The sequence below is a fragment of the Flavobacterium sp. genome (assembly GCF_965277525.1).
Classification (GTDB): domain Bacteria; phylum Bacteroidota; class Bacteroidia; order Flavobacteriales; family Flavobacteriaceae; genus Flavobacterium.
Genome location: NZ_CBDIDC010000001.1, coordinates 1 through 57,671, shown reverse-complemented (window position 1 = coordinate 57,671; position 57,671 = coordinate 1). Strand labels below are relative to the sequence as shown.

The 57,671-nt window shown below is 35.2% G+C and carries 43 protein-coding genes (1 of these 43 running past the window's edge); 29 read left to right on the top strand and 14 right to left on the bottom strand.

The genetic code is table 11. From position 1 onward, the window contains the following. The 9 genes from ACQY44_RS00215 to ACQY44_RS00175 form a co-directional block, all read left to right on the top strand. On the top strand, nucleotides 1-317 hold the end of the coding sequence (locus ACQY44_RS00215; protein WP_428228416.1) for an alpha-L-fucosidase. 1,168 nt of this gene lie to the left of the window's left edge; only the last 317 of its 1,485 coding nucleotides appear in the window; its start codon lies off the left edge, out of view; its stop codon occupies nucleotides 315-317. Between the two features lie 8 nt (nucleotides 318-325). Then, nucleotides 326-2,566: a GH92 family glycosyl hydrolase gene (locus ACQY44_RS00210; protein ID WP_428228415.1), complete on the top strand. Its 2,241-nt coding sequence runs from the start codon at nucleotides 326-328 to the stop codon at nucleotides 2,564-2,566. Nucleotides 2,567-2,581: 15 nt separating this feature from the next. Continuing rightward, the gene (locus ACQY44_RS00205; protein WP_428228414.1) at nucleotides 2,582-5,242 is read left to right on the top strand and encodes a glycoside hydrolase family 3 N-terminal domain-containing protein; all 2,661 of its coding nucleotides are present in this window, start codon (nucleotides 2,582-2,584) and stop codon (nucleotides 5,240-5,242) included. Nucleotides 5,243-5,505: 263 nt separating this feature from the next. Next, nucleotides 5,506-8,601, top strand: coding sequence for a SusC/RagA family TonB-linked outer membrane protein (locus ACQY44_RS00200; protein WP_428228413.1), 3,096 nt, complete (start codon nucleotides 5,506-5,508; stop codon nucleotides 8,599-8,601). 16 nt (nucleotides 8,602-8,617) lie between these two features. After that, on the top strand, nucleotides 8,618-10,204 hold the full coding sequence (locus ACQY44_RS00195) for a SusD/RagB family nutrient-binding outer membrane lipoprotein (RefSeq protein ID WP_428228412.1): 1,587 nt from the start codon (nucleotides 8,618-8,620) through the stop codon (nucleotides 10,202-10,204). A gap of 202 nt (nucleotides 10,205-10,406) precedes the next feature. Continuing rightward, nucleotides 10,407-11,738, top strand: a complete 1,332-nt coding sequence (locus tag ACQY44_RS00190) for a sugar MFS transporter (protein ID WP_428228411.1) — start codon at nucleotides 10,407-10,409, stop codon at nucleotides 11,736-11,738. A 170-nt stretch (nucleotides 11,739-11,908) separates the two neighbouring features. Further along, nucleotides 11,909-12,961: a sialidase family protein gene (locus ACQY44_RS00185; protein WP_428228410.1), complete on the top strand. Its 1,053-nt coding sequence runs from the start codon at nucleotides 11,909-11,911 to the stop codon at nucleotides 12,959-12,961. A 60-nt stretch (nucleotides 12,962-13,021) separates the two neighbouring features. Continuing rightward, nucleotides 13,022-13,354, top strand: coding sequence for an L-rhamnose mutarotase (locus tag ACQY44_RS00180; protein WP_428228409.1), 333 nt, complete (start codon nucleotides 13,022-13,024; stop codon nucleotides 13,352-13,354). Between the two features lie 27 nt (nucleotides 13,355-13,381). Then, nucleotides 13,382-14,362, top strand: a complete 981-nt coding sequence (locus ACQY44_RS00175) for a M28 family metallopeptidase (protein ID WP_428228408.1) — start codon at nucleotides 13,382-13,384, stop codon at nucleotides 14,360-14,362. 180 nt (nucleotides 14,363-14,542) lie between these two features. Here the strand turns inward: ACQY44_RS00175 and ACQY44_RS00170 are convergent, their stop codons facing one another. Further along, nucleotides 14,543-16,486, bottom strand: coding sequence for an oleate hydratase (locus ACQY44_RS00170; protein ID WP_428228407.1), 1,944 nt, complete (start codon nucleotides 16,484-16,486; stop codon nucleotides 14,543-14,545). A gap of 140 nt (nucleotides 16,487-16,626) precedes the next feature. After that, complete coding sequence (locus ACQY44_RS00165) at nucleotides 16,627-17,238, bottom strand: helix-turn-helix transcriptional regulator (RefSeq protein WP_428228406.1); 612 nt, start codon at nucleotides 17,236-17,238, stop codon at nucleotides 16,627-16,629. Between the two features lie 443 nt (nucleotides 17,239-17,681). Here ACQY44_RS00165 and ACQY44_RS00160 point away from each other — a divergent pair, with 443 nt between their 5' ends. From ACQY44_RS00160 to ACQY44_RS00135, 6 genes are all read left to right on the top strand, one after another. After that, nucleotides 17,682-18,179, top strand: coding sequence for a DUF2480 family protein (locus ACQY44_RS00160; RefSeq protein WP_428228405.1), 498 nt, complete (start codon nucleotides 17,682-17,684; stop codon nucleotides 18,177-18,179). 6 nt (nucleotides 18,180-18,185) lie between these two features. Further along, complete coding sequence (locus ACQY44_RS00155) at nucleotides 18,186-19,310, top strand: efflux RND transporter periplasmic adaptor subunit (protein WP_428228404.1); 1,125 nt, start codon at nucleotides 18,186-18,188, stop codon at nucleotides 19,308-19,310. Nucleotides 19,311-19,316: 6 nt separating this feature from the next. Then, on the top strand, nucleotides 19,317-22,466 hold the full coding sequence (locus ACQY44_RS00150; RefSeq protein WP_428228403.1) for an efflux RND transporter permease subunit: 3,150 nt from the start codon (nucleotides 19,317-19,319) through the stop codon (nucleotides 22,464-22,466). A gap of 559 nt (nucleotides 22,467-23,025) precedes the next feature. After that, entirely contained in the window at nucleotides 23,026-24,411 is a 1,386-nt protein-coding gene (locus ACQY44_RS00145) for a TolC family protein (RefSeq protein ID WP_428228402.1), read from the top strand. A gap of 335 nt (nucleotides 24,412-24,746) precedes the next feature. Further along, on the top strand, nucleotides 24,747-25,937 hold the full coding sequence (locus tag ACQY44_RS00140; RefSeq protein WP_428228401.1) for a serine hydrolase domain-containing protein: 1,191 nt from the start codon (nucleotides 24,747-24,749) through the stop codon (nucleotides 25,935-25,937). Between the two features lie 112 nt (nucleotides 25,938-26,049). Then, a complete protein-coding gene (locus ACQY44_RS00135) occupies nucleotides 26,050-26,838 on the top strand; it encodes a hypothetical protein (protein ID WP_428228400.1) in 789 nt (262 codons plus the stop codon). A gap of 3 nt (nucleotides 26,839-26,841) precedes the next feature. Here ACQY44_RS00135 and ACQY44_RS00130 read toward each other — a convergent pair whose 3' ends face one another. Continuing rightward, on the bottom strand, nucleotides 26,842-28,590 hold the full coding sequence (locus tag ACQY44_RS00130) for a CocE/NonD family hydrolase (protein ID WP_428228399.1): 1,749 nt from the start codon (nucleotides 28,588-28,590) through the stop codon (nucleotides 26,842-26,844). Nucleotides 28,591-28,756: 166 nt separating this feature from the next. Between ACQY44_RS00130 and ACQY44_RS00125 the strand changes: the two genes are divergently transcribed. Next, on the top strand, nucleotides 28,757-29,362 hold the full coding sequence (locus ACQY44_RS00125; protein WP_428228784.1) for a M15 family metallopeptidase: 606 nt from the start codon (nucleotides 28,757-28,759) through the stop codon (nucleotides 29,360-29,362). Here ACQY44_RS00125 and ACQY44_RS00120 read toward each other — a convergent pair whose 3' ends face one another. From ACQY44_RS00120 to tsaD, 8 genes are all read right to left on the bottom strand, one after another. Then, nucleotides 29,363-29,929 (bottom strand): hypothetical protein, encoded by a 567-nt coding sequence (locus ACQY44_RS00120; RefSeq protein WP_428228398.1) that lies wholly within the window; start codon nucleotides 29,927-29,929, stop codon nucleotides 29,363-29,365. It lies immediately after the preceding gene. Further along, on the bottom strand, nucleotides 29,926-31,113 hold the full coding sequence (locus ACQY44_RS00115) for a THUMP-like domain-containing protein (RefSeq protein WP_428228397.1): 1,188 nt from the start codon (nucleotides 31,111-31,113) through the stop codon (nucleotides 29,926-29,928). The genes ACQY44_RS00120 and ACQY44_RS00115 overlap by 4 nt, the downstream gene beginning before the upstream one ends. Nucleotides 31,114-31,115: 2 nt before the next feature. Further along, entirely contained in the window at nucleotides 31,116-32,207 is a 1,092-nt protein-coding gene (locus ACQY44_RS00110) for an AI-2E family transporter (protein WP_428228396.1), read from the bottom strand. A gap of 113 nt (nucleotides 32,208-32,320) precedes the next feature. Beyond that, a complete protein-coding gene (locus ACQY44_RS00105; RefSeq protein ID WP_428228395.1) occupies nucleotides 32,321-33,271 on the bottom strand; it encodes a zinc metalloprotease in 951 nt (316 codons plus the stop codon). Between the two features lie 159 nt (nucleotides 33,272-33,430). Next, complete coding sequence (locus ACQY44_RS00100) at nucleotides 33,431-33,925, bottom strand: TrmH family RNA methyltransferase (protein ID WP_428228394.1); 495 nt, start codon at nucleotides 33,923-33,925, stop codon at nucleotides 33,431-33,433. A 10-nt stretch (nucleotides 33,926-33,935) separates the two neighbouring features. Beyond that, entirely contained in the window at nucleotides 33,936-34,574 is a 639-nt protein-coding gene (locus tag ACQY44_RS00095; RefSeq protein ID WP_428228393.1) for a DUF4159 domain-containing protein, read from the bottom strand. Nucleotides 34,575-34,712: 138 nt separating this feature from the next. Beyond that, nucleotides 34,713-35,426 carry a 16S rRNA (uracil(1498)-N(3))-methyltransferase gene (locus tag ACQY44_RS00090; RefSeq protein ID WP_428228392.1) on the bottom strand — a complete coding sequence of 238 codons (714 nt, stop codon included), beginning with the start codon at nucleotides 35,424-35,426 and terminating at the stop codon, nucleotides 34,713-34,715. 2 nt (nucleotides 35,427-35,428) lie between these two features. Further along, nucleotides 35,429-36,451, bottom strand: coding sequence for a tRNA (adenosine(37)-N6)-threonylcarbamoyltransferase complex transferase subunit TsaD (gene tsaD / locus ACQY44_RS00085; RefSeq protein WP_428228391.1), 1,023 nt, complete (start codon nucleotides 36,449-36,451; stop codon nucleotides 35,429-35,431). A gap of 207 nt (nucleotides 36,452-36,658) precedes the next feature. Here tsaD and ACQY44_RS00080 point away from each other — a divergent pair, with 207 nt between their 5' ends. The 6 genes from ACQY44_RS00080 (at nucleotide 36,659) to ACQY44_RS00055 (ending at nucleotide 45,496) form a co-directional block, all read left to right on the top strand. Continuing rightward, on the top strand, nucleotides 36,659-41,146 hold the full coding sequence (locus ACQY44_RS00080; protein WP_428228390.1) for a translocation/assembly module TamB domain-containing protein: 4,488 nt from the start codon (nucleotides 36,659-36,661) through the stop codon (nucleotides 41,144-41,146). A 313-nt stretch (nucleotides 41,147-41,459) separates the two neighbouring features. Beyond that, nucleotides 41,460-42,446, top strand: coding sequence for a 6-phosphofructokinase (gene pfkA / locus ACQY44_RS00075; RefSeq protein ID WP_428228389.1), 987 nt, complete (start codon nucleotides 41,460-41,462; stop codon nucleotides 42,444-42,446). A gap of 87 nt (nucleotides 42,447-42,533) precedes the next feature. Further along, entirely contained in the window at nucleotides 42,534-43,538 is a 1,005-nt protein-coding gene (gap, locus tag ACQY44_RS00070; protein ID WP_173972168.1) for a type I glyceraldehyde-3-phosphate dehydrogenase, read from the top strand. A gap of 130 nt (nucleotides 43,539-43,668) precedes the next feature. Continuing rightward, a complete protein-coding gene (locus ACQY44_RS00065; RefSeq protein WP_428228388.1) occupies nucleotides 43,669-44,520 on the top strand; it encodes an N-acetylglucosamine kinase in 852 nt (283 codons plus the stop codon). 12 nt (nucleotides 44,521-44,532) lie between these two features. Next, nucleotides 44,533-44,907 carry a methylglyoxal synthase gene (locus ACQY44_RS00060; RefSeq protein ID WP_428228387.1) on the top strand — a complete coding sequence of 125 codons (375 nt, stop codon included), beginning with the start codon at nucleotides 44,533-44,535 and terminating at the stop codon, nucleotides 44,905-44,907. A gap of 214 nt (nucleotides 44,908-45,121) precedes the next feature. Continuing rightward, complete coding sequence (locus tag ACQY44_RS00055) at nucleotides 45,122-45,496, top strand: methylglyoxal synthase (RefSeq protein WP_428228783.1); 375 nt, start codon at nucleotides 45,122-45,124, stop codon at nucleotides 45,494-45,496. On the opposite strand, the gene ACQY44_RS00050 is transcribed toward ACQY44_RS00055, so the two are convergent. Next, nucleotides 45,477-45,857, bottom strand: a complete 381-nt coding sequence (locus ACQY44_RS00050; RefSeq protein WP_428228386.1) for a RidA family protein — start codon at nucleotides 45,855-45,857, stop codon at nucleotides 45,477-45,479. The genes ACQY44_RS00055 and ACQY44_RS00050 overlap by 20 nt on opposite strands. Before the next feature lie 124 nt (nucleotides 45,858-45,981). Continuing rightward, entirely contained in the window at nucleotides 45,982-48,705 is a 2,724-nt protein-coding gene (locus ACQY44_RS00045; protein WP_428228385.1) for a putative LPS assembly protein LptD, read from the bottom strand. A gap of 82 nt (nucleotides 48,706-48,787) precedes the next feature. Between ACQY44_RS00045 and ACQY44_RS00040 the strand changes: the two genes are divergently transcribed. From ACQY44_RS00040 to ACQY44_RS00010, 7 genes are all read left to right on the top strand, one after another. After that, entirely contained in the window at nucleotides 48,788-49,915 is a 1,128-nt protein-coding gene (locus ACQY44_RS00040; protein WP_428228384.1) for an N-acetylmuramoyl-L-alanine amidase family protein, read from the top strand. A 50-nt stretch (nucleotides 49,916-49,965) separates the two neighbouring features. Beyond that, nucleotides 49,966-50,931 carry an MlaD family protein gene (locus ACQY44_RS00035; protein WP_428228383.1) on the top strand — a complete coding sequence of 322 codons (966 nt, stop codon included), beginning with the start codon at nucleotides 49,966-49,968 and terminating at the stop codon, nucleotides 50,929-50,931. A gap of 6 nt (nucleotides 50,932-50,937) precedes the next feature. After that, nucleotides 50,938-52,275: a 4Fe-4S dicluster domain-containing protein gene (locus ACQY44_RS00030; RefSeq protein ID WP_428228382.1), complete on the top strand. Its 1,338-nt coding sequence runs from the start codon at nucleotides 50,938-50,940 to the stop codon at nucleotides 52,273-52,275. A 271-nt stretch (nucleotides 52,276-52,546) separates the two neighbouring features. Next, complete coding sequence (locus tag ACQY44_RS00025; RefSeq protein ID WP_428228381.1) at nucleotides 52,547-53,338, top strand: (Fe-S)-binding protein; 792 nt, start codon at nucleotides 52,547-52,549, stop codon at nucleotides 53,336-53,338. Nucleotides 53,339-53,432: 94 nt separating this feature from the next. Next, complete coding sequence (locus ACQY44_RS00020) at nucleotides 53,433-53,915, top strand: ABC transporter ATPase (RefSeq protein WP_428228380.1); 483 nt, start codon at nucleotides 53,433-53,435, stop codon at nucleotides 53,913-53,915. Nucleotides 53,916-55,075: 1,160 nt separating this feature from the next. Further along, entirely contained in the window at nucleotides 55,076-56,221 is a 1,146-nt protein-coding gene (gene bshA, locus ACQY44_RS00015) for an N-acetyl-alpha-D-glucosaminyl L-malate synthase BshA (protein WP_428228379.1), read from the top strand. 20 nt (nucleotides 56,222-56,241) lie between these two features. Further along, nucleotides 56,242-56,670 (top strand): protease complex subunit PrcB family protein, encoded by a 429-nt coding sequence (locus ACQY44_RS00010; protein WP_428228378.1) that lies wholly within the window; start codon nucleotides 56,242-56,244, stop codon nucleotides 56,668-56,670. Between the two features lie 266 nt (nucleotides 56,671-56,936). On the opposite strand, the gene ACQY44_RS00005 is transcribed toward ACQY44_RS00010, so the two are convergent. Then, nucleotides 56,937-57,434, bottom strand: a complete 498-nt coding sequence (locus ACQY44_RS00005; RefSeq protein WP_428228377.1) for a hypothetical protein — start codon at nucleotides 57,432-57,434, stop codon at nucleotides 56,937-56,939. Nucleotides 57,435-57,671 lie beyond the last annotated feature (237 nt).

Below are 57,671 nucleotides of genomic sequence, written 5' to 3'. Positions count from 1 at the left end.
TAAATGGTGCTGCTATTTACAATACCAAACCAATCGAGCCTTTTAAAGAAAACAATATTTGTATGACGCAAAATAAAGCCGGAAATGTATTCTTGTTTTATTTGGCTAAAGAAGGAGAAACTAAAATTCCTGCTGAGGTGATTGTAAAATCTATCAACCCTAAAAAAGGAACAAAAATCACAATGTTAGGTGCTAAAACTTCATTAAAATGGACCAAAGAAGCAGCAGGATTTAAAATTATAATTCCGGAAAGTTTACGAAACAACTTACCTGCAAAAGAGGCGTGGACTTTAAAAATTGAAGCTATTAACAGATAGAAATTATTATGTTTTTAAATAAAAGGATAACCATACAAACAGCATGTATTTTGTACATGCTGTTTTTTAGCATAAGTATTTTTGCACAAGAACCGGCAGATTTTGTAAATCCGTTTATTGGGACTTCAAATTACGGAGCTACTTTTCCGGGACCAATTGCACCAAGAGGTATGGCTAGTATTAGTCCGTTTAATGTCGCAGGATCTCAGAATAAATTAGAAAAAGACAGTCAGTGGTTGTCGAATCCGTACGTAAACGAGAATACTTTTCTAACCGGATTCAGTCAGGTCAATATTAGTGGCGTGGGTTGTCCGGATCTGGGCGTTTTATTATTAATGCCAACGACAGGAAATGTAGAAACCAATCATCTAAAATACGGTTCGGCTTATTCTGACGAAATTGCAAAAGCAGCTTATTACAGCGTAAAACTGGATAAGTATAACGTCAAAGCCGAATTTACAGCCTCCACAAGAGTCGGAATAAGCAAGTTTACTTTCCCTAAAGGGCAATCTAATATTTTACTGAATCTTGGTTTAGGTTTAACCAATGAAGAAGGGGCAATGGTAAAAGTAGTCTCTTCATCTGAAATTGAAGGAATGCGTTCTGTAGGTTCTTTTTGTTATAACAGTCCTGAAGATGCTTATCCGGTTTATTTTGTAGCCAGATTTTCGAAACCTGCCCATAAATTTGGCGTTTGGAAAAAGCCCACAAAATATGAAGGGGTCGAAGCACAATGGATGACCTATAACGGTAAAATCAGAATGATGGACAATACCATTAAAACGGTTGTGGGCGACAGCATTGGAACTTATTTTTCGTATAAGTTTGATAAAGAAGAAACGGTTGAAGTCAAAATTGGAGTTTCGTACGTGAGCATTGCAAATGCAAGAGAGAATTTAGAAAAAGAAACCGGAAATAAATCGTTTGAAGACGTTTATAAAGAAACGTATAACGAATGGAACAAGGAGCTTTCTAAAATTTTGGTAGAAGGCGGTTCAAAAGATGAAAAAACTGTTTTTTACACCGCATTGTATCATACTTTAATTCATCCCAATACTTTAAATGATGTCAACGGAGAATATCCGAAGATAAAAAGAAGTGAGATTGGCAAAACAGAAGGTACCCGTTATACCGTATTTTCTTTGTGGGATACGTATCGAAACATGCATCCGCTAACATCTTTGGTTTATCCCAAGCAACAATCTGATATGATAAAAAGCATGTTGGAAATGTATGATGAAAACGGCTGGCTGCCCAAATGGGAATTAAATTCAACAGAAACTTTTACCATGGTAGGTGATCCGGCAAGTATCGTTATAGTCGACGCCTGCTTAAAGGGAATTCAGGATTTTGATATTTACAAAGCATATTATGCAATGCTAAAAGGGGCGGATCAAATCGAGAATAATCCGTTGCGTCCGGGGCTTAAAGAGTATATCGAAAAAGGATACGTATCCACTAATTATCGTGGCCCCGTTTCTACAACGCAGGAATACAATTCTTCAGATTATGCAATTTCACTTTTAGCGAAAGCTCTGGGTAAAAAAGAAGATTATAAGCGTTTTACGAAACGTTCATTATCCTACAGAAAATTATACGATAAAGATTTAAAATTACTTCGGCCAAGACTGGCTAACGGAAAATGGTATGAACCTTTTGATCCTGAAGCGGGAGCAAATTTTCAGGAAAATGTTGGTTTTATCGAAGGGAATGCCTGGCAATATGCTTTTATGGTGCCACATGATATTGTGGGACTTAAAAAATTAATGGGCGGTGATAAAGCGTTCTCTGATCAATTGCAAAAAGTTTTTGATACCAAACAATTTGATATGGCAAACGAGCCGGATATTGCTTATCCCTATTTATTCAATTATGTAAAAGGCGAAGAATGGAAGAGCCAGGAACTGGTCAAAAAACTGGTTAAGGAATATTTTCAGAACAAACCAAAAGGATTGCCCGGAAATGATGATACGGGAACAATGTCGGCCTGGTTGGTGTATTCGATGATGGGAATTTACCCAATATCGCCGGGAGATCCCATTTATACCATTACAGCACCAATGTTTCATAGAGTGACCATCAAATTAGATCCGGCATATTATAAAAAAGAAAGTATTGTCATTGAAAGACAAATCAATAATGATGGAAAAATCAATTCGATTGAGCTCAACGGAAAACCAATTAATAGCTTTTTTATCTCGCACGAAGATTTTGTGAATGGAACAATGCTGAAAGTGATTCAAAACTAAAAAAACAATACCACTATGTTACAATTAAGAATGAAAAAAGCAGCCATTATTTTCGTAATGGCTGTTGGTTTTTACAACCAGAGTTACGCGCAAAAAAAGTACCCGTACCAAGATCCTAAATTACCGGTTGAAGAAAGGCTTACCGATTTGTTAAGCCGAATGAGCCTGGAGGAAAAAGTGCGCCAGATGGACATGTACAAAGGGGAATTTTTTAAAGAGAAAGAAGATTTTTCGAAATCAAAATCAGACCTGAAAATTGGAAATCTGGGCATTGGTGCCATTCACGATATTTATCCGCGTTCGGCTAAAATGATCAATGAACTTCAAAATGAGGTCATTAAAAAGAATAAATGGGGAATTCCGGCACTTATTATGTGCGAGATGCTTCACGGTTATTTAGACGACGGAAGTACGGCTTTCCCTATGAACATTGGTTTGGGCGCAACCTGGGACACGAATCTAATGGATAAAGTAGGAAAGGTAATTGCAACCGAAGCCAGAGCACACGGCGTTCATTTTGGTTTAGGACCAAATTTAGATGTGGGCCGCGAACCACGCTGGGGAAGAGTTGCCGAAACTTTTGGTGAAGACGTGTATTTGGTAGGTGAAATTGGTACCGCATTTATCAAAGGAATGCAAGGTGATGATTTGAGATCTGATCGTTCTATAATTGCAGAACCCAAACACTTTGCTGTTCATGGTATTCCGCAGGCAGGAGGAAATTCTTCTCCGGTTTTGGTTGGGGAACGAACGGCTCGTGAAGATTTTTTACCCTCATTTGAAAAAGCTTTTACAAAAGGTGGTGCATTAGGAACTATGTGTGCTTATTCTGAACTAGACGGAATTCCTTGTGCGGCAAACCATTGGTTATTGACAGATGTTTTGAGAAAAGAATGGGGCTTTAAAGGAATTGTAGTGTCAGATTTGGGAGCTATCAAATACCTTCAAACAACACATTATGTAACAGATTCTCCAAAAGAAAGTATCAGAGAAGCTATAGCTGCAGGAGTAGACATGCAGTTTTACGATTTTACCAATGAATTCTGGCAACAAAGTGTTATCGAATTGGTAAATGAGAAAAAACTAACTATGGCACAAATTGACCGTGCTGCAGGTGGGGTTTTGAGACTGAAGTTTTTGTTGGGATTATTTGAAAATCCATACACGGATAAAAATTTAATCAGGGAACGTTTTCATTCCAAAGAAAATCAGGATATCGCTTTAGAAGCAGGTCATAAATCGATTGTTTTACTAAAAAACGAAAATAATATTCTGCCTTTAAATAAAGATATAAAAACAGTTGCCGTTATAGGTCCAAATGCTGATGCGTCAAGATTAGGAGGATATTCCGTAAAAAATAAAGTAGGAACAACCGTTTTAGAAGGCGTTAAACAAGTTGTTGGTGCCAAAACTAATGTACTGTATGAAGAAGGTGTTCCTTTAATTGTAAAAGGACAAATTATTCCGTCAAAATATTTATTTACCCCGGATGAATCCCAAAACGGATTAAAAGGAGAGTATTTTAATAACAGAAATGTAGAAGGAACTCCGGCATTAACCCGTATTGATAATCAGTTAGAATTCGATTGGCCGTGGTCTCCGGGTGATGGTGTTACAGATGATGACTTCTCAATTCGCTGGACAGGATATATAAAATCAGACAAATCATTTGACGGCTGGTTAGGCTTAAGTTCTGATGACGGAATCAGAATGTGGGTTGACGATCAATTGGTAATTGACAACTGGACAAAAGGAGCAACAAGCATGGTTACCACTCCAAAAAATATCGAAGCCGGAAAAAAATACAAAGTCCGCATCGAAATGTGGGAAGGCGGCTGGGGAGCCAGAGCACACCTGCGCTGGAATCTTGAAAAAGTAAACTTTCAGCCTGCCATAGACATTGCTAAAAAAGCAGATGTTGCAATTGTAGTTTTAGGGGAATCAAACGAACTGGTTGAAGAAAACAGAGACGTAGCGTCTTTAGACCTGCACGGAATGCAGCAGGAACTAATCGAAGCGATCCAGAAAACAGGAACTCCGGTGGTTTGCGTATTGTTAAACGGACGTCCGCTTTCTACAAACTGGATCAGCGAAAATATTCCGGCGCTTGTAGAAGCGTGGTTTCCCGGTGAAGCAGGAGGAAAGGCTGTAGCCAATGTGTTGTTCGGGAATTACAATCCGGGAGGAAGATTACCAATTACAGTTCCTAAATCTGTTGGGCAATTACCTATATATTATAACCAAAAGCCATCTGCAATACACAGATACGTTAGCGAAAGCGAAAACCCGTTGTACACATTTGGTTACGGGTTAAGTTATACCACGTTTGCGTATTCAAATCTTAAAATAAGTAGTAAGGAAATTAAAACAGACGGCACCTTAAAAGTGACTGTGGATGTTACCAATACCGGAAATTTTGACGGAGATGAGGTCGCTCAATTGTACCTTCAGGATGTTTACAGCAGTGTAACAACACCAAGAAAAACATTAAAAGGTTTCAAGAGATTATTTATTAAAAAAGGAGCAACCAAAACCGTAGAATTTACATTGACTTCTGATGAATTATCCCTTTGGAATCGCGAAATGAAACGCGTTGTAGAACCGGGCGATTTTGAAGTTATGGTAGGTGGAAACTCGATTGATTTGCAGAAAATGAATTTTAAGGTTTTGCAGTAATTTGGTTTAAATAAATAAAATGTTTAGCATTTTAAGTATTAAGCAAAGAATATTTTTAAAAAAGGGGTAAATAGATTAGATTTAGTTAACTGTTAAGCCTTTGAAAAAACAGGGTTTAGCTTACAAATTTTAACATTTTATTGTTTTAAAATGTTAAAATTTACCCAACACCTTTTCAAAATTGTCATTTGTCGAAATTATATTTTGTTAACAAAAGGTATTCTTAAGTTTAACATGTTATTAACTCTAAAAAAACAACTAATATGATTAAGGACGTACTAAAATTACTGTTTGTTTTCTGCTTGTTTGCATTCCAAAGCTCACAAGCACAAACTACAGTAAAAGGAACGATAACAGATGCTTCAACGGGAATTCCGATTCCAGGGGCAAATGTTGTGGTTAAAGGAACAAAGACAAGTGCATCGTCAGATTTTGATGGTAAGTACACTATTAATGTTCCAAATCAATCAGCAGTTTTGGTTTTCACGTATGTGGGTTCTGCTCCAAAAGAAATAAGCGTAGGAACACAAACTACCATTAATGCAGCTTTAGGTGCCGCTACCCAACAATTAGGAGAGGTTGTCGTAACGGCTCTGGGTATCAAAAGAGAGAAAAAAGCGATTACGTATTCTGCCCAAAACATTTCAGTAGATGAACTTTCAGAGGCAAGATCATTAAACGTTGCCAACTCACTTTCAGGTAAAGTTGCAGGTCTTAACTTCTCTACTACGTCTAATGGTGTAGGTAGTTCCTCCAGAATTACATTAAGGGGGAACAGATCTCTTACAGGTAACAACCAACCTATGTATGTCGTAGATGGTGTGCCAATTAGTAACGGAACAACCAATACGAATCCGGATATCGATACAGGAGGAACCACACAGCCTGACGGTATTTCGAACATTAACCCCGAAGATATAGCTTCGATGACCGTTCTTAAAGGACCATCTGCAGCAGCACTTTACGGAACCAGAGCAAGTAATGGTGTTATCGTTATAACTACAAAATCAGGTAAAGCCGGAAAAACATCCGTTTCGTTATCGTCTAACTTTATGGCTTCGTCAGCTTATAATCTGATGAATTTGCAAAACGAATACGGTCAAGGAACTTTAGGAGCTTACAATCCAACTTCAAGCTCAAGCTGGGGAGGAAAATTAGACGGAAGTCAGGTTTCAAACTGGCAGTTAGTTCGTAATCCAAATTATGCAGGACCGGCTACACAAAGTTATTCTCCACAGCCCAATAACGTTATTGATTTCTATAAAACTGGTTATAATTTAGCCAATACATTGACTGTTACAACAGGAAATGAAAAAGCACAAGGTTATTTTTCTTATACTAATACAGGTGCTGAAGGTATTGTGGGAGGAAATAAATTAGACAGACACAATCTTAATTTAAGATTGACCAGTAAAATATCTGATAAATTATCACTGGATGTAAAAACCAATTATATCGTTCAGGACATCGATAATTTATTAAGAACAGGAGAGGAGTCTATTGGTACGTCAGCTTATTTATTGCCACGTAGTATTGCTATTAGCGATTACAAAAACTTCGAATATTTTGATGCTGCCGGACAAAGACAAATGAATTATTTCATTGATGAAGCCGGAGCTCCGGGCGGAAACCCATATTGGTCTGCGTTACGTGATGACGCGCGTAAAGACAAAAGAAACAGATTTATAGGTCTTGCTTCGCTTAAATATGATTTTACAAGCGCAATAAGTTTACAGGTTAGAACCGGTTTAGACCAAATGACCAACAAGAATGTCAGAAACAGATATGCTACAATAGCTTTTAACAACAATCTTGGTTCTTACAGTGAATCGTATGAAACAGTAAGCGAATTCAATACAGATGCTTTACTTTCTTTTAATAAAAAATTTGGTGATTTCTCCGTTGGAATTAATGCTGGTGCGAACTCATTGCAACAAAATAGTTCTTCATTATATTCAGGAGGAGTTTTAAGCAAAAGAAACTTTTTTGCATTATCAAACGTATCAACTGTGCAATCGACTTCTACAGCTTCAGAAAAAAGAATTAACTCTGTTTACGGTTTCTCACAAATTGGATTTAGAAATTATTTGTTCCTGGATTTAACGGCGAGAAATGACTGGTCTTCTACATTACCGGCAGCAAACAGATCTTTCTTTTACCCTTCTATAGGTCTTTCAGGAGTACTTTCAGATATGTTTACGCTTCCGGAAACAATCAGTTTTGCAAAATTAAGAGCTTCTTATGCAAAAGTGGGTAATGATACAGATCCTTATCAAACAAGTTCAAGATTATCTTATATTGGTGGTAATGGTGGTATGTTATATGCTCAGACAACTGCAGCAAACCCGAACCTGAGACCTGAAATGTCAAGTTCTGTTGAGTTTGGTGGAGAAGTTCGCTTTTTCAAAAATCGTTTAGGATTAGACGTTACTTATTTCCAGACGAATACTAAAGATCAGATTTTTTACATCAATACTCCGGAATCTTCTTCGACTTCAAGAGCGGTAGTAAATGGAGGGGAAATTCAAAACAAAGGTATTGAGGTTGTTTTTACAGCAACTCCAATTCAAACCGAAAGCTTCTCTTGGGATATAACAGCAAATTACGCTACGTACAGATCTGAAGTAAAATCTATTTACGGAGGAAGAGAAGAATTAGTACTTGGTGAAGGAAGATTGGTAAGAAGCAAAGTAATTCAGGGTGGTGAATATGGAGATTTATACATCAAAGGTTTCCAAAGATCTCCTGACGGAAAAATTATCGTAAACAGTGCAGGTTTGCCTTTAGCAACAAATAGTTTTGATGTTCGTGCCGGAAACTTTAACCCGGACTGGACGGCAGGTTTGAAAAACAACTTTAAATACAAAGATTTCTCTTTAAGCTTCCTTGTTGATTTTAGAATTGGTGGTGAAGTTATTTCATACACTCAGGCAAGACAAGCCGGTTTAGGAGTAAGTGATGTTACGCTTGCAGGAAGAGAGGGCGGAATTGTTGTGGATGGTGTTGTAGCTGGCGCAGGTGGAACTTACACTCCAAATACGGTAAGCATTAATGCAGAACAGTACTGGACTGCAATTGGACAAAGAACACCTATTGCTGAGCCTTTTATTTATGATGCGACAAACATCAGATTAAGAGAACTTGTTTTTGGATATTCTTTACCAAAACGTGTGCTAAATAACTCAGGTTTTACAAGTATTGATTTTTCATTGGTAGGAAGAAATTTATTCTTCTTCGTGAATAAAGCGAAATATTTTGATCCGGAGGCTGGTGCCGGTACAGGAAACTTACAAGGTATAGAATCTTTCAACATTCCTTCAACGAGAGATTATGGAGTTAATGTTAAATTCGGATTTTAATTAAAAAAGAGACATCATGAAATATAGTTTTAAAATAAAAACATTAGGAGTTGCATTAATGGCAGTTTCTATTTTATCAAGCTGTACAAGCGACTTCGATAAAATAAATACCGATCCTAATTCGCTTACAGAAGATCAGTTAGATCCAACTCTTGCCGGACCGTCATTTGCCTCTGCAATTTATGCCGGAATTCACAACGGTTCGTACTCTTCACCGGGTGTTGATGATCAGGGAACCTGGGGTATTGCAACAGGTATTCTGTCTTCTACTTTTATCCATTATTTAAATTGTGGTTATGGTACAGAAAGAAATGCATTCGTAAATGGATATGAAGGACGTGGTTGGACCAGATTTTATACTGTTGCCGTTCCAGCATTAAACAATGCGATTAAAGCCTCTGAAGGAAATGCAGAAGCTTTGGCTATCCTTAAAATCTGGAAAGTTTTTATGTACAATCAGATGGTAGATGCTTACGGACCAATTCCGTACACAGAAGCAGATAACAAGAAAGAAAAAGTACCTTATGACAGCGTAGAATTTATCTATGAAGATTTCTTTAAGTTATTAGATGAAGCAAACGCGACATTAAGCAGTGCTTCTGTAGCAACAGTCGCTTCATTTCAGCCTAATGACCGTTTGTACGCAGGTAATGTGGCGAATTGGAGAGTATTTGGAAACAGTTTAAGATTGCGTCTGGCATTAAGAATCTCGGATATTCAGCCGGACAAAGCAAAAACACAAGCTGAAGCTGCTGTAGCTGCAGGTGTTATGCAGACGAATGAGCAAGGCGCTTTCTTTAAAGCAAGTAACATTACCCCAAACAACTTAAACATGATTGTAAACAGTTGGGGGTATACAATGACAGCTTCTATGGAAAGTATCCTGGTAGGATATAACGATCCAAGGTTAGCGAAATGGTTTGCTCCAATCGACACTGGTGTTTATCGTGGTCAGCCTGTTGGAGGTTTAGAAGATCAGTTTGGAACCACAAAATTCTCTGCTTTTAATAATGATGTGATGGGGAATGGTGCTGCTGGAAATCTTAGTGAATCTAAAAATATTGAAGTATTCATGGCTTCTGAAAACTATTTCAGCAGAGCCGAAGGTGCTTTGAACGGATGGAACATGGGCGGAAGTGCTCAAAGTTTATACGAAGAAGGAATCAGAATGTCATTAAGACAATGGGGTATTACAGATACTGCGACCATTAATGCGTATGTTGCCGGAAATACATTACCGGTTTTACCTAATGTGCTAACGGTTTATCCAACTTTAGACTTAAAGGACATACCTGTAAAGTTGCCTGTAGCATGGTCAGCTGCCGTGGCAAGTCAGCGTACACAAATCGCGGTTCAAAAGTACTTGGCTATTTTTCCTGAATCCTGGGAATCCTGGGCAGACTTACGCAGAAGTGATGCAAAAGTTATTTATGCGCCACTGAATACAGATAATAATGATGCCGGAGTAGGTAAAAGCCTGATGAAAAGAATTATTTATACCACAAATGAATATTCTTCTAATAAAGATGCTGTTACAGACGGAATCGTAAAACTAAAAGGACCTGATACCGGAGGAACAAAACTTTGGTGGGATACAAAATAAAGAAGTAAAGATAAAGAGCTTCGTTACTTAGAAATTGACAAAAGGAGAGGTAACTCTCCTTTTGTTTTATATCATAATTTCGGTTATTAAAATAGCAATGATGAAACAAAAAACAATATTTTAATCAGAGACGGCAAGAGAGGTTTTTATTCAAGTAATAAAAAACTTCGCTACAATTGCCGGATCATCAAATACAATTAGTATGGTTAGCAGTACAATTTCCCCTTCTTCTGAAAAGAAAAATACAATAGTTCCAATTTTAATTATAGCGAGTCTGTTTTTTGTTTTTGGATTTGTAACCTGGATCAACGGAGCTTTGATTCCCTTTATGAAAACCATAAATGAATTAACATCCGCACAATCGCTTTTGGTAGCTTCCGCATCTTATATTTCCTTTGTAGTAATGGCGTTGCCGGCTTCGTATATTTTAGCAAAAATTGGCTATAAAAAAGGAATGTCGTTAGGTTTATTCATCATGGGATTGGGTGCTTTAGTATTCATACCTGCAGCTGAGGCAAGAACCTATTGGATGTTTTTGACGGGAATATTTATTCAGGGTGCCGGAATGACCTTATTGCAGACCGCATCCAACCCGTATATTACAATTTTGGGGCCTATAGAAAGTGCTGCAAAACGAATCTCTATTATGGGGATTTGCAATAAAATAGCGGGTGCTTTAGGATCCCTTATTTTTGGATCTATTTTATTGTCCGGAATAGATGAAATAAAAGAAAAACTTAGTCTGGTCAGTACCACTGAAAAAGCCAAATTACTCGATACGATGGCAGATAGCGTTGTTGCTCCGTATATTACAATGGCGATGGTTTTATTTGTTTTGGGAATATTGATTAGAAAAGCACCTTTACCGGATGTCGAAGCAGAACCAATTGAAGAAGCAAAAGAAGGAGAAACCACAAAAACAAGTATTTTTCAGTTTCCGCATTTGTGGTTGGGGGTTTTAACGCTTTTTATGTACGTAGGCGTTGAGGTAATTGCTGGAGACACAATTATCGCGTATGGTATTGCACTAGGCTTTCCGGCTAGCGATGCTAAATTTTTTACTACATTTACTTTATTGGCTATGGTCGTAACGTATGCTGTTGGTGCATTTCTGATTCCAAAATACATTAGTCAGGCCCTGGCATTACGGGCAAGTGCCGTTTTAGGAATTCTGCTTTCGCTTTGTATTGTATCTTCAAGCGGATTTACTTCTATTTTATTTGTAGCAGCTTTAGGAATTGCAAATGCTTTGGTCTGGCCGGCAATATGGCCTTTAACGCTGAAAGGACTGGGGAAATTTACCAAAATAGCTTCGGCATTATTGGTTATGGCCATTTCAGGAGGGGCAATTATTCCGCCGTTATACGGAAAATTTGTAGACACCAACAAAGCAGATATGCTGGCTCAGGGAATGAGGGAGGTTGCAGCAAATGCGAATGCCACTACAGAAGGATATTGGATTTTACTGCCTTGCTATATTTTTATTTTATACTACGCGATTATTGGACATAAAGCAGGTCTAAAAAAAGAATAATTTTTCAGTTTGTGTTTATTAGTTCTTACTGTGAGTATCGTTCATATCTTTCGCATAGTAGGCTATGAGTAGTATAAATAAGTGAAACGCCTGTTTTTTAGCTAAAGAAAATCTATGTTTCTATGTGTTTAAAATGATACAACCAACAAATTAATTTTTTACTATTTACAATGATTTCAAAATTTAATTATCCATTATTTTTATTACTGCTGACCTGTATTTCCTGCACGTCGGTAAAGAAGCATTCAAAAGCAATTCATATCACTCAAGGATTTATTACAGATCAGCCTGTTACGGCCAACAGTCATGCAGCAACGGTGGTTGAACTTGAATCGGGGAAACTTATGGCAGCCTGGTTTGGAGGAAAACATGAAGGAGCTAAAGATGTAGGGATTTATTTTTCGGTTTATAAAGAAAAGAAGTGGTCTGTTCCGGCGAATCTTGTTCCGCCTTTAATAAGGGAAAAAGACACATTGCCCTGTTGGAATCCGGTTTTGTTTAAAAGTAAAAGCCAGAACTTGTATTTATTTTATAAAACAGGTAAAAATCCAAGAGAATGGTTTGGTGCCATGATGGTTTCAAGAGATAACGGAAATACCTGGAGCCCCCCTACATACCTTCCTGATGGAATATTAGGCCCTATTAGAAACAAACCAATCGAAACCAGTCCGGGCATTATTTTATGTGGCAGCAGTACTGAAAGTATCGATGATAATAAATGGAGAGTTCATATAGAAAAATATACCGAAGCCACTGACACCTGGGAAAAGATTGCTATTGATGACAGGAAAGAGTTTGATATTATTCAGCCCACATTTTTGATTCATTCGGCTAATGAGATTCAGATATTGTCCAGAAGCAAACATAATAAATTAATTTCGAGTTGGTCTGAAGATAACGGGAACACCTGGCAAAAAACCGACAGCATTAATGTTGTCAATTCTAATTCGGGAGTGGATGCCGTAACGTTATCCAATAAATCATTTTTATTGGTGAATAATCCTTTGAAGATTGGAAAAGACTGGTTCAACGGCCGAAATGTTTTAGACGTAGAATACTCAAAAGATGGCGTAAACTGGAAGAAGCTATTCGATTTAGAAAACCAAAAAGAGGGCGAATTCAGTTATCCGGCGATTATTCAGACCTCAGATCGTAAAATACATATCTTGTACACGTATAACAGAAAATACATTAAACATGTAGCATTTGAACTGACGGATTAAGTAAGTTTTGAAATAATTCCTAACTTGTGGAAGAAACTTTTACTAACACAAAAGAAAATTATGCAAAGACACTGCCTTACTTTAGACCTGAGAAACGACCCTGATTCAATCAATGAATATATAAGACTTCATGAGAACGTTTGGCCTGAAATCAGAGAAAGCATTAAAGATGCAGGAATTATTAATATGGAAATTTACAATATCGGAGATCGGCTGTTTATGATTATAGAAGCAGATGCTGATTTTTCTTTTGAAAAAAAGTCAAAATTAGACGCTTCAAATCCAAAAGTTCAGGAATGGGAAAAATTAATGTGGAAATTTCAAAAAGCCTTACCCGGGGCGCAACCGGGAGAAAAATGGATGCTAATGCATAAAGTTTTTCAACTTCAATAAAACAAAAATAATCATCGGATAATTAAAATGAAACCTTTTCAAAATTCAAAATTTGCCGTATTCTTTATTAGTACACTATTTTTTAGTACTACAATTAAGGCTCAGGACGGCATTAGTGCCAAAACATTTTACAAACACGACAAATATCTTTCATCGGATAAAATGGAAGGGCGTTTTCCGGGTACAAAAGGGAATAATGATGCAGCAGTTTACATCAAAAAATATTTTAAAAAATACGGACTGAAAGACTTCAGTAAAATGTACGATCAGCCTTTTAGGCTCTTTGTAAAGGAAGGAATCAATAAAGTACAATCAGATAGTGTCACCACCCAAAATGTGGTTGGCTATATCGAAGGATCAGATCCCAATCTCAAAAATGAATTTATTGTCATAGGAGCCCATTATGACCATTGGGGTTGGGGCGGAAAAGGATCCAGCAGTAAAAAAAAGGAAGTCGTTGCCATTCATAACGGAGCAGATGATAATGCGTCGGGAGTTTCGGCTTTGCTTTGTATCGCAGAAGAAGTATCCAAATTGTCTTTAAAACCCAAAAGAAGTATCATTTTTATTTCGTTTAGTGGCGAAGAAGAGGGATTGTTAGGCTCTAAATATTTTGTAGATCATTTGCCGGTGAAAAAGGAAGCTGTAAAGGTGATGCTCAATATGGATATGGTAGGAAGATTAAATCCTGAAAAGCAAATTTATATGGGCGGTGCCGGTACTTTTCCGGATGGAGTAGAACTGATGAAAAAACTGGGAGAGAACAGCGGGCTACATCCGGTGATTCATGCCGGAGATGTTGGAGGATCAGATCATGTGTCATTTTATAAGGCTTCAATTGCTGCCATAGGATTTCATACGGGCGGACATCCGCAATACCACACACCTGAAGATGATATTGATTTAATTAATACCGAAGGCGGAGCTTTGGTCGCAAAGTATATTTATAAAGCTTTGATTGCAATTGCTAATGATGAACAGGCTTTGTATTTTATTAAGCAGGATTAGGTGAAGGAAAAAAAGTTGAGGTAAAGAAAAATAATGAGATTTTAGCGTGCGATCTTACTAAAAAAAAGATTTAATTTTAGGACTAATTTTGCTAATTTTATATCACATAGTTTCAAAAAAAATCCTCAAAATAGAAAAATTTTGAGGATTTTTTAAAATATCACGTTCGAAACGAAATTATCAGCCTTTTATGCCAGCTAACCAATCTTTAAATTTGCTTACCTGCTCGGCTATAAACGACTCATGTTCTTCTTCTTCTTCAGCGTCGTTTTCAGGTAAGATATGCTCAAAATAAGTTCCTTTTAGTACTTTTCGTAAAATACCTTCCCCTAAAAACGACTTATTGTCATTTAGTGTTTTTGTTGCTTTAAGTAAATGACGGATATCGTATTGTAAAGGATTAATATCGGGTACCTGTTTATTTAAATTCAATAACTCGTAAACGGCGATTCTGGCAGTTCTCACCGAACTTTCCATCGTAAAAACTACGTCATTGTTTGTTTCTACGAATTGCCCTATCAGCCCCAGATTTTTACATCCTTCGGGAACCACTCTTGGTCGGTCACCTTTAGCTCTTGGCATAAACATCGAAGTGATGTATGGCATGAAAGCCGTGCGTACGATAGTATTTTTGACCACGTTGTCTAATTGATCTATGATCCCTGTATGGTAACACAATTCGGCAAGAATTTCATCTCCGGTACATTCCGGCATTGTTTTTCTACTATAATTTCCTTCTTTGTCCATAAACAATGCATAAACCCAAAGTACCAGAATATCATCAGGTTGTTCAGGAAAATGAGGCTGTCTGTTACAAGTAAAACTCATTAGCCAATTTGAATCTGTAATAGTAATAATTCCTCCGGTAGCTGTTTTTCCCGAGTAAGGATCATTTACGCAATATTCCTTTAGCTTTTCAACCAATGGCGAAGGTCTGCAGGTTAATGTCACCGATTCCCAAGATGATTTTTCGATATTACTGCAGAATTTTTCAGGTTTGCCAAAAACGTCTGATTTTGCAGCAAGATTCTTCCATAGTTTCCATCCTCCGCTTTTACCGCTTGTCTGGTTGTCGATAGTTATGACAGGAGCTTTTTTATTATCACCATAGCAGGTATCTTCGGTCATTGATCCTGTAGTTACAATTACAAAATCGTCTTTTTCTACCTGGATTATGACTTCTTTACCTTCCTTTTCTGTGATAATTCCTTTTACCAATTTTCCTTCGGTATTAATATGAATATCTAGATCGCTTATAAGTGTATTAAATTCTATGGAGACTCCTTTTTCTTTTAGAAAGTTTCGCAAAGGAGTGACGAAGGTATCGTATTGGTTGTATTTCGGGAATACCAGAGACGAAAAATCATTTAATCCGTCAATAGCGTGTAGAAAACGGTGCATGTAAAGTTTTAATTCTAACAAGCTATGCCAGTTTTCAAAGGCAAACATAGTACGCCAGAATGTCCAGAAATTGCTGCTTAAAAACGATTCACTAAAATAATCCTGAATGGTTAAATCGTCCAGTTCTTCTTTTTTCTTTAGTAAAAGTTTGATAATGGCCAACTGATCTTTTTTGTTCAGACCAAATTTGCTAAAATCTTTGATTTCTCCTTTATTGTGAATAAGCCGTGCTTTCGAATAATTAGAGTCATTGTCGTTGATTAGGCGGTATTCATCCAAAACAGTATAAGGAGCTGGCATTTCTAGGGCAGGAATATCCTGAAACATATCCCAAAGGTTTTCATAAGTCATATCCATTTCACGGCCACCCCTAATAATATAACCCTCTTTTGCATTACCTGCACCATCCAAAGATCCTCCATCGATTTGTAATTGCTCTAAAAATGTAATGTTTTTGGCTGGAACCTGCCCATCACGAATAAAATAATATGCGGTTGCCATCCCGGCGATACCACTACCTATAATATAGATTTTGCTGTCTTTATAAGATTTTGGAGGAATTCCTATATTGCGTTGGTAGTTCCCAATCTGATCTGAAAACGGCATGGATTTTTCCGGGGTATTGCGTTGCTGCTCTTTACTGGAATCGGGTTCATGATTTACTTTTCCATTTGTCGCAGAGGCGTTCAGAACTTTATCGAATTTAGAAGTGATTTCTTTCATTTGATTATTATTTTAAGAATCAAATAAAGTTAAGTTTTTTCTGCTAAAAACACGGTGATAAGCCCGTTTCTTTTCTAAAGAAATATTCGATTTTTCAAACAGAATACAGAGACTGCAAGTGAAAACGATTACTGAAAACCCTAATTAGAATCTATCTGATAAGCACATCTTCTTTCACCGGCTATAATATGACTCACCCGGTTAATGATCACGTCTTTTCCCAGTACGGATCTGAATGTGTTTAATTCAGATGTGCAAAAGCCCTGGCAAACAGTTGCCGCAGCACAAATAGGGCAGTGGTTTTCGACCAAAAGATACCCTTGATCATTCTTAGAGTATTCGGCCATATAACCTTCTCTCGTTCTTATTTCGACAAGTTTCTCTATTTTCAATTCCAGATTGTCGATAGTATCAATCTCTTCATGATACTTCTTTTTACCCGTTTCTTCGTAAACATTAATCACTTCCTGCAAGGTATTTCCGCCCATTGCATTAATAATAGTAATTAGTTTTAAGGTCAGTTCAGCATGCGTATCCGGAAATTTCGCATTTCCGTTTGTGGTAAGACTAAAAGTTTTTTGAGGTCTTCCCACACCTTTAGATTCCTCTTGCGGATGAATCAATTCTTCTTCGACCAATTTAACCAGCTGTTGTCTAACACCTTCCTTTGTTATCTTAAGCTCATGCGCAATCTCGAGAGCCGTAAGGGGGCCTCGCATTTTGAGCAACATTAAAACCTTATTTGTAGTCATAAATTAATAAAACAAGTATTTAGTTGTTTTATTATGCAAAATTATTAATTTTGCGGTACTTATCAAAGCCCATTGTAAGATATTATTACTCTAATTGCAATGATCCTTGAGAGTTACAAAATTTATTAATGCAATACTATAGATTATGGCGCCAGAATTACAATTACTTCCCATAAGTTCCTATAATAGGATTGATTTACCCGTTTACATTGTTCCGTACTGGAATGTGTTGATGAAAACCTGCTAATATCGGGTATTCTCCTCTCTACATTTTATAAATCTCTAAAGCCTTTAGTCAAAGGTTGAAGTGTCTTTTATAGCGTGCTCAGCATACTAGAAAAAATAGTATACAAGTTGGGCGGGGATACCTATGTCTAAAAAGCAGCAAAAAAAACCACCGTTTAAGATGCAGTAAACAATTCAAAATTTTAATAAACATAAATATGGAAATAATAAATAAAATCGAGGCCTCAGGTATTCAAACTCTCTATTTACGGTCGTATAAACCCAATGAAAATGACTTTATACAATTTGATATCGTACCCTTTCTCATAGAAGATTTTTTATTACAGGAAAAAACATTTCGACAACAAATGGCCAATATAGACTGGAACCAATATTCCGGTAAAGAAGTGGTGATCTGTTGTTCGAATGATGCTATAGTTCCGCTTTGGTCCTATGTATTAATTGCTTCATTGCTTACGCCACATGTGGCAACAGTAGTGTACTCGACCACAGGAAATCACATCAATCTTTTATGGATAGAAAGAATACGAAAGATAGAATTTACAGCATTCATGAATCAAAAAATAGTGCTTAAAGCAAACAACGCCATTCCTGAAGAAATTTTGGTATTCGCTACAAGTCAGTTAATAAAATATGTACAAACCTTAATGTGGGGAGAAGCAGGTTCACCCTTAATGATTTACAAAAGAAAATAAACGATAATGAAAAAAATAATAGCCATCCTCTTTATAGGAACACTTTCTATAATTTCCTGTAATACCAAAACAACGGAACAAACAGAAAGTCCCAAAGCATATCCAACACTTACGCTAAAAGCGCAAAAAGCGTCGGTTTCAGTCGAGTATCCTACCACTTTAGAAGGCGAGCAAACCGTAGAAATACGTTCTAAAGTAGATGGATATATTGAGCAGGTTTATGTCGAAGAAGGTTCGGCTGTAGCCAAAGGACAAGCGTTGTTTAAAATCGATGCCAATAGTTATTTACAGGAAGTAAACAACAAAAAAGCAGCAGTTCTGGCAGCCGAAGCCAGTCTGGAAACAGCCGCTATTCAAACCAAAAGAACAGCCGCTTTAGCAGAAAAGAAAATTATAAACAACTACGAATTAACTTCAGCCAAAAATATAGAACGAGTAAAAAGAGCCGAATTAAGCCAGGCAAATGCTGATTTATCTTCGGCAAAATCAAAACTTGCTTTTACCAATATCGTAAGCCCGATTAATGGGGTTGTGGGAAGCCTGCCTTTTAAAATAGGAAGTCTGGTCAGTAGTTCCGCACCGGATCCTTTGACTACGGTTGCCAATACCAAAAATATTTACGCTTATTTTTCGCTGAGTCAGCAACAATTAAATTCGTTTTTGAGTCAATATTCAGGGAATCAATTAAAGGATAAGTTCAAAAATATGCCCGAAGTTTCTTTGGTTACTGCTGATGGAGAAACATATTCACAAAAAGGAAAAATACAAACCTTAAGTGGTGTCTTAAATGCAAGTACAGGTTCAGCCAATTTTAAGGCTGTTTTTCCAAACCGTGAAGGTAAACTCTGGAGCGGAGCAAGCGCCACAATTGTTATTCCAACGCAATTTGAAGACGCCATTCTGGTGCCTAAAAAAGCAGTATTTGAATTGCAGGGACGCTTTTTTGTTTTTACAACAGATGCTAAAAACATAGTACACAACACCGAAATAAAAATCAGAAACACCGCAACCGAAAAAGAATATGTAGTAACCGAAGGTGTAAAATCAGGAGATATTATAGTGACAGACGGAATAGGAAATGTAAGAGATGGAATGAAAATCGCACCGACAGCCCTTTCATCAAAAAAATAAAAAGACATGTTTAGAAAATTTATAGAAAATCCGGTATTATCGACGGTAATATCGATCATAATAGTGATTCTGGGATTGCTGGGATTGGCTTCATTGCCCATATCACAATATCCGGAAATTGCGCCGCCAACAGTTGTTGTAAATGCGTCGTATCAGGGAGCCAGTGCCAATGTGGTGATGAAAAGTGTTATTGTTCCTCTGGAAGAACAAATCAACGGAGTTGAGAATATGAGCTACATGACTTCGACTGCGAGTAGTAATGGTAGCGCATCCATAACCATATTCTTCAAACAGGGAACAAATCCCGATATGGCCGCCGTAAATGTTCAAAACAGGGTGACAAAAGCGACGAGTTTATTGCCCAATGAAGTGATTAAGGCAGGTATCACCACCAGCAAACAGTTGAGTAGTACAGCCTTTAGTTTCTTGTTGTACAGCACAGACGGGAAATACGACGAAAAATTCCTTGATAATTATTTAAGGATTAATATTATGCCTGAGATGAAACGTGTCGAAGGTGTAGGGGGCACCCAAATTTACAGCAATCAGGAATATTCGATGCGTATTTGGTTAAAACCGGATGCAATGGCCAGTCAGGGTTTGGTTCCGGATGATATTATTAAAGCATTGCAAGAGCAAAATATCGAAGCTGCCCCGGGTAAAATTGGAGAAAACAGTAAAGAATCAGTTCAGTATGCCTTAAAATTTACAGGAAGACTTGAAAGCCCCGCAGAATTTGAAAATATTATTTTGAGAAGCGGTAAACAAGGTAGTTTGTTGCGATTAAAAGATGTTGCCGATATTGAATTTGGAGCTTTGGATTATTCCACTTCATTGATTACACAAGGAAAAGTTTCTTCGGGCGGAGCCATAAGTCAGATTTCAGGATCGAATGCCAGAGAATTGATTATTGCCTGCGAGAATATCTTAAAAAAAGCATCCAAAGATTTTCCTCCGGGATTAGAATACCATACATTTCTAAATGCGAATGACTTTCTGGATGCTTCTATCGAAAAGGTAATTTATACCATTATCGAAGCTTTTATTCTGGTTTTTATTGTGGTATTTGTTTTTTTACAAGATTTTAGATCAACATTGATTCCGGCTATTGCAGTTCCGGTATCGATTATTGGTACCTTCTTTTTCCTGAAATTATTTGGGTTTACCATCAATTTGTTGACCCTTTTTGCTTTGGTTCTGGCCATTGGTATTGTCGTCGATGATGCCATTGTGGTCGTAGAAGCGGTTCATGCGAAACTGGATCAGGGAGCAAAATCAGCCAAAAAAGCTACCATTCATGCCATGAGCGAAATTAGTGGAGCGATTATATCCATCACCTTAATTATGTCGGCAGTATTTATTCCGGTTACTTTTATCACAGGTTCTGCGGGAGTATTTTATAAGCAATTTGGTTTGACATTAGCAGTCGCGATTTTAATTTCGGCAGTTAATGCCCTGACTTTAAGTCCTGCGCTTTGTGCCCTTTTATTAAAACCACATGACCCTGAACACTCAAATCAACCAAAAGGTTTTCTGCCTAAATTTTATGCTGGTTTTAATGTTGCTTTTGATGCGGTTACCAATAAATACATTGGAGCAGTGCGATTCCTGATTCGCAGAAAATGGATTTCCCTAATTGCAATTGCACTATTTGGAATGGTATTTTATGCTTTAATCAAAACGACACCAACAGGCTTTGTACCCAATGATGATGGGGGAGCTATTTTTGGAAATGTGGTTTTACCACCTGCTTCTACACTGGAACGCACGGAAGAAATTACAAAAGAAATCGATAGTATTGCCAGAAGTATTCCTGAAATAGAACTTTCATCCACACTTTCAGGAATGGATTTAATTCATGGATCTGGAGGATCTTATGGCGCATTATTTATCAGACTGAAACCCTGGAAAGAGAGAAAAGGAAAAAATCAGGATGTTACTTCGGTTGTGGGGCAGTTGTTTGCAAAAACAGCCCATATAAAAGGAGCAAGTATTATTTTCTTTGCTGCGCCAACCTTACAAGGATTTGGAAACAGCAACGGATTTGAAGTACAGTTGCAGGATAAAACAGGAGGCAGCTATCAGAATTTTGACAAGAATATCGGCAAATTTATGGCAGCCATCAATCAGCGACCGGAGATTATGTACGCCACAAGTCCGTTTAATATTGGTTTCCCGGAAATGGAAGTCAATATAAATGTAGCCAAATGTAAAGATGCGGGAGTAAGTGTAAATACAATATTGAACACGCTTCAGGGATATTTTGGCGGAATCTATGCGTCAGACATCAATAAATTCGGAAAACAATACAGGGTAATGCTGCAATCGCATCCGGATTACAGAGCAAAAGAAAGCGATATCAATAAAGTTTTTGTCCGAACAGATAAAGGGGCAATGGCACCAATTTCGGAATTTGTAACCTTGAAAAAAACGTATGGTCCGGAATTTATAAACCGTTTTAATCTTTTTACTTCGACTACCGTTACGGGTGCACCAAATGCAGGATATAGTTCCGGTGATGCCATCAAAGCAATCGAAGAAGTAGCGGCAAAAACATTAGACAGAGGATATACGTATGAGTTTTCGGGTTTAACCAAAGAAGAACTTTCCAGTGGAAGCCAGACAACTTTGATTTTTGGACTTTGTCTGATCTTCATTTACTTCCTGTTAAGCGCGCAGTACAAAAGTTATATTTTACCCTTTTCGGTATTGTTATCCTTACCAATAGGTCTTGCAGGCGCTTTTATATTTGCGAATTTGTTTGGGGTTGACAATAATATTTTCCTTCAGATCAGTTTGATTATGCTGATTGGTCTTTTGGCAAAAAATGCCATTCTTATTGTTGAGTTTGCCCTATTGCATCGCTTAAGCGGAAGAAGCCTGGTACAGTCGGCTATATTTGGGGCGAGAGCCAGGTTAAGACCTATTTTGATGACTTCTTTTGCTTTTATCTTCGGATTAATTCCGTTGATGATTGCAACTGGTGCCGGATCTTTGAGCAACAGATCGATTGGTACAGCTGCCGTTGGCGGAATGTTAATTGGTACATTATTCGGTGTTTTTGTAATTCCGGTGCTGTTTATCATTTTTCAGTCGTTGCAGGAGAAAATAGGAGGCATAAAAGTTCCGGTTCATGAGCCGAGAGTAATGGATTAAGGAAGGTTCAAAGGTGTAGGGGTGCAAAGGCTCAGAGGAAATAGCTGTGTGGTTGTTTTACCTCGAAGACAGATTGATTAAAAGCTCCGGCGGAGCGTTATATTTATAGCTAAAACATAGGTTTCTAGAATTAAAGCTCCAGCGGAGCGATATCTATGATTGTTGAATATGTCACCCCAATGGCTTCAAAAAAACAATTAAAATTTTCTATAAATATAACTTCCCGCTGGGACTTTCTTTGCAGTTAAATCTCATTTCAGAATAAAGCAGATTATTTTACCGCAAAGCAAGCAAAGATTTTAATCAGGTAAGGTTTTATAAAAACACAAAGTTCGCAAAGTTTTGTGCTGAGTCATCCTTACGGTTAGTTTTGCCACAGATTAAAAGGATTTCCTAGCTTTACGTGTATAGCTTTGATGTTTTCAGCTTAAATAGACTTTGCTGTCTTTGCCTAAACCTTTGCGCACTTAGCGGTTAAACTTTATAAACTTAACGGTTAAATTTCATCCAAATAAATTAAAAAATAAGACCCAAATGGGTTATTAAAAAATATATTATAATGAACAAACACAATTATAAATTAATACTTATCATGCTGATTGTTGCCAGTATGTGGAGTTCGTGTAAAATCACGAAACCTTATACCAAACCATCAACATCTGTAACGTATCGTGGGCCTGAAAATAAAGATACCACAAACATGGCAACGATGAAATGGTCAGAACTATTTACCGATCTTGCTTTGCAGCAGCTGATCTCAGACGGATTGGCTGCAAACCTGGATGTAAAAATTGCAATAGAACGAATCAATCAGTCAACAGCTAACCTTAAATTGAGTAAGGCTGCTTTTCTGCCTTCGGTAAATGGGAATGTATCAGTAAAAGAATCCAGATTGGCTTTCCCGCAAGGATTTGGACTTTTTGACCAATCGACGCAATATGATTTGGGTATTACTGCGGGATGGGAAATTGATGTTTGGGGGAAATTAAAAAGTGTCAAAAAAAGCGCCCTCGCCAATTTATTGGCTACCGATGCTGCCAAACGTGCGGTTCAAACACAGCTAATCGCCAATATTGCCAATTCGTATTATGAATTATTGATTCTTGATGAACAACTAAAAGTACTCAAAAAGACAGCCAAAAACAGGGAAACCGATGCTGAGACAATTAAAGTGTTGTTCGAAAATTCTATTATTAATGGAGTAGCAGTAGTACAAAGTGAAGCCAATTTTTATGAAGCAGAATTAGCAATCCCGGACATCGAACAAAAGATCATCGAGACGGAACATGGTTTGTGTGTGCTTCTCGCAAAATCACCCACTAAAATAGAGCGTAGTGCTCTCGAACAACAAAAACTCACATATGATCTTAAAATTGGAGTTCCGATGCAGCTTCTGGCCAATCGTCCGGATGTACAACAAGCCGAATATAATTTTAGAACGGCATTTGAAGAAAGTAATGCAGCAAGAGCTTACTTTTATCCCGCTCTGACAATTAGCGGTGCGACAGGTTTTTCCAGCTTTGGTTTAAAGGATTGGTTTACAAACGGAGGACTTTTTGGCAATATTGCCGGAGGACTTACACAACCCATTTTTAATAAAGGAATCAATAAAGCAAGATTAGCGACCGCGTTATCCCTCCAAAAAGAAGCACTTTACAATTTTGAATTTTCAATGTTAAAAGCCAGCGAGGAAGTTTCGAATGCATTGTCTAAGTATGATAATGCGGCCTTAAAGGAGGAAAAGAGAAAGAAACAATTAGAAGCTTTATTGAAAGCTGTAGAATTTAATAAAGAATTATTGAACAATTCTACGACCAATTATACAGATGTATTAACAGCAGAACAAAATTTACTGAACGCACAATTAAAAGGAATTGACGATCAGAGTCAAAAACTACATGCAGTGGTGAATTTATATCGCGCCCTTGGTGGTGGCTGGAACTAAAAAATCAGTAATTCAGGAAATACCAAAGCCCAATTCTATTTATAGAGTTGGGCTTTACTTTTGTAATAAATCAAAAAGAGTATCAAATAAAAAATGACCACCAAGAGGATCAGGTTTTTAAATCCCAAAAAGAAAAACTTTGAACCTTAGCGTCTTGCGTGTTTATAAATTCCAACATAAAATAAAATAATCCCTTCACAGTAAAACCGTTTTTTTTAGTTTGTAATTATTTGCATATTAATGGTTTAATTTATTTTTTTATCTTTAACAGCAAATACATTTCCAAAAAAGCAGCATCTGGCGACAAAACATTTACATAATTTAAAAACCACATTATGAAAATAAAAATATGTTGTTTCATTCTTTTTGTTCTCTTTCATTTTTCTTCAATTTGTTTCGGACAAGACATTATCAAGTTGGATAAGAAAAAGATAGCAGCAACAAATTTAGATACCAAAATTGAGTCATTAGTAAAAGCAGCTCATGTTACAGGGCTTGCGGTAGCTGTTTTTAATAACAATAAGGTAGCGTACAAAAAGACTTTTGGTTATAAAAATGCTCTCACTAAAGAACCTATAGGATATGAAACTAATATTTATGGAGCTTCTTTGAGCAAAGCTGTTTTTGCTGTTATGGTCATGACGCTTGTTCAGAAAGGCATTCTTGATCTGGATAAACCTTTACAGGACTATTTACCAAAACCTATTTATGATTACAAACCCACTAAAAAGTGGCACGATAATTATCAGGACCTCAAAAATGACACGCTCTATAAAAGAATAACGGCAAGAATGTGTCTGGATCATACTTCCGGTTTTCCAAACTGGAGATGGAACGAACCGGATGAGAAATTAAGGGTAAAAACAATTCCGGGCTCCCGATACAGCTATTCGGGTGAGGGATTGGTATATCTGCAAGTTGTATTGGAATATTATTTGAATAAACCCTTAGAAGAAATGATGCAGGACAATGTTTTTGTTCCTTTAAAGATGAAGAATTCTTCCTATAGGTGGCAATCAAGATTTGAGAAAGATTATTGCGTGGGCCACAATGCAAAAGGCGAACTATATGAAAAAGACAAAGACAACGATGTCAGATCGGCCAGTACTTTAGAAACCACTCTGGACGATTACATACTTTTTACCAAAGGTATACTTAATGATCAATTGCTTACCAAAGCGACAACAAAAGAAATGTTCACGCAACAAATTAAAATCAGGTCGATTAAACAATTTGGTCCATTAAGCTTAAGGGATTCTACTGCCAATGACAAAATCAATCTGGGCTACGGACTGGGCTGGGGAGTACTTCAGTCCCCATATGGCACGGCTGCCTTCAAAGAAGGACATGGTGACGGTTTTCAACACTATTCCATTATTTTCCCAAAAGTAGGAACCGGTATTATAATTATGAGCAATAGCGACAATGCAGAAAGTATCTATAAGGAATTATTAGAAACGGCTATCGGTGATATTTATACCCCGTGGTTATGGGAAGATCATATTCCGTACAATTACAAACAATAAATAATTAGTTGTTTATAATAGTCTTCAATTGCTTAATAAAGCATTACAATTATTTTTCTAAAATAAGCTAATTTTGTGTTTAAATTATGCGGTGATCATTCAATTCAAAAAAATGAAATTAAACCCCAATTATCTTTTTAGTATTACATTATTGTTTTTTGTAAATGCTATATCGGCCCAGGTAAAACCTTTATTAGTAAAACGTTTTTATCCAAAAGATTCAATAAAATACAGCCAAGCCGTTCCGGATGCTGAATTTAATTATGAGAGTAAATTATATGGCAAAACGACAATGATTATTCATTGTGAAAGTCAATATGGGCATTTTGAATTTGTTTTTAAAAAGAAAATCAACAAGCTCAGCCGTATGATTGATTATAAAGATGGTGCTGTGGGCGAAGTTTACAATTTTAAAACAAAAAAATGGGTTCATGAAGAAGGAAGCTGGAATCATCGTGATATGAAGGGCAAACCTCAGGACACTATAATTTTTAGCGAACATAATTTATATGCCTTTATATTACAGCAGAATCACGGAGGAATACTGGAAAAAGCTAAATTTCAGGATTTTGGAAATGTAGTGTATTGGCCTGAATTTGATTACCAAAAATGTTCCATAAGTGATGAAGATAAAGATGGCGCACCTGAATTCTACTTGTCTTATATGGGAGAAAGTGACGGGTTAGATGCAAAACCGTTTAAACAAATTATTTATACCATTTTTGATAAGTCAGGTCATCAAAGTTATACAAAGTCTAAAGCAACAGCCTATTATCCAGACGGAAATGAAGACGATGTTTATAATATTCAATACGATGAAAATTGGAAAAAATTGCCTAAAAATATAAAGCTAAAGAGCCAAAAAATACTAAAAGACCACCAACTAAAAAATGTAGAATAGAATTTATCTTAAAACAGGAATCTTTACAAAACTGTCATTGTACCAGTTTACTTGTAGCGGTTCTTTGGCATCCAGAATAGTTTCTTCACTTACCTCATTTCCCGTTCCGTAATTCAATTGAGAAAATTCATTCTTGTTGATGTCCAATACAACAAGCAAACGACTTCCTTTACTTAATTGTTTGCTGACCAGATGGGTATCTGAAAAGGATATAGTTTCAATGGTATCCGGCGTCAGTAAGTTTCTTGTTGTAGTATCTTTTGCATAACTGGCACGCCCAATATAATACGATAAATGAAAGTATGCACCATTTGGTAATACTTCATATAAAGTAACTCCAAAATCAATGTCTTTTTTATTGATGCTGGCCTTAATTTCACCTAAAAAAGAACCGTTTACAAGTATTAATTTTTTCAGCGGTTCACTTATAAAAAAGAAACCACTGGTAGAATCCAGTTCTTTCTTCATCAAAGGATCCGGATAATAATCATTGTTATTGCTAGTTTCCCTGTCAGCAAAATCAACCGTCTGACTTAAATATGCTGTTTTACCTGGCTTTTTAGAACTTGCAGTATAGAAGTTTCCCGATGGTGTAGTCGTAAGATATAATTTTAAAAAAGAATTACTCATTTTATCCAGTGAGGGAGCACTTTTCCATTCATTGGCGCCCATAACCTCATAATTGATTTTATCTTTTAAAACTTCAGGTTTAGTACCTTTTTTCAAAATATAATCAAACCATTGATAGGTAATTTTCTTTATGTTAATCAAAGAAACCGGATCTACTTTATAGTCATTCAAAATAGGTTCGCCACCAATTTGAGTTCCAAAATGCCCGTAAGGACCAATGATAAGATAAAAAGGAGTTTTTGGACTGTATTTCTGAAGTTCCTTAAGGTAATATAAACTAGAGTTCTGAGAGTCATTATAATAGCCATCAAAAGCTAAAACCGGAATATTGATTTGGGCAAAATCAGTTTTATAAGGCGCCATATCCTGCCAATAAGTGTCAAAAGAAGGATGACTGATCCATTTTTGAAACCATCTGTTCGGGCTTCCATCAATGCTGTCCAGCTTTTTATAAGCCGTGCCGGTTTCCCACCATCTAAATTGCATGGCCCTAGAGCGCTGTCTGTTATTTCCTGCTAGAGTATCCAGATATTTATTACTTCCCACATAAAAGGCCCATTCATAATTTGGATTAACGAAAACATTGTGCTCCATAGGCAATCCCATTCCGGGCCTGTTAGCCACATACGGTACTATTGTTTTTAAGGCCGGATGAAGTTTTTTGCAAGCTGCCCACTGCGTAAAACCATTATAACTGCCGCCAAACATACCAATGCTTCCATTGCACCAGTCTTGTTTGCTGATCCAGTCTATGGCATCATAAGCATCCTTACTGTCATTTTCGTAGGGATCAATTTCGTTTGAACTAAAACGTTTTCCCCGGCTGTAAACAATAACACCAACATAACCATGATCAGCAGATTCTTTTATAGAGGTAAGATCTCTCCCTTTATCGCGAACGTAGATAGTATATTGAAGAATTACAGGTTTTGAACCGGTGTCATTTTTTTTACGCACGATCATGGCTGATAATGTCCCGCCATTTCGTACTTTGATCGCAACACTATCCTGAATATCATAATCAGTATCGTTAGCGAATGCAGTGGCTTTTGTTTGTTGTGCAGATAGTGTACCTACAATTGAAAATAAAAATACAAATGAAATTAGAAATTTATAACGCATAATAGACACTACTTCGGTTTTAGCGAATTTAATTATAATTTTTTTGTTTTGAATATTTTTTTAGCAACCTTATTTTATTTCTATATTTACTTGAATGAAATTATCAAAAAACAACATCATGACGCAATTCAACAATTTTTTAATTTTTTTAGGATCTCTTTTTTGGATGGTTTCTTCAAACGCTCAAAATGAAGTTTATTCAAGTCCCGCACAACAAGAAATTGCGGATACTACTTTTGTGAACTTAAAGGATTACAGTAAAGATTTTATTTATGATATGAAATATGCAACCGAAGATAATTTTCTAAAAGCAAAAGTCTACGATTGTGCCGAATGTTTGTTGCGTTACAAAACAGTTAAAGCTTTAATAGCCGCTAACAAAGATTTTATGAAAGATGGTTGTAAAATAAAGCTTTATGATTGTTACAGACCTTTATCGATCCAGAAAAAAATGTGGGAGATTGTATCGAATCCCGAGTATGTGGCAGATCCAAAAAAAGGCTCCATCCATAATAGAGGAGGAGCCGTAGATATTTCGTTAGTAAATGCGGAAGGAATCGAACTTGAAATGGGAACCAATTTCGACTTCTTCGGAATTCAGGCCAGTCATAATTATAAAAAACTGCCGGTACCGGTAAAAGCAAATAGAAAGTATCTTAAAAGTGTAATGATAAAAAATGGTTTCAATTCATTTGATTCTGAGTGGTGGCATTATAATTTAAAAACAGGTTTAAATGATAAAGTTTCCAATCAAAAATGGAATTGTAACTAATTATTCAACACATCTGATATTCTCCATGAAGTACGTATTCGGATTGTACACTTTACTGTTCAACTCAGAAGTTAATTCACGTTTTACAATATAATCTTCTGTAGTTGTGAGGTATTTAATTCGCATAATCGAAACAGGCGATTTTTTTAGTTCTTCGAAATTTTCTTTCCTAAACATAAAAATTCCTGTATTGATGCGATTATCAAAACCTTTGTCGTCACGAATAAGTGTACCACAATTTTCTCTGTCGATATGAATTAGTGTTACTATTTTTCCGTTTTCTAATTGTAAAAAAACTTTTGAGTTTTTATCGAAACAATTCGCTTTTATAAAATCCTTACTTTTCTGGATAAGTTGCAAATTTAAAGTTGGTAAACCATCTGTTTGTGCAAGCGAAAAGAAAACATAATCAAATGTTCCTCCAAAGTATTTTTCGCTGATAAGATATTCGTTAGTTAATTTATAAGTACCAATAGAGTCATTTACATTTGCGCTATATTCGCATGGTTTTTGGGCAAATGCAGTAAAGGTTAATAAAAAAAAGGTAAGGGTAATTAATGGTTTCATTTTTCAGTTATTTTTCTGCAAATTAAAACTATTTTGTTATCATTTTTATCAGTTGTAAAAAAACAATACAAATTCCCCCCATTTTTTATTTTCCATTTTTTCCGAATAGTTTCCACAGTGTCCGGAAAATTTCTTGTGGTAACATTCGCCTGCTGATTAAAGAGTTCCGCCTTCATCTCATTTTTGCTGTACGAAATCACTTTTTCGATTTCAAAAGTTCTTCCCGGAAAATCAATTAAGTGCTCTGAAGTATATAAATGAGAGTGTTTGTGAAGTTTATGGATATCAAAAAAAGCACTTACTTCATCAAACCCACCCGATTTCATAATAGCCGAATTAGGTTCGTAAACATACTTTTGAGGCAAATGATACGAGGCAAAAACAGTATCATCGCCCAGTATAAATTCAAAAGTCTCGGTTTTGTCTTTTAAAATATTGGCAGTTTTTAAGGTAATTTCGCCTGAATAATGATTGTGAATTTCAAAAAGCAATTCTTTTACTTCATTTTCAAGCGCAATAATATGAATATTTTTAACAAATTTTAGTTCAGATAATCCTGCAGAAATATCCAGCAAAGGAGCCGTTTTGATTAAAATAGAATCACTTTTTTCAAAATAAAAATCTAAAGATTCCGGAACATTCGGCAAACAATCTTTCAGCATAAAAACTTTGCCTTTTACATCATTTCTTCGGGAAGGGTCAATATAGATCCAGTCCCATTTTTGATTCAACTCGTTTAAAACGTTAGTGGAATCACCAGCATAAAAAGTACAATTATCAACTTGAAGTTGCTTGAAATTGTGTTGTACAATTGCAGATAAATCTTCATTTATTTCGCAATGTGCAACGATTTTAAAATTTTTGGAAAAGTAATAATCATCAACACCAAAACCTCCGGTAAGATCTATTAAACTTTCACCTGAAATCAAAGAGGCCTTATAATGGGCGGTTTTTTCAGATGAGGTTTGTTCAACAGATATTTTACCGGGATAGATAATGTTGTCAGTTTTGAACCAGCTGGGTAATTTATCTTTTGCTTTAGATTTTGCTTCAATCTGATTTAAGATTAAAATCCAGTCGATTTCAGGAAACGGATTTTTCTGAAGCGCTAATTTTGTAATCGGGGCACTACTATTTTGAGTTATGAATTCCTGAATATTGGGGCTTAAAATAGAAGTATTCAATGTTAAATTCTTTCGGTTAATACGGAGACAATTTTGTTGTCAGGAAAAAATTCTTTCAAAATTACCTTAACCATCGTAAAAACTGGAATTGCAATAATCATCCCAACGATTCCAAAAGTAATACCACTTATTAAAGTAATCAAGAATATTTCTAACGGGTGCGAATTTACACTTTTTGACGAAATTATTGGTTGACTTACATTATTATCAATTGCCTGAACCAATAAAAAACCTATGATTACATAAATGGTTCTTGGTAGAATTTCTGTTTGAAAATCGGCACCAATCATACTGATCATAGTAAGGATTCCGGCCAATGTAGTCCCGATTATCGGCCCTATATAAGGTATAATATTCAAAATGGCACATAAAAAAGCAATTACAAAAGCATTTTGATTGCCAAAAATCATTAAAACAATTAAGTATAAAATAAACACAACCGTTAACTGAAGCAATAAGCCAATAAAATAACGGGTCAAAAAGTGATTGATCTTAGTAACTGAATTTAGAATTTTATCTTCGTTTTTATCCGGAAGAATTTTGCGGGCACTTACTTTAAAAGCATCCTGATCTTTAATAAAGAAGAAAGTAATAAAAAAGACAGATACCAATCCCATTCCCATATTGGCCATAAATCCTAATATTGAATTTAGAAAACCGGTAAAATAGGTAAAATCGATTATCGATGTGATCTTGGAATCTTTCAAAACCTTATTCAGATCCATATGCTGAATATTAAAATAAGCTTCGATATTTTTTTCTGTCTCCATAAATTGTTGTTGCAGGCTGTGAGTGTCCAGTAACGATAAATTATTGGCTTGCGAAATGATTAAGGGCACAAATAATAAAATAAAACCAACGATTGATAATATAAATAGGACCAGGGCAGTGGTCGCGGCTAAGGAGTTACTGAATTTTAATTTATGTTTTAAAAATTGTATCAACGGATTGGCAATTAAGCACAGTAGCAGTGAGATACACAAGTAGACAATTACAGTTTGTATTTCGTATAAAAAATATAAAATGACAAGAATTATTAAGATAGTTGCTATGGCCCTTAATATTCCGTTAGAAATTATTTTTGATGTTATCATGTTTTAATTTTAGACTATAAATATAGGAAAAAAGCTTTTAAAACATTGACGTAAACAAAAAAAAGCGAGATGATATCATCTCGCCTTTCCACATATTATTTTAACCTGTTTTTTTAGATTCCAAATGCAGCTCTTGCACCTCCTGTAACAAATATGGCAGCCATTCTGCTTTTTTGTCCGTTAGAGAACATGTACATGGCATTGTCATCAACATAATCCATATAGTTCATAGTCATTTCTACAGGAGTTCCTGTACAAGTACTATAATGAGGATAAGCTGGTACACCGTAATTTGCTGTATTATGAGTAGGAGTATCTGATACTAAATCGCTTCCGCAAGTAGCATCTCCCCAAATGTGACGTAAATTCATCCAGTGACCTACTTCGTGAGTAGCAGTTCTTCCTAAGTTGTAAGGAGCCGCTGCAGAACCTGATAAACCAAAATATTGAGAATCAATAACAACTCCGTCTGTAGCAGCTGCTCCTCCAGGAAATTGTGCATATCCTAAAATTCCGCCACCAATTGCGCAGGACCATAAATTAAGTTTAGTTGTTGGTGAAGTTGGTGCTAAACCACCCTGAGCCACTTTTTTAACAGCGTCATTTGTACCCCATGAAGTTTTGGTAGTAGATTTTCTAATGATCTGGTCTAAAACAAATGTAATTCCTACATTCGCTTTTACGCCGGAAAATAAAGCAGGTACGCTATTGTAATCTGAATTTAATGCATTGAAATCTTTGTTTAAGACATCAATTTGTGTTTGAATTTGTGCAGCAGAAATGTTTTCGGCAGTAGTTCTGTACAAAACATTTACTACAACAGGAATTTCAACTTTACCGTTTACAAGACGATTGGTAAGAATAGCTTTGCTTGTAAAGGCTTCAATCTCATTCATTCGGATTGCCAGAGTAGGATCGGCTTTTAGTTGCGCTTCTAACACTTCCTGAGTTGCACATCCGCGACGGGCAACAGTACTAACATTTGAATCAGCTGATTCGGTTTGGTCATTTTGACAAGAAAACAGCACTAATGCTGTAAATGCAGTAATAAAAACTTTTTTCATAATAACTTGGGTTTTTGTTATAAAAAATTAAATTTGGTTATTTATACCGCAATTTTATAACAAATAGTTTATTGTAACAAAATTTTTACAATAATATTTTTGTCAGAATTTTACAATCCCTTGCATAGTCTAGTTCTTACAAAAATTTAACCTGAATTATTAAGAAGTAAATTCGTACAAAGCAATACTTGCAGCTTGCACAACATTCATACTTGAGTTTTTTCCGAACATATTTATGTGAACAATTTGGTTCGAAATTTTTAAAAGTTCATCTGAGATTCCATCAATTTCACTTCCTATCAAAAGTGCAATTTTTTGATTATCAGGAAGTACAACTTCTTTTAGAGGCTTACTATTACTTGCAATTTCTAAAGCAATAATTTCAAAATTATTTTCGATTAAATAAGCAACCAGGTCAGTTGTTTCTTCCATCACAGTGTGAGGTACATGAAGATGCGTACTTCTTGAAGTTTTGTTGATTTTTCTGGGAGTCAACGGAATGTCTTTCCCTAAAAAGATGATGTTTTCAACGCCAAAAGCTTCGCTGATTCTAAAAAGCGAACCAATATTTTGCTGAAAATAAATATGATCACAAACTAATGTTATCGGAAATGTTTTTCTCTCAAACTGGTTTTCCTCGTGAGTAAGTTGCACTAGTTAAATTTTAGTTGGTAAAAATATAATTGATAATGTTAGCGCCCATTTTTAAGGCCTTTTCTCTAACAGCGATCGGATCGTTATGTACTTCGGCATCTTCCCAGCCATCTCCTAAATCACATTCATAAGTATATAATAATACTAGTTTATTCTCTACAAAAATTCCAAAAGCCTGCGCACGGGTTCCATCATGCTCGTGAATTTTGGGTAATCCGTTAGGGAAAGGATATGGTTTTTGAAAAATAGGATGATTCGCCGGAATCTCAATTAAATTATTGTTAGGAAATATTTTTTTTATTTCTTTTCGGATATATTGGTCCATTCCATAGTTATCATCAATATGAAGAAAACCACCGCCATTTAGATAATTTCTTAAATTACTGACATCAGCATCGCTAAAAACGACATTTCCGTGACCCGTCATGTGCACAAAAGGATACGAAAGCAAATCAGGATTGCTGGGTTCAACCGTTGAAGGTTTTGCTTTTATTCTCGTATTGATGTTAGCGTTGCAAAACTTAATCAGGTTGGGCAATGAGGTTGGATTTGCATACCAGTCGCCGCCGCCGCTGTATTTTAGCAAAGCAATTTCCTGTGAAAATGAAGCAACTGAAACCAGTAAAAACAAAAGAAATATTTTTTTCATAATAATTATATGTTTTTTTGTCCTTCCGACGAAGGAGAAATTACACTCGGGATTCGACAGAGATTGACGGCTTCTGCGCGGAGTTTCTACTATAATTTCTCCTTTGTCGAATGACAAACCTTACTTTAATAATGGTCTTTAATTAGAACTTTCATTAAAAAAAACAACACTATGACAAGCTACAATTGCAGCAGTTTCAGTCCTTAAACGGGTATTTCCTAAACTAACGGGCTGATAATTATTTTCTAAAGCCAGTGCAATTTCCTTTTCAGAAAAATCGCCTTCAGGCCCAATAAGCATCGTAACACTTTCATTGGGTTTCAGAATATCCTTCAACGATTTTTTATCCGTTTCTTCGCAATGTGCGATCAATTGTAAACCTTCATTTTTTTGTTTAATAAATTCCTTAAACGAAATAGCCGGATTCAATTTCGGTAAAAAGGTTTCATTAGATTGTTTCATCGCAGATAAAATAATCTTTTCAAAACGCTCTGCATTAATCACTTTTCGTTCAGAACGATCGCAAATAATGGGTGTAATTTCCTGAATTCCAATTTCGGTCGCTTTTTCCAGAAACCATTCAAAACGATCATTCATTTTGGTTGGCGCAACGGCCAAATGCAAACGAAATTTTGGTTGGTCAGTTTTTTTTATAGAAAGTACCTGAACGATACATTTATTGTCAGAAGCTAAAGTAATTTCGGTTTCAAACAATAAACCAAAACCATTGGTAACGTGCAGGATATCGGAGTCTTTCTTACGTAAAACCTTTATAATGTGTCGGCTTTCTTCTTTATCAAAAGAAAAACTTTCCGTTGATTCGTCAATATCCGGATTGTAAAATAATTGCATAATTAAAATTGAATTCGCGCTTTAGAAACCACTGCTGAAGTTTCAAAACGACTTGATAAATATTTTTGATATCCTACAATTCCTATCATTGCAGCGTTATCGGTTGTGTATTCAAATTTGGGAATGAAAGTTTTCCAACCGTATTTTCCTTCACTTTCTTTTAATCTTGTTCTAATACCTGAATTTGCCGAAACTCCGCCGCCAATAGCAATTTGGGTGATTCCGGTTTCTTTTACGGCTAATTTCAATTTATCCATCAAAATCTCGATAATCGTATATTGAATAGAAGCACAAATATCATTCAGGTTTTCTTCGATAAAATTGGGGTTTTCCAGTTTTTTCTTTTGGATAAAGTACAAAATTGCTGTTTTTAATCCTGAAAAACTAAAGTTCAGTCCGGGAACCTTAGGTTTGGTAAAACCAAATGCTTTTGGGTTTCCCAATTGTGCATATTTATCTATTAAAGGTCCGCCGGGATAGGGAAGCCCAAGGATCTTGGCACTTTTGTCAAAAGCTTCTCCAACGGCATCATCAGTGGTTTCCCCTATGATTTCCATATCAAAAAAGCCATTTACTTTTACGATTTGTGTATGTCCGCCACTAATAGTCAATGCCAGAAAAGGAAATTCAGGTTTATCAAACCCTTCTTCATCTATAAAATGAGCCAAAATGTGGGCATGCATATGATTGACTGCAATCAGCGGAATTTTTAAAGCAAGGGATAACGATTTGCTAAAAGAGCTTCCTACCAGCAAAGAACCCATTAAACCCGGACCTTGTGTAAAGGCAATCGCAGTTAATTGATCTTTTTGTACATTTGCTTTAAGAAGTGCAGCATCAATTACCGGAACAATATTTTGCTGATGTGCTCTCGAAGCCAATTCTGGAACCACACCACCATATTGATTGTGTATTAACTGATTGGCTACAACATTTGAGAGTACTTTGTCGTTATGTAAAACCGCGGCAGCAGTATCATCGCATGAACTTTCGATGGCAAGAATAAAAACCTCTGAATTTTGCATATAAAGGCACGAATTTTGAATTATATTTGACAAATCAAATATTTGATTTTCTTTTAGTATAAGGAGAAGCCAAAATTAAAGAATTTTTATGAAAAACAGCCGTTCTTTGTTTGTTCAAAATAAATTTAAAAGAAAACTAAAATAAAAGCAGCTATCAAAAAAGTAAAGAAAATAATATCCAGAACCCTAATAGGGCTAATTTTACTTTTGTTAGTACTTGCTATCACCTTGGCATTACCTGTCGTTCAGACAAAAATCGCAAAGTATATCACAGAATCTTTAAATAAAGATTTTAAAACTAAGATTAGCGTCGATAAAGTTGCCATAAATATTTTTGGCGGTGTAAAACTCAAGAAGGTTTTAATTTTAGACCATCACAACAAAACCTTAATCTATTCGGATATTATTACAACTGACATTCTAAGTATTAAAAGAACGTTAGATGGTGATTTGATTTTTGGAGATCTTCGTTTAACAGGATTAATTTTTAATCTGAAAACGTATAAAAACGAGAACGAAAACAATATTAATAAGTTTATTAAATTGTTTGAAACAAGTCCGGAAAGAGCCAAATCAAGTAAACATTTTTTACTGACAGCTAGAAATGCCTATATCTCAAAAGGTGCTTTTTCTGTTATCGATGAGAATAAAAATACACCTGTATTTCTTGACTTCAAGAAATTAAACGCTTACATCAGTGACTTTAAGTTATACGGACCAGATGTAAACACAACGATTCACCGTTTTTCTTTTTTAGATCACCGTGGCTTATATGTGTCCAACTTTGCAGGAAAATTCAGTTATACCAAAAAACAGATTAAAGTTGAAAATCTGGCTATAAAAACTAAAAGAACGTGGATTTACGGACAAGCTATTTTAAATTATAAAGTAGAAGATTTTTTGCATTTTACAGACAAAGTAAAATTTGATGTTGCAGTAGATTCAGCTTCGATTGCTTCCAACGATATTCGTTATTTTTATGACGGATTGGGTAAAAACCAGCATTTTAAAATAAATACCAAGATCAAGGGGACGTTGAATAATCTGAATTTAAAACATCTTAAATTAAGTGATACAAATGGTTCAAAGATTAACGGAACCATTAATTTTAAAAATCTTTTAGGCAGCAAAGAGCAAAAGTTTGCCATGGAGGGTAAGTTCGACAAGCTTATTTCAAGTTATGATAATCTGGTTGTTTTGTTACCAGGTATTTTAGGAAAAAAGCTTCCCAAAGAACTTCAAAGGATAGGGAAATTTAATATTGTGGGAAAAGCAAAAGTCTCGACAACAGCTTTAGAAACCGATTTTAAAATGATTACCGATATCGGTAACGGTCAGGCGGATTTGCACATGAATAATATCGATTTTATTGATAAGGCATCGTATTCAGGAAATATAATTCTGGATAATTTTAATATTGGTGCGCTGTTAAAACGAAAAGATCTTGGCAAAACAACTTTAAATTTAGACGTCGATGGAGTTGGTTTTACAGAGAAATATCTTAATACCATTATAAAAGGCGATATCTCTAAATTAGATTATAATAAGTATACCTATAATAATATTGTTGTAAACGGTAATTTCAAATTGCCTTATTACAAAGGGCAAGTGGCTGTAAATGATCCCAATTTGAGTTTGACTTTTGACGGTTTAGTTGATTTAAGTAAACGCGAAAGCAGATACGACTTCCATATCAATGTAGAAAATGCAGATTTGCGAAAACTGAAATTTCTAAATGATTCTATTGCACACTTTAGAGGAGATGCAGTAGTTGAAGTCACCGGAAATTCAATCGAAAACCTTCAGGGTACTGTTTCTATAAAAGATGCCGTTTTTCAAAATCCAAAGTCAACTTATGTTTTCGATGAAATAACGGTGAGCTCGAACTTCGATGCTGATAAATTACGTACGATAACCATCAGCTCCAATGATGTTATAAACGGTGAGATAGTAGGTAAATTTCAGTTTGGACAATTAGATAAACTGGTCATGAATTCTGTTGGGAGTTTGTATACTAACTACAAACCGTATAAAGTTAAGAAAGGGCAGTTTTTACGTTTCAATTTCCATGTTTATGACAAAGTGGTTGAGATGTTGTATCCGCAAATTAATATTGATTCCAGTACCGTTGTGCGCGGAAAAATAGATTCTGATCTGCAGGAATTTAAATTTAGGTTTAAGTCTCAAAAAATTACAGCGGCAAAAAACACATTCGATAATATCCGAATTAATATTGATAATAAAAATGCACTTTACAATGCGTATATCGAATTAGATAGTATTAAGACACCTTATTATAAAATCCGCGATTTTAATTTAATCAACGTAACATCAAAAGATACTTTGTTCGTTCGTTCTGAGTTCAAAGGAGGAGAAAAAGGCGAGGATTATTATAACCTCGATCTGTATCACACAATTGATAAAAACAAAAATAATATCGTTGGGATCAAAAAATCTGAAATGAAATTTAAAGACTATTTATGGTATTTAAATGAAGATGCAGAAAAAGACAACCAGATCGTTTTTGATCAGTATTTTAGAAACTTCACGATTGATAATATTATTTTATCTCACGAAAATCAAAAAATTGATCTAAATGGTGTGATCAAAGGAAATGATTATAAAGATCTTGTCCTGAACTTTAAAGATGTGGATATCAATAAAATAACACCCTTAAATTCCAAATTTATATTTAATGGTAATCTAAACGGTAATATAAATTACAAACAGAATAAGAATGTGTATCAGCCAACTGCGGCCATTGTCATAGATCATCTTAACTTAAATAAAACCGATTTAGGAACATTAAAGTTTGATATTTCTGGGGATGAAAGCTTTAAAAAGTTTACAATAAACTCGTCGATTCAAAATGGTTTTTCAGAATCGTTTAGAGCCAATGGAACATTTGCAATCGAAAATAAAGAAACCTTTTTAGATTTAAATTTAAAACTAGAAGGCTTTAATCTGGCTACTTTAGGAACAGTTGGCGGCGATGTTTTATCGAATATCAGAGGATCCGTTTCCGGAAATGCTGCAGTGGTGGGTAATCTTAAAAAACCGGAAATAAACGGAAGGCTTTACGTTGAGAAAGCAGGGATGACAATTCCTTATCTGAATACCGATTATGAATTAAGTGACCGGACTGTTATTGACTTAACAGATGAGAAGTTTTTATTCCGGAACAATCAGCTAACAGATACGAAGTATGGTACTAAAGGATTATTGAACGGAAGTATCGAGCATCATAATTTTGGAGACTGGAAGTTAGATTTGACGATTACCTCTAAACGATTACTGGCACTTGATACAAAAGATAGTGAGGATGCGGCATATTTTGGTACTGCTTTTATTAATGGTGCAGCAAGTATTAAAGGTCCTACGCAAAGTTTATTTATAAAGGTAGATGCTAAATCTGAGAAGGGTACCGAAGTCAAAATCCCTATCAATAATGCGCAAAGTGTTGGAGAAAGTAGCTGGATACATTTTGTAACGCCAAAAGAAAAATACAACTTAGCCAATGGTATTGTCGAAAAGACGAGGAATTACAATGGCCTTGAATTAGAATTTGATTTTGATATTACTCCGGATGCTGAAGTCGAGGTAATTCTCGATAGAAATTCCGGGCATGGTATGAAAGGAAAAGGATATGGTTCCCTATTGTTTAAGATCAATACGCTTGGTAAATTTAATATGTGGGGAGATTTCCAGGCCTACGAAGGAACGTATAATTTTAAGTACGGTGGATTAATAGATAAAAAATTCGCAGTCAAAAAAGGGGGATCTATTATCTGGGAAGGAAACCCGCTGAAGGCGCAGTTAAATTTAGAAGCAGTTTATAAAACATCTGCCAATCCTGCTGTATTATTAGAAAACTCTTCTTTTAACAAAAAAGTACCGGTAGAAGTAGTAATTGGTTTAAGAGGAGATTTAACGAGTCCTGAACCTAATTTTGATATTCAGTTTCCGTCTGTCAGTAATGTTCTTAAATCTGAGATACAATATAAGTTAGACGATAAAGATGTTCGTCAGACTCAGGCTTTGTATTTATTGTCAACAGGTTCCTTTATGAGTCCTGATGGGTTTAATCAAAGTGATTTGTCCGGAACTTTTGCTGAAACAGCTGCTAGTTTACTGGGCGGGATTATCAAATCTGACAATGATAAAATAAATATTGACTTGAATTTTATATCTGCTGATAAACGAATAGGCCAGGAGGCAGATGGTCAGTTTGTGGCCAATATCACATCGCAGGTCAACGAAAGGATCACCATAAATGGTAAATTGGGAGTTCCGATTGGTGGTGTTAATGAATCTGCTATTGTTGGTGATATTGAAATACTATACAGGGTAAATGAGGATGGGTCAATGAATCTTCGTTTGTTTAATAAAGAGAATGATATTAATTATATAGGACAAGGAATTGGTTATACGCAAGGAGTTGGTATCTCCTACGAAGTCGATTTTGATACCTTTAGTGAGCTGGTCAATAAATTGTTCAAAAATCATAAATTAGAAAGAGCGATAAAAAGTTCTTCAGATGATTTACAAGACTCTTACCTGAATCCGGATTTTGTTAAGTTTTCTAATAAAAAAGATGCTGAAAAAGACAAAAAGAAACCAGATAAAAAAGAGGAAGAGAAAAAGCCACAGCCAAAAAGCAATAGCGAAGGTTTGATTCCTGATAATGACTTTTAGTCCCATTTGTTAAATATATTCTTAAAAGCAACCATTCGCCGCGGCGAATGGTTTTTTTATGCTAAATTAGGGGTTGATTTATTTTCTTACAAAAAGCTAAAAAGCTTTTGAAATTTTATAACACTTCATTTATGTATTGTTAATTTTAAGGATTTAATTAAAATATGCAGGTTTTATTATTTTAAATGAAATTTTTACTATAGAAAAACTTATTAACGAAAACGTTTGAATTTAACACATTTTATTAATTAATGATAAACATCACCTGAAAAGTGCTGAATGTTTGTTAATTTTACACTTTAATACTTAAATAATGCCAAAAACAATAAAAAAAGTTGGTGTTCTGACATCAGGAGGAGATTCACCTGGAATGAATGCCGCAATACGATCAGTTGTTCGAACATGCGCTTATCATAATATAGAATGCATAGGAATTTATAGAGGGTATCAAGGAATGATCGAAGGAGATTTCAAAGAAATGGGTCCCCGAAGTGTAAATAATATTGTAAACAAAGGTGGAACGATCTTGAAATCAGCTCGTTCAGTTGAGTTTAGAACCCCTGAAGGTAGAAAAAAAGCACATGACAACCTTTTGAAAGCTGGTGTCGATGCGCTGGTTGTAATAGGTGGTGACGGAAGTTTTACCGGAGGATTAATTTTCAATTCAGAATATGGTTTTCCTGTAATGGGAATTCCGGGTACAATTGATAATGATATTTTTGGTACAAGTCATACTTTAGGGTACGATACGGCTTTGAATACTGTTGTAGATTGTATTGATAAAATCAGAGATACGGCAAGTTCACATAATCGTCTGTTTTTTGTAGAGGTTATGGGTAGAGATGCTGGCCATATTGCCCTTAATGCCGGAATTGGCGCAGGTGCAGAAGAAATTCTTATTCCTGAAGAAGATTTAGGTTTAGACAGACTACTGGATTCTCTTCAAAAAAGTAAAGCTTCAGGAAAATCATCAAGTATAGTAGTTATTGCTGAAGGAGACAGAATTGGTAAAAATGTATTCGAATTAAAAGATTATGTTGAAGCTAATTTGCCTGAGTATGATGTGAGGGTTTCTGTTTTAGGACACATGCAGCGTGGTGGTTCTCCATCTTGTTTTGACCGTGTTTTAGCAAGCCGTTTAGGGGTAAAAGCAGTAGAATCTCTGATTGAAGGTAAATCCAATTACATGGTGGGACTGCAAGCTGATAAAGTTGCTCTGACGCCTCTTGAACAAGCAATTAAAGGTAAATCTGAAATTGATAGAGAATTGTTGAGAGTGTCTGATATCATGTCGACATAAAATAAAAGTTTAAAAGAAAAGAAGTTTATTGTGAGGAAATTAGACTTTAAATTAGTGTAATAAAAACAAAAGCAAAAATTAAGTAAAATGTCAAAAGTAAAATTAGGAATAAACGGATTCGGACGTATCGGAAGAATCGTTTTTAGAGAAACTTTCAATAGAGATAATGTAGAAGTAGTAGCAATCAACGATTTATTAGATGTTGATCACTTAGCTTATTTGTTAAAATATGATTCAGTTCACGGACGTTTCAACGGAACTGTAGAAGTTAAAGAAGGAAAACTTTACGTAAACGGAAGAAATATCCGTATTACTGCTGAAAGAAATCCAGCTGACTTAAAATGGAACGAAGTTGATGTTGATGTAGTAGCAGAATGTACTGGTATCTTCACCACTATCGAAACTGCAAATGAGCACATCAAAGGTGGTGCTAAGAAAGTAATTATTTCTGCTCCGTCTGCAGATGCTCCAATGTTTGTAATGGGTGTAAACCATGAAACTGCAAAAGCAACTGATCTTGTTGTTTCTAACGCTTCTTGTACTACTAACTGTTTAGCTCCTTTGGCTAAAGTAATTCACGATAATTTCGAAATTGTAGAAGGTTTAATGACAACTGTTCACGCTACAACTTCAACTCAAATGACAGCTGATGGTCCTTCTAGAAAAGACTGGAGAGGTGGACGTGCTGCAAGCATCAACATCATCCCATCTTCTACAGGAGCTGCTAAAGCGGTTGGAAAAGTAATTCCTGCTTTGAATGGAAAATTAACAGGAATGTCTTTCCGTGTTCCTACTGCTGACGTTTCTGTGGTAGATTTAACTGTAAAAGTAGCTAAAGAAACTTCTTATGAAGAAATTATGGCTGTTTTAAAGAAAGCTTCTGAAAATGAATTAAAAGGTATCTTAGGATATACTGAAGATGCAGTTGTATCTCAGGATTTTATTTCTGATAAAAGAACTTCAATCGTTGATGCTACAGCAGGTATTGGTTTAAATTCAACTTTTTTCAAATTAGTATCTTGGTACGATAATGAATATGGATATTCAAGCAAATTGATTGATTTATCTGTACATATCGCAGGTTTAAAATAATAGTATATATTTTTACAAAATCCCGTTATTTCAAAGTAACGGGATTTTCTTATTTTGTTATGCCTTTAATTAATGTAAAAAATACACTTTTTATTTAGTTAAAGAAAAACTAATCCAAAAACTAAATAAAATGAAATTAATAGTTGATAGTGGATCTACTAAAGCCGATTGGATTGCAATTGATGATAATGGAAAAGTATTATTCACCACACAAACTTTAGGGTTAAATCCTGAAATTCTTGACGCTCCTGAAATTATCGAAAGATTAAATGATCGTTTTGATATTTTACAAAATAAAAAAAATGCCACACATTTGTTCTTTTACGGAGCAGGTTGTGGAACTGAAAGAATGAAAACAGCACTTTCTCAAATATTCCAGGAATATTTCGTTAATGCTATTGTTGAAGTTCACGAAGATACTTATGCGGCAGTTTATGCTACTACTCCAAAAGGAGAAGAAGCTATCGTAAGTATTTTAGGAACAGGTTCTAATTGTAGTTATTTTGATGGAAAAGTATTGCATCAAAAAGTACAATCGCTAGGATACATCGTTATGGATGACTGTAGCGGAAATGTTTTTGGAAAGGAATTGATCAGAAAGTATTATTTCAATAAAATGCCTAAAGAACTGGCTGTTGAATTTGAAAAAGAATATGATGTAGATCCTGATTTTATCAAGAATAAATTATACAAAGAGCCAAACCCAAATGCGTATCTGGCAACTTTTGCAAAGTTTTTAATCAAACATAAAGACACTGAATTTTGTAGAAAAATCATCTTCAAAGGGATGAAATCTTTCGTGAAAAACTATATCAAACAGTTTGATAACTGCAAAGAAGTACCGGTTCATTTTGTAGGTTCTATTGCTTTTTATCTAAAAGACGAATTACAGGAAACATTTGATAAATATGAACTTCAATTAGGGAATGTTTTAAGAAGACCTATTGATGGATTAATAGCTTATCATGTGGCGAATCAATAAATAAGATAAAATATGGAAATTGCTATTATAGCGCACGATGGAAAAAAAGCAGATATGGTTCAGTTTTTAAATAAAAACAAAACACTTCTTCTTCAGGAAAACATTAAACTAATTGCAACAGGAACAACAGGTAGTAAAGCAATAAACGCTGGTTTTAAAGTCAGAAAAATGCTTTCCGGACCCATGGGAGGTGATGCTCAAATTGCGGCAAGGGTGGCTGAAGGAAAAACGCAAATGGTTTTTTTCTTTAAAGATCCACTTGCGAGTCATGCTCATGAGGTTGATATCAATATGTTGATTCGTGTTTGTGATGTGCATAATGTTCCATTGGCAACAAATGAAGCTTCTGCACAGTTGTTGTTAAACGCTATCGCTTTGCAATTGTAGAAAAATCCTATTTTTTTGAGATATGGAAAACCGTTACATCTAATGTGACGGTTTTTTTTTGAGCTTACTATATTATATTTAGTTTTTAGCATTGCCTGACTTATTTTTTTTTGTGTTTTTAATTGTAAATGTCTCGTTGATGAATTTAATATTATAATTGTCTTTTTTTATGTAAATTTGGTAATAATTTTATTATAAATTCATGAAAAAGGTTATTGATATTGCAATTATCGCTCATGATAATAAAAAAGCAGATATGCTTCAGTTTTTAATTAGAAACAGAATCATTTTGCAGAAAGAAAGAGTGAAGCTTATAGCTACAGGTATATTGGGGAGGAATGCTGAGAATTCAGGCTTTAAAATAACTAAATTACTTCCTTGCTCAATGGGTGGAGATGCGCAGATAGCTTCGAGGGTAGCGGAGGGCAAAATTAAAATAGTTTTCTTTTTTAAAGATCCCTTGGCAAACCATGCTCATGAAGTAGATATCAATATGTTACTTCGGGTTTGTGATGTACATAATGTGCCGCTGGCAACAAATGAAGCAACGGCACAATTATTATTGGATGCTATTGCACTGCAATTATAGAAATCTCGACATTTACATTTTTTGGTAAACAGGCTACTTGCACTGTTTCACGTGCAGGAGCAGTTTTTTCGTCAAAATAAGAACCGTAAATGCTGTTTATTGCGGCAAAATTATTCATATCCATGATGAAAATAGTAGCCTTTACTACGTTTTCAAAAGTCATATTTGCAGCTTCTAAAATAGCGGCAATATTTTCCATTACCTGCGTTGTTTCATCATTGATGTTTTCTGTAATGATTTCTCCTGAAGTTGGGTTTATGGCAATCTGTCCGGAAGCATAAAGTGTATTTCCTGATAATACAGCTTGATTGTAAGGGCCTATTGGCGCTGGTGCTTTGTCTGTAAAGATGATTTTTTTCATGATGATCGTTTTTTTAAATGCTAAATTGAAGAATTGTGATTTAATTAGAGTGTATGAAATTAAGCTTAAATATTGGAACTTAATTTCATAATTACTAAAAGTATAGTAGGTTTAAAAAGGGATATTATCGATTTAAAGTACTTCGCTTATTCCATTTAATGTCACTAAGCATTCCTGATTTGATTCCGATAAAGAAATTCCAGTTTGAGTTAACTCCCAATGGGCTCCAGTTAAAAGCCATTCTCCAGCTTAATAAATCTCTTTCAAAGCGAAATTGAGTAAAAGTAACCCCCTTTTGTACTAAATCATAACCGGTTGAAATTCCACCTTTCCATTTAGGAGTAATGTCCATATTGGCTGATATCATAATCGAATTTCCTGTAATCTTGTTTTCCCTGTTTACATTCGAATAGGTTAACGAGTAAGCCATTGTCATATCCCACGGGATTTTAGAATTAAAGAATTCGGTTATAACATCTTTATCGTCGTCTTTTTCATTCGCAAACTGGCTGTTTCTGCTGTCGTTTAAATCCGTATTGGTTCCGAATAAATCATCTTTACGTCCACCATTCCGCTCGCTTTGTTTGTTCTCTTGTTCTTTTCCGGTTCCCTTATTGGAGAAGGAATAATTTAAAGTGACGTTCGCGCTTGTCATTCTAAACAAACTTCCACCATTGTCAATATTGTAAGTGTTAATTCTGGCCCCGCCATTGTCAATAGCATACGGATCTAGCGTAGCACCAAAATTGACGTTCATTTTATTGTCAAAAAGTTGCGTTCCACCACTCACAAGTACAGGTTGCCATGCTAAAGTTTCTTTTCCGTCAGCATTGAAATTATAACTTGTACTGAAGTTTAAATTGTTTAGCAGCATGATCTTTTTAGGTTCCGTTTTTGTGCTGTCCCTGTCTCTCACTTTGGCTTCAAAAGTATTGCTTAAAGCAAAAGATACAATGTTAGAATTGCTTTTACCCGGAGCTCCAAAAATACCGCCATCAAACCTTGAATAGGTAGAAATTCTTCCGGAAGCATCAACAGTATAGTTGTTGTAATACTGGTCAAAACTTGGTGTATAAGCGTAGGTAACGGTTGGGCGCATAACGTGACGAATCGATTGAATTCTCTTGTCGCTTCCAAAATTAAAGGTACCGTAAATTGTCGTTCCTAGGTTGGTACTGAAGTTATAGGTTCTGTAAGCATCAAACCCATTTATGGTATTGTCTACTACTTTACCTTGTTCAGGGTTGTAATTTTTGTCAATTGTTTTTGTAACCCATGTTTCCTGATAATTTGTTGATGCTCCTGCACTAAAATATTTAAATATTTTAAAATTTGTACTAATCGGAATACTGTGTTGCATTCCTATCTGAGCATCTCTGAACATTTGTGGTTTGAAAAACAATGAATCTGTTGTTTTGAAGTTGTTTTTCCCACTTAAGTTATACTGTAAGTTGATGTTTTTGATAAAACCTTTTTTAACGCCGTCTTTTCCAACAAAAGGATATACACGATCGACACTCGCTTGCAATGCCGGCAAAGTCATCAGGATTTCTTCTGTTTGTGTATTCTGTTGATGTGTTGCCGTTAGCGAGATACGCGCCTGTGGTATGGTATTGAAAGTTTTGTTATAAGAGATCGATGAACTTAAAGTATTGTTTAAGTTTGATCCTATGTTGGCCTGATTGATAGATCGCTTAAAGTATTTACTACTTCCCATATTTACAGAAGCAGAAAAACTTGAATTAGGATTCGATTTTGTGTCTTTTGCGTGTGACCACTGGATGTTATAAATGCTTTGTTTGCTATAGTCAGGATAACCACGCTCACTGTTAATCAAGTTCTCAAAACGAACGTTAAGATTTCCTCTGTACTTATATCTTGTTGCATAGGCTGATTCAAACCGCATCGCATAACTACCATTGGTATAGTAATCTCCCAAAACGGTTAAGTCGTAATTTTCGCTTAAAGCAAAATAGTATCCCATATTTTGCAACGAAAATCCTCTGGTGTTCGAGTCATTATAACTAGGGATGATGATACCTGAAATACTTTTTTCCTGGCTCATTGGGAAATAAGCAAAGGGTAAAGCAATAGGGGTCGGTACATCGGCAATAACCATATTGGTTAAGCCGGTAATTACTTTTTTGCCCGGAATAAATTTTACTTTGTTCGTCTGGAAATAATATTCGGGATCATCAATATCTTTTGAAGTTGTAAAACGGGCACCTTTTAAGAAATAAACTGAATCATTTTCTTTTTTGGTAACAGCAGCTTTGATTTTAAATTCACCTTGTTCGGTTCTTGAGTTATAAATTAAAGCTTTTTTTGTTTTAAAATTAAATCGGATAGAATCCGGCTGAACTTCGCTGGCTCCTTGTTTAAAATTTGGATATTGTATTAAAACTCCTGCAGAATCTTTGATGCGTCCGGCATAAACTTCGTCTTTTTCCAGGTTTAAAACAATGATTCCTGACTTTAGCTCGACATCTTTATAGTATAATTCAGCTTCGTTGTATAAAGTTAGCGTCCTGTTTTTCTTGTCATATTTCGCATAATCCTTAGCTTTATACTTGGTAACAGCATCTAAGAAATTCTTTTTGGCTTTGACAGTATCCAACTTTATGGTATCAACTACGGTAGCTGGCGCTTTATCTGTAGTGATAATTTTGGGTTTATCTGTTTGTTTTGCAGCCGGTAAGGACTTTTTTTTGTTTTTTATCTCTTGCGAATATAAATTACCACATCCTAATGTTAGGAAAAATGATAATAAAACGATATTAAATAAGTTTGTATGCAAAGGTTTAAATGCTATTTTTGTAAAATTATGGCTTGTTTTTTGACATGTCAAACTTACATATAATTTTTTGTCAAAAATAATCAATTGTAAAAATTATAGCAGTTACGTTTTATTAAAATTAACTTTTAGATTTATGAATATATTTAACAAAATTAAAGTAATATTTACTTTTTTTCTAATGATACTCTCTTTTTCTGCTTACAGCCAGTCAAATGTTTTTAAGGTAACACTTGATGCTGGGCATGGGGATCATGACTTTGGTGCTGTTTATAGCGGACGAATTGAAAAAAATATTGCTTTGGCTATTGTTTTAAAAGTTGGGAAGATTTTAGAAAGCAGTCCAAATGTTAATGTTATTTATACCCGTAAAACAGATGTTTTTATTGATTTAGTCGAAAGGGCCAATATTGCTAACAGAGCCAATTCAAATATTTTTGTGTCAATTCACTGTAACGCAAATAAAAATACGGCTGCTGATGGAACTGAAACGTATGTAATGGGTTTAAGTAAAGTAGCGTCAAATCTTGAAGCTGCGAAAAAAGAGAACTCGGTAATTACTTTAGAGAAAGATTATAAACGTAAATATGAGGGTTACGATCCTAATTCGCCGGAATCTATGATTGGAATGACTTTGATGCAGGAAGAATATTTGGATAATAGTATTTCATTGGCCAGTAAAATTGAGGATAATTTTGAAAAACTGGGAAAGAAAATAAGACAAGGCGGAGTAAAGCAAGCGCCATTTATGGTACTTCATAAAGCTTACATGCCAAGGGTTTTAGTAGAAACCGGATTTGTTTCTAATCCTACTGAGGGGAATGTTTTAAATTCAGAAGAAGGACAAAATGATGTCGCCAAAGCTATTGCAGAAGCAATTATAAGTTATAAGAAAGAATATTTTGGTTCAGGAGCTAATGAATCTATGGATGCAAGACCGGCAAGAGATACTTCTACTCCGGTAAAAACAAAGGTTGTTGAAACCGCAGCAGTTGCTAAGAATGCACCAAAGGGAATTTTCTTTAAAGTGCAGCTTATTGCCAGTATTAAAAAAACTCCGCTGGAGCCTAAAAACTTTAAAGGCTTAAAAAATGTAACGATGTTATATGAAAATAATATTTATAAATATTTCTATCAGGAAACTTCGGATTACGGAACAGCGAAAAAATATTTGGAAGAAGCTAAAGATAAAGGTTATGGGGCCGCTTTTTTAGTTGCCACTAAAGACGGAGAAAAAATCAATATTCAAGAGGCTATTAAATAATAGCCTTTTGTTCGAATATTTATATTAATTTTGTACAAACACTAAGAATTTTGAAACTAACTAGAGAAATTAAAACGGCTATTTTAGTCATCGCGTCAATTTTATTATTTATCTGGGGCTACAGCTTTTTAAAAGGCAAAGACCTTTTTACAAATTATAAAACATTGTATGTTGAGTATAATAATGTAGAAGATTTGTCAGCTTCAGCACCTGTTACCATAAATGGCCTTGCAATAGGTAAGGTAAGTAAAATTACAATTAATGAAGTAACCGGTAAATTATTGGTTGAACTTCAGTTGAAAACTGATTTTCCAATTTCCAAAACAAGTAGAGCTGCTTTATATTCTCCAAGCTTAATTGGAGGAAAACAAATTAAGATTTTGCCTAATCTGGCAGATAAAGATCCGGCTGTTGACGGACAAACACTTGAATCTACTATTGAATTGGGATTAACGGAATCTTTAGGAGGTAAAATTGAACCTATCCAGCAAAAATTGGATTTAATGCTTCTTAATATAAATACCCTGGTTTCCGGATTAAATAATGTTTTGGATAAAAAAGGGCAGGAAGATCTAAAAAAATCACTTGGTGAATTGAGTCAGACTATGGAGCAATTTCACAGAGCTTCCGGAACTCTGAATTCTATTTTAGATACTAATAAAGGTCAGATTAACGGAGTGGTGACCAACTTTAATAAAATGTCAAGCAACTTCAATAAAATATCGGATTCTTTAAGCAAAGCTGATTTAGGAAAAACAGTTCGAAACCTGAACCAGACTTTAGCTAAAGTAGACGGTATTATGAGTAACCTGAACTCAGGAAAAGGAACAGCAGGTAAATTATTAAATGATGATGCTTTGTATAATAATCTGGCTAAAACCTCAAAAGAGTTAGAGCTGTTATTGCAAGATGTTCGTTTGTACCCAACACGTTACGTAAATGTTTCTCTTTTTGGAAAGAAAAACAAACCGTATGTAGCTCCTGCAGAAGATGCGAATTCAACCGATAAAAAATAATAAGGAATGGGATATTTAGATAATATTTTATTTGCTATACTATTAATAGCTGGTTTTGGCTTTTTTGCTTCAAGTGTAAAAAAAATTATCAGAAACATCAAATTAGGAGTTGATGTAGATCGAAAAGATAATCCAAAGGCACGTTGGGCAAATATGGCATTGATTGCTCTTGGGCAGTCAAAAATGGTGAAACGGCCTGTTGCCGGAGTATTGCATATAGTGGTTTATCTAGGTTTTGTGATTATTAATATCGAATTACTTGAAATCATCATCGATGGTTTAGTTGGTACACATAGAGTTTTTGCGCCTTATTTAGGAGTGGTCTATGATGTTTTAATTGGCGCATTCGAAATATTGGCATTTTTGGTTCTCGTTGCAGTTATTGTATTCTGGATCAGAAGAAATATAATCAGATTAAAACGTTTTATAAATCCGGATTTAAATGGATTTCCTAGAAGTGATGCAAATTATATTTTGTATTTCGAAACCGTTTTAATGATTTTGTTTTTGTTAATGAATGCTGCTGATTTGCACTTACAAAATGTTCCCGGAGGATTTTCTCATTTTCATAAAGCAGGAAGTTTTCCAATAAGTCAGTTTATTGCACCAATATTTAACGGTTTATCAAACGAATTGGTTGGATTATTATTTGAAGTTTTCTGGTGGTTGCATATTGCGGGTATTTTAGTTTTTATGAACTATTTATATTTCTCTAAACATCTACACATTCTTTTGGCTTTTCCGAATACCTATTTTGCAAACCTGAAACCAGAAGGTCAATTTGATAATTTAGCATCAGTTACAAAAGAGGTAAAGTTAATGATGGATCCTAATGCAGATCCGTTTGCGGCTGCTCCGGTAGATGAAAATGCTGCTCCTGCTAAATTTGGTGCGAGTGATGTTCAGGATTTAAACTGGGTTCAGTTATTAAATGCTTATACGTGTACAGAATGTGGGCGTTGTACATCTTCATGTCCGGCGAATCAAACGGGTAAAAAATTGTCTCCTCGTAAGATTATGATGGATACAAGAGATCGTCTGCAGGAAGTTGGAAAAAATATTGATGCAAATAAAGGTGTTTTTGTTCCGGATAATAAAACCTTATTAAACGATTATATTACTCCGGAAGAATTATGGGCTTGTACATCATGTAACGCTTGTGTTGAAGAATGTCCGGTAAATATTAGTCCGTTGTCTATTATTATGGATATGCGTCGTTATTTGGTCATGGAACAAAGTGCTGCTCCTATGTCATTGAATGCCATGATGACCAATATCGAAAACAACGGTGCGCCCTGGCAATACAATCAACAAGATAGGTTGAATTGGAAAAACGAAAACTAATATCGTTTAATTGGTTATTTGTTTAACCGTTTAATCAATTGATAAAAAAAAATAAAATTCGGTTTTAAATTAGTGGTAATATTTAGGTGTTTCGATACCTATAAACCAAATTAACAGTAACCGATTGAACAATAAATAGGGTTTAACTGGTTATTTGTTTAACCGTTCATCTGATTAGATAAAACAATAAATTTCGGTTGTTAAAGATAAAGGGTTGTTCAAGAGAGCGATTAACCAAATTAACAATTAATCGATTTAACAATAAAAAGAGATGTCAGAAAGTTTAGTAGTACCAACAATGGCAGAAATGCTGGCCGAAGGAAAACAACCAGAAGTTTTGTTTTGGGTAGGTTGTGCGGGAAGTTTTGATGATAGAGCAAAAAAAATAACAAAAGCATTTGTACGAATTTTAAATCGTACCAATGTTTCTTTTGCGGTTCTTGGTACGGAAGAAAGTTGTACCGGAGATCCTGCAAAACGTGCCGGAAATGAGTTTCTGTTTCAAATGCAGGCCATGATGAATATCGAGGTTTTGAATGCTTATGAAGCTAAAAAAATTGTTACAGCTTGTCCGCATTGTTTTAATACTTTAAAAAATGAGTATCCTGAATTAGGAGGTCAGTATGATGTAGTTCATCATACTGAATTTTTGAAATCATTAATTGATGATGGAAGACTAACGGTTGAAGGTGGTCAGTTTAAAGGTAAACGTATTACTTTTCATGATCCTTGTTATTTAGGCAGGGCGAATAAAATTTATGAAGCACCAAGAGATTTAATTGAGAAACTTGATGTTGAATTAGTCGAAATGAAACGCTCAAAAGCAAATGGATTATGTTGTGGAGCGGGAGGAGCGCAAATGTTTAAAGATGCTGAACCGGGAAATAAAGAAGTAAATGTGGAACGTACAGAAGATGCGTTGGCAGTTCAGCCGGATATCATTGCAGCGGGTTGTCCGTTCTGTAATACGATGTTAACCGACGGTATTAAACATCAGGAAAAAGAAGGACAAGTAAAAGTAATGGACATTGCAGAGTTAATTGCAAATGCACAAGATCTTTAATAAAGGTTCAAAGTGGCAAAGGATCAGAGGGGCAAAGGTTGCAACCTGAAACCTGAAACCTGAAACAAAAAAAACAAAAAAACAAAAAAGTAAAATGTATATACCTTTTGAAAATTTACCTGGTGAATCTAAAATCTGGATTTATCAATCGAACAGAAAGTTTTCTGAGGAAGAATTTTCTGAAATAGAAACTGATCTGAAAGCTTTTGTTGAAGGTTGGGCGGCACACGGAACAAGTTTAGAAGCTTCGTATGAATTAAAATACAACCGATTTATTATTTTGGCTGTAAATCAGGATGTACAGGCAGCGACGGGATGTTCTATCGATAGTTCGGTAGAGTTTATCCAGAGTTTAGAGAAAAGGTACAATGTTGATTTATTGGATAAAATGAACGTGACTTTTAAACTTGGTGAACACATCGCGCATAAACCATTAATTGATTTTAAGAAAATGGTTAAAGATAAATCAGTATCTGAGAATACGATTGTTTTTAATAATTTAGTTAATAATATTGAGGAATACAAGGAATCCTGGGAAGTCCCTGCTGCCGATAGCTGGCATAGCAGATTTTTCTAAGAAAAATTTATATTATATTTGAAAAGGCATGAAATTTAGATTTTGTGCCTTTTTTTGTTGGTTAAATTGTTTCTGGTTTCAGATTTCAAGTTTCAGGTTTTTGCCAAAGTTTGTCATTTCGAGTAACGAGGAATCTCCGTTGTAAGATCGGCATAGATTGACTCTCATTGCGGAGTTTCTTGCGAAGATTGCTTTGCCAGTTCGCTATCACTCGTGTCCTCGGTCCTCTGAGTGACAAGATGATGCAAATCAATTAAGATCACCACAAACCTAACAGGTTTTAAAACCTGTCGGGTTTAGCTCAGTAATTCTTGTAAAAGCAAAAGCCTCTAATCTTGCCCCGATGGGAGTGATATCCTTTTTCCGGCTTCTTTAGACGGAAAAAGATATAGCGGACAGCGGGAGAAGTGGTTCTTTTAAAAATGAATCTTCTGCTTCTGATAAAAAGATGAGTCTAAACTACATTATGTTTAGTCTCTACGAGACAATTATTATCGGAGCGCTATATTTTTTCTACCGACATTTAACCTCTACGAGGTATACTTTAATTAATATCATTTTCTAAAAAAAATAAAATGCAAGAACTTTACTCCGTTAGGAGTTATATGTTGGTAGAAAAAATAAGATACACCACAAGCTTGTCCCGTAGGGGACTACATAGGATTTATTGAACAATTTAATGTGGTTGCTTCGTTCTCATAATGACATCTTCATTGTAAGCTTGTTAGCACAAACCTTTTCAAAAGTTTTAATTTTTTTTACAAGTTAAATCACCACAAACCCTACAGGTTTTTAAAACCTGTAGGGTTTAGCTCAGTAATTCTTATAAAAACAAAGGCCTCTAATCTAGCCCCGATGGGAGTGATATCCTTTTTCCGGCTTCTTTAGACGGAAAAAGATATAACGGACAGCGGGAGAAGTGGTTCTTTTGAAAATGAATCTTCTGCTCACTAAAAAAAAACAGGAGTTATTGGTGGTGAAATATGAATTGCGGAATTTTTGAATATAAAAACTTTTAATCTACTCAGAATGACATATCGAATAGTCGTGTGATCTAACAATCTAATAATCTGATAAATCCAATCTTCACAAAAATCTAACGATCTAAATCTTCAATTAAAAGCTATTTTTGAGTACTTTCGTAGTATTAAATTTAATACATGAAAATAGCTATAGTTTGTTATCCGACATTTGGTGGTAGTGGTGTAGTTGCTACAGAACTAGGCCTTGAATTAGCCAGACGCGGACACGAAATCCATTTTATTACTTATAGTCAGCCCGTTAGGTTGGCACTTTTGAATCCTAATGTTCATTATCACGAAGTAAACGTTCCTGAATATCCTCTTTTTCATTATCAGCCTTATGAACTGGCTTTGTCAAGCAAATTGGTTGATATGGTAAAATTATATAAAATAGAAGTGCTTCATGTGCATTATGCTATTCCCCATGCTTATGCGGGTTATATGGCGAAACAAATGTTAAAGAATGAAGGAATTAATCTTCCGATGATTACAACGCTTCACGGAACTGATATTACATTGGTAGGAAATCACCCATTTTATAAACCTGCTGTGACTTTTAGTATCAATAAATCAGATTATGTGACTTCGGTTTCTCAGAGTTTGAAAGACGATACGTTGAAGTTGTTCAAAATCAAGAATAAAATACGTGTAATTCCGAATTTTATTGAGTTGGATAAAGTTAAGAAGGATCCACAAGCACCTTGTCATCGTTATGTTATGGCAAAAGAAAACGAACGAATCATAACACATATTAGTAACTTTAGAAAGGTAAAGCGTATTCCGGATATTATTAAGATTTTCTATAATATTCAGAAACAAATACCGGCTAAATTGATGATGGTGGGTGATGGTCCTGAAAAAGAAAAAGCAGAAGCCTTATGTATGGAATTGGGTATTTATGAGAAGGTAATTTTCTTTGGAAACAGTAACGAGATCGATAAGATTTTATGCATGACTGATTTGTTCCTGCTTCCGTCAGAAACTGAAAGTTTTGGATTGGCAGCTTTAGAAGCAATGGCTTGCGGAGTTCCAGTGATTTCAAGTAATTCAGGAGGTTTGCCAGAGGTTAATTTTGATGGTTTCTCGGGGTATTTAAGTAACGTTGGTAATGTTGATGAAATGGCTGCAAATGCCATTAAAATCCTGAAGGACGATGCTGTTCTGAATCAATTTAAAGAGAATGCCTTAGAAGTGGCTAAAAAATTCGATATCAGGAATATATTGCCTAAGTATGAAGCTTTGTATCAAAGGGCTATTGACGATTATAAACATGAGAAGCACTAAGCTTAAAAAAAATAGCTCAAATGAAAAAAGTAATTTCGGTTTTAGTAGTTTTTGCACTCGTTTCCTGTGGAGCAAAAAAAACATCAGATGCTGGTTCTAAAGTTTTGTATGAAGTTTTAACGGAACAATCTGACGGAGGTGGAAATATTAAATTTTTTGAAATTTTGACAGAACCTAATGAAATCAAAATGTTAGAAAATGATCCGCTTTTGAAAGATAAAATGAAGCACGATGATATCAGCAATTCGAATTACGTTATTCTGAATATGGGAGAAAAGAATACAGGTGGCTATTCTATAGGAGTTGAAAAAGTAGAAGAGACGGATAAGAATATTATTATTACAGTAAGAGAGAATAATCCTGCCCCGGATGTTATGGTAATGCAGGTAATTACATATCCTTATACGGTGGTAAAAGTACATTCGAAAAAGGAAATTATTATTAAATAAGCTTTTTAGTTGCGCGGAGTTGAATCAGGCTGAATGTTGAATTTAACTGCAAAGCACGCAGGTTTTTTTTATATAAAACAGGTACGGAAAACGCAAAGTTCGCAAAGTTAGGCATTACAAAGCTTTGCGAACTTTGCGTTTCTTATACCGGGATGTATAAAAAACCTTGCGTGCTTTGCGGTTAAAAATGATTCGTAATGTAATAATAAAAAATCCTGTCGCTTTTCAACGACAGGATTTCTTTTACAATTATTTTTTACTTTTATTTAGAATCTAAATTTAACTCCTAAACCTACATCGAATCCAAAATTGTCATCGTCATAATATCCGGAACCAATTTCAGGTCTTGCATCTAATGAAAGCGTAATAGGTGCTCCGCTAAATCTATATTCTATACCGATGTCTCCAGCAGCAAATACATATGTTCCGCTGTCGTTATATTTAAAATTGTTGTTGTAGTAATCGTGATCCCAAGCAGCTATACCACCACCAACACCAGCATACCAGTTAAAACCTTTATCGATGTTCCAAACCCATTGATAAAGTGCGACACCTTTAATAGCGTCTACATCACTGCTGTTTCTCCAGCCTAAATCAAATTCCAGTCTGTTTTTTTGGTTTAATCCTAATTGATATGAAACTTCACCTCCAAAACCGTTATTGTCCCCTAAACGTATTCCTAAAGCGTGTTTTGAAATTTCTTGTGATTGAGCCGTAAAAGCTAATCCTAATAGCATAATGGCAGATAAAATGATTCTTTTCATAAAAATGGTTATTAATTTTTTTCAAATGTACTGTTACGTATAATTTTCAAACGTATATTATTTTTGAAAATTGTTATATAATTCACATTTCAAAATCGGGCCAATTTTTATTTAAATTAAATTTTCAATGACAATGCGGGCTTAGCAATGTTACACTATTATTTTTTAAGGATAATGGAAGAGATTAATTGTGAGCTTAATATGTCTTCCATTTCAAAAAGATTTTCTTCCTCGGTG

Excerpts from the sequence above, each read along its gene's own strand:
- ACQY44_RS00130 (WP_428228399.1), bottom strand. The coding sequence starts at position 28,590 with ATGCGTTATAAATTTCTAATTTCATTTGTATTTTTATTTTCAATTGTA.
- ACQY44_RS00120 (WP_428228398.1), bottom strand. The coding sequence starts at position 29,929 with ATGAAACCATTAATTACCCTTACCTTTTTTTTATTAACCTTTACTGCA.
- ACQY44_RS00005 (WP_428228377.1), bottom strand. The coding sequence starts at position 57,434 with ATGAAAAGAATCATTTTATCTGCCATTATGCTATTAGGATTAGCTTTT.
- ACQY44_RS00140 (WP_428228401.1), top strand. The coding sequence starts at position 24,747 with ATGAAAATAAAAATATGTTGTTTCATTCTTTTTGTTCTCTTTCATTTT.
- ACQY44_RS00025 (WP_428228381.1), top strand. The coding sequence starts at position 52,547 with ATGTCAGAAAGTTTAGTAGTACCAACAATGGCAGAAATGCTGGCCGAA.
- ACQY44_RS00170 (WP_428228407.1), bottom strand. The coding sequence starts at position 16,486 with ATGAAAGAAATCACTTCTAAATTCGATAAAGTTCTGAACGCCTCTGCG.
- ACQY44_RS00210 (WP_428228415.1), top strand. The coding sequence starts at position 326 with ATGTTTTTAAATAAAAGGATAACCATACAAACAGCATGTATTTTGTAC.
- ACQY44_RS00020 (WP_428228380.1), top strand. The coding sequence starts at position 53,433 with ATGTATATACCTTTTGAAAATTTACCTGGTGAATCTAAAATCTGGATT.
- ACQY44_RS00110 (WP_428228396.1), bottom strand. The coding sequence starts at position 32,207 with ATGATAACATCAAAAATAATTTCTAACGGAATATTAAGGGCCATAGCA.
- ACQY44_RS00185 (WP_428228410.1), top strand. The coding sequence starts at position 11,909 with ATGATTTCAAAATTTAATTATCCATTATTTTTATTACTGCTGACCTGT.
- ACQY44_RS00090 (WP_428228392.1), bottom strand. The coding sequence starts at position 35,426 with ATGCAATTATTTTACAATCCGGATATTGACGAATCAACGGAAAGTTTT.
- ACQY44_RS00195 (WP_428228412.1), top strand. The coding sequence starts at position 8,618 with ATGAAATATAGTTTTAAAATAAAAACATTAGGAGTTGCATTAATGGCA.
- ACQY44_RS00030 (WP_428228382.1), top strand. The coding sequence starts at position 50,938 with ATGGGATATTTAGATAATATTTTATTTGCTATACTATTAATAGCTGGT.
- ACQY44_RS00165 (WP_428228406.1), bottom strand. The coding sequence starts at position 17,238 with ATGACTACAAATAAGGTTTTAATGTTGCTCAAAATGCGAGGCCCCCTT.
- ACQY44_RS00145 (WP_428228402.1), top strand. The coding sequence starts at position 23,026 with ATGAACAAACACAATTATAAATTAATACTTATCATGCTGATTGTTGCC.
- pfkA (WP_428228389.1), top strand. The coding sequence starts at position 41,460 with ATGCCAAAAACAATAAAAAAAGTTGGTGTTCTGACATCAGGAGGAGAT.
- ACQY44_RS00155 (WP_428228404.1), top strand. The coding sequence starts at position 18,186 with ATGAAAAAAATAATAGCCATCCTCTTTATAGGAACACTTTCTATAATT.
- ACQY44_RS00060 (WP_428228387.1), top strand. The coding sequence starts at position 44,533 with ATGGAAATTGCTATTATAGCGCACGATGGAAAAAAAGCAGATATGGTT.
- ACQY44_RS00200 (WP_428228413.1), top strand. The coding sequence starts at position 5,506 with ATGATTAAGGACGTACTAAAATTACTGTTTGTTTTCTGCTTGTTTGCA.
- ACQY44_RS00150 (WP_428228403.1), top strand. The coding sequence starts at position 19,317 with ATGTTTAGAAAATTTATAGAAAATCCGGTATTATCGACGGTAATATCG.
- ACQY44_RS00205 (WP_428228414.1), top strand. The coding sequence starts at position 2,582 with ATGTTACAATTAAGAATGAAAAAAGCAGCCATTATTTTCGTAATGGCT.
- ACQY44_RS00050 (WP_428228386.1), bottom strand. The coding sequence starts at position 45,857 with ATGAAAAAAATCATCTTTACAGACAAAGCACCAGCGCCAATAGGCCCT.
- ACQY44_RS00160 (WP_428228405.1), top strand. The coding sequence starts at position 17,682 with ATGGAAATAATAAATAAAATCGAGGCCTCAGGTATTCAAACTCTCTAT.
- ACQY44_RS00010 (WP_428228378.1), top strand. The coding sequence starts at position 56,242 with ATGAAAAAAGTAATTTCGGTTTTAGTAGTTTTTGCACTCGTTTCCTGT.
- ACQY44_RS00040 (WP_428228384.1), top strand. The coding sequence starts at position 48,788 with ATGAATATATTTAACAAAATTAAAGTAATATTTACTTTTTTTCTAATG.
- ACQY44_RS00095 (WP_428228393.1), bottom strand. The coding sequence starts at position 34,574 with ATGAAAAAAATATTTCTTTTGTTTTTACTGGTTTCAGTTGCTTCATTT.
- ACQY44_RS00190 (WP_428228411.1), top strand. The coding sequence starts at position 10,407 with ATGGTTAGCAGTACAATTTCCCCTTCTTCTGAAAAGAAAAATACAATA.
- bshA (WP_428228379.1), top strand. The coding sequence starts at position 55,076 with ATGAAAATAGCTATAGTTTGTTATCCGACATTTGGTGGTAGTGGTGTA.
- gap (WP_173972168.1), top strand. The coding sequence starts at position 42,534 with ATGTCAAAAGTAAAATTAGGAATAAACGGATTCGGACGTATCGGAAGA.
- tsaD (WP_428228391.1), bottom strand. The coding sequence starts at position 36,451 with ATGCAAAATTCAGAGGTTTTTATTCTTGCCATCGAAAGTTCATGCGAT.
- ACQY44_RS00175 (WP_428228408.1), top strand. The coding sequence starts at position 13,382 with ATGAAACCTTTTCAAAATTCAAAATTTGCCGTATTCTTTATTAGTACA.
- ACQY44_RS00065 (WP_428228388.1), top strand. The coding sequence starts at position 43,669 with ATGAAATTAATAGTTGATAGTGGATCTACTAAAGCCGATTGGATTGCA.
- ACQY44_RS00125 (WP_428228784.1), top strand. The coding sequence starts at position 28,757 with ATGGTTTCTTCAAACGCTCAAAATGAAGTTTATTCAAGTCCCGCACAA.
- ACQY44_RS00135 (WP_428228400.1), top strand. The coding sequence starts at position 26,050 with ATGAAATTAAACCCCAATTATCTTTTTAGTATTACATTATTGTTTTTT.
- ACQY44_RS00105 (WP_428228395.1), bottom strand. The coding sequence starts at position 33,271 with ATGAAAAAAGTTTTTATTACTGCATTTACAGCATTAGTGCTGTTTTCT.
- ACQY44_RS00180 (WP_428228409.1), top strand. The coding sequence starts at position 13,022 with ATGCAAAGACACTGCCTTACTTTAGACCTGAGAAACGACCCTGATTCA.